The organism is Mesorhizobium helmanticense (assembly GCF_003034915.1).
In the GTDB taxonomy this organism is placed as follows: Bacteria; Pseudomonadota; Alphaproteobacteria; order Rhizobiales; family Rhizobiaceae; genus Mesorhizobium; species Mesorhizobium helmanticense.
This window is the reverse complement of sequence record NZ_PZJX01000010.1, coordinates 1-49,914: the sequence shown is the minus strand read 5'-3', so window position 1 is coordinate 49,914 and position 49,914 is coordinate 1. Positions and strand designations below refer to the sequence as shown.

Here is a 49,914-nt window from a genome sequence, read left to right as displayed (position 1 = left end):
GTCGTTCAGGTTTGGAAAGCCCTTCGACCCTTGGGCGCCCGAGCCGTGGCATTGCACGCAATTGACCTTGAAGGTAGCTCCGCCGGCCGCTACCGCGAATTCACGCAGCGCGTCGTCGGCTGCAATCTCGGATACGGTCTTCTGCTGGATGGCCGCGACATATTTGCCCTTGGCGGCTTCGGCAGCCGCCAGCTCAATCTTGACAGCGTTGCGGCTGGAATAGCCAAGCACACCCTTGGTCGCGGAAGACAGCATCGGCCAAGCCGGATACGCAATTGTATAAGCCACCGCCCAAGCGACGGTGATGTAGAAGGTTATCACCCACCATCGGGGCAATGGGTTGTTGAGCTCCCTTATCCCGTCCCATTCATGACCGGTCGTTGAGATGCCCGAGACTTCATCGATATGCTCGCTGCTCATGATCAGTCGTCCTTGAGTGGAATCTGGGCGGCTTGATCGGCCAGTGTTTTGCCGCCGGGACGCAAGGCAAAAGCAATGCAGCCGACGAAGAAGAGCGCCATGGCAAGCAGACCCCAGCTGTCCGCGAATTCCCGCATCAAATTATAGCTCATTGCGTCCCCCCTCAGCGGTAGCCGGCTGCATCGTCATAGGTCTTGAAATCGACCAGTGTTCCCAGCATTTGCAGATAGGCGACGAGGGCATCCATCTCGGTGACCTGTTGCGGATTGCCGTCCAGATCACCGACTTTGGCTTTCGGATAGCGTTTCTCGACGCCGGAGGCATCGGCATTCGGGTCGGCCTGGGCCATCAGATCGGCATTGGCGTGCGCGATCATGTCATCGGAGTACGGGACGCCAACACGCGCGTTCGCAACCAGATGCGTCGAGAAGTCCTTCACCTCGATCGGAGCGTCCTTCAGGAACGCATAGCTCGGCATGATCGATTCCGGCACCACGGAACGTGGATCGGAAAGATGTGCGACGTGCCATGCGTTCGAATAGCGGTCACCGACCCGGGCGAGATCGGGCCCGGTGCGCTTCGATCCCCATTGGAAGGGATGATCGTACATCGACTCGGCGGCAAGGCTGTAGTGGCCGTAGCGCTCGACCTCGTCACGGAAAGGCCTGATCATCTGGCTGTGGCAGAGGTAGCAGCCCTCGCGCACATAGATGTTGCGTCCGGCGAGTTCCAGTGGCGAGTAGGGCCGCATGCCTTCGACTTTCTCGATCGTGTTGTCGAGATAGAAGAGCGGCGCAATCTCGACGATGCCGCCGACGGTCACGACAAGAAGAGAGCCAACGAGAAGAAGCGTGGCGTTCTTCTCGATGATCGCGTGTTTGTCCATCAAGCCCATTGTCTGGCTCCCTATTCGGCAGGCCGGAGGGCGGGCTCGGAACCTGGCATTGGTTGCTCTTCGCGCTGGTGGCCAAGAATGGTCATGGTCACGTTCCAGGCCATGAGCAGGGCGCCGGTGAGGTACATCGCACCGCCGATGGCGCGCATGACGTAGAAGGGATGCATGGCGGCGACGGTTTCGGCGAAGGAGTAGACGAGGAAACCCTGCTCGTCGTATTCGCGCCACATCAAGCCCTGCATGATGCCGGAAACCCACATCACCGCGGCGTAGACGACGATTCCGAGCGTCGCCAGCCAGAAGTGCCAGGTGACGAGCCGCAGCGAATAGAGACGTTCACGGTTCCACAGTTTCGGCACCATGTAGTAGATCGCGCCGAACGAGATCATGCCGACCCAGCCAAGCGCGCCGGAATGGACATGGCCGATGGTCCAGTCCGTGTAGTGCGACAGCGAATTGACCGTCTTGATCGACATAATCGGACCTTCGAAGGTCGACATGCCGTAGAAGGCGACTGCCATCACCATCATGCGGATGATCGGATCGGTGCGCAGCTTGTCCCAGGCGCCAGACAGCGTCATCAGGCCATTGATCATACCGCCCCATGACGGCATCCACAGCATGATCGAGAACGCCATGCCGAGCGTCTGCGCCCAGTCGGGTAAGGCGGTGTAATGCAGGTGGTGCGGGCCGGCCCAGATGTAGAGAAAGATGATCGCCCAGAAGTGGACGATCGACAGGCGGTAGGAATAGACCGGCCGGTTCGCCTGCTTGGGCACGAAATAATACATCATGCCGAGGAACCCGGCGGTGAGGAAGAAACCGACGGCGTTGTGGCCATACCACCATTGCGTCAAGGCGTCCTGGACGCCGGAGAAGGCGGAGTAGCTCTTCGAGCCCAGGAACGACGCCGGCATCGACAGATTGTTGACCACATGCAGCATCGCGATTGTCACGATGAAGGACAGGTAGAACCAGTTGGCGACGTAGATATGCGGTTCCTTGCGCTTCAGGATCGTGCCGAGGAACAGGATGAGATAGGCGACCCAGACGATGGTCAGCCAGAGATCCACATACCATTCGGGTTCGGCGTATTCGCGGGCTTCGGTGATGCCGAGCAGGTAGCCGGTCGCGGCCATGACGATGAACAGCTGGTAACCCCAGAACACAAACCAGGCCAGTTTGCCGCCAAACAGCCGGGCGCGGCACGTGCGCTGCACGACATAGAGAGACGTGCAAAGCAAAGCGTTGCCGCCGAAGGCGAAGACGACGCCGGATGTGTGCAGCGGCCGCAGCCGGCCGAAATTGAACCAGGGTTGGATGTTGAGGTGAGGGTATGCCAGCTGCAGGGCAATGATCACACCGACGAGCATGCCGACGACGCCCCAGAATACCGTTGCAATGGCTCCGTAGCGGATCGGGCCATCCATGTAGGCGGAGGTGTCGATCGGAGCCGCCGGCTTGAAATCTGTGTTGCGCAGCAGGATCGCGGTAAAGCCAGCCACGGCGAAGAACAAAACCCCCATATGCTGGCGAAAAGGTCCTTCTACGCCGAAGCCGGCAGCCACCAGGGCCGCAAAAGCAAACAGGCTTAGAACGACGATCTCCGTGCCGAATTTCATGACATGTCCCCGACCAGGATTCCAATGCGCGGACGCCAAATCCGCGGTGCATTAATTCCGTAGTTGCCGCCTGCTCGCCCTGATCCATGTCAGAGCCGCACGATTTTGCTTCGGGCAGCATCGAGTTCGGTGCAATCAGAAGGTGGCGATTTGAACAAGGAAACGCAGCACTGGCCAACCCGCTCATGGACAAGTGCGGCTTTCTCGCGCCAGGCCGGCACAGAGGCGATTCCGGGCGAGGTCATGAAGCTTGCCCATCGGGAAAAGCTGGAGCTCTGCTTCTCGCTGGAAAGCATTGCCGATGCACTGCCGAACGTCGACCGCCTCAAATGTCTTGGAACGGCCAAGAAGATCGTTCCGCTGCTCCGTGACATTCATGGGTTTGAGGAGAGGGTGATTTTCCCTGCGTATGAGGCGCACTTGACTCCGGCCGAGGCCAAACTTGCCTCTACCAGCCGGTTGCGCATCGAGCACCTTGAGGATCAATGCTTCGCTGGCGAGGTGGCCGAAACGCTCCTAGCGATCGGTCATGGTGATCCGATAGAGAGCGCGGAAGCTGTCGGATTCATGCTACGCGGCTTCTTCGAAGGCTTGCGGCGACACATCGCTTTCGAACGCGAGCATGTCCTGCCGCGGATCGTAATAAGCGACGAAGGCCCCGACGCTTAGGTCTCATTCACAAAGGCCGGTTGCCGCGCGCCTCGGCCGCCGCAGCGCTGCTCCAGCCGGCTCATGCTGTCGACCGTTACATGGCGTTTGTTCTCGATCCGGATCACGCCGTCAGCCCGCAATCGCGTAAGCTGGCGGCTCACGGTCTCGTTCGTCAGTCCAAGGAAATCAGAGATGTCGGCACGTGTCAGCGGCAGATCGAAGCATGCCGACCCAGCCGCCGGGTCGATACTGGAATCCATATTCCGGGCGATCATGAGGAGAAAGCTCGCCACCTTCTCCGGTGCGGTCTTGCGCCCGAGAGTCACCATCCATTCAAGTGCCTCGTCGAGTTCGTCCAGCGTCTGCTTGAGCAGGCGATGCTCGAGTCCCGGTGATTCCTTCATTATCCGTTCAACGGCCGCCTTCGGAAACGAGCACAGCGAGACGGAGGTTGCCGCTTCCACATTGATCGTGCTTTTCACCTTGAAGGGCCGTCCCAGAAAATCCGGTGCGAACCGAAGACCGACAATCTGCTGGCGGCCGTCCGAAAGGCACTTCGTCAGCTTCACAACGCCTGAAAGCAAGTTTGAATAGCTGTCGACGGCCTCGGCGTCGGCGATCAGTTCGACCCCCGGCTCGAGCTTGTGCCGCGACGAAGTTTTGGCGAGCCCAACCAAATGGTCTGGATCGAGCGCACCGCAGACGCCGCGATGTCGTGCTGCGCAAGACAGGCAAAGAACGGGAATGCCGGAACTGTGAATGTCTTGCCGTACTGTCATTACGCTCGCGCTACCGATCCCAAGTTTCGGCAGGATAGCAAGCGATGGCAGAGAAATCCTTGCGGCAGTTTGTCCGTGCTGGAGGCTGACCGAAATCAGGGCTTTGGCTCTTAGACGCGTCCAGACTTCCGGCGAGGCAAAAACGGCGGACCACCAAATGAGACCGGAATTAGCTGCCAGGCTTGGCGAGAACGTCCCGCGTTATACCAGTTACCCGACCGCGCCGCATTTCCATCCTGGCGTCGACGCTGATGTCTATCGAAGCTGGTTGAAGGCGCTCGAAAGCGGTGACGAGGTCTCGCTCTACCTGCACATCCCTTATTGCGACCGGCTCTGCTGGTTCTGTGCGTGCCATACAAAGCAGACCCGCCGCTACGAGCCGGTGGCTTCGTATCTCCGCTCGCTTCACGCGGAGATCGCGACTGTCGCCGGTCTTGTCGGCGGCAAGGCCCATGTCCGCGCCGTGCATTTCGGCGGCGGCTCGCCGACCATGCTGAAGCCCGAGGATATGATAGCCTTGGGAACTGTCCTGCGGGATAGCTTCGATTTTCTTGCCGATGCGAAGATCAGCGTCGAAATCGAACCCAACGACATGGACGAAGCCCGCCTTGATACACTTGCCGAGATCGGCATGGCGCGGGCGAGCCTCGGCGTTCAGGATTTCGATCCGAAGGTGCAGAAGGCGATCAACCGCGAGCAGAGCTTTTTGCAGACCAAGGCGGTTGTCGACGGCATTCGCTCTCGCGGCGTAGGGTCCGTGAACCTCGATTTGCTTTACGGCCTGCCGCATCAGACCAGGGAGAGCGTCTGTTCCATCGTGGCGCAGGCGCTGACTCTGGAGCCGGACCGGATGGCGCTGTTCGGCTACGCGCATGTGCCCTGGTTCAAGAAGCATCAGACTATGATCGACGAGGCATGGTTGCCGGGTCCGGCCGAACGGTTCGCTCAGTGGCAAATTGCCGCCCGTCTGATCATGGGCGCCGGATACGAGGCGATTGGAATAGACCATTTCGCCAAGCCGGATGATGCGCTTGCAGTCTCGGCTCGCGCGGGAACAATCCGCCGCAATTTCCAGGGCTACACCGAGGATCGCTGCGAAACACTGATCGGGCTCGGGCCGTCATCGATCAGCCGGTTTCGACAGGGCTATTCGCAGAACATGCCGTCGACAGCCGAATATGGACGCATGGTCGAGGGGGGACATCTGGCCACGGTCCGCGGCATCGCGTTTTCCGATGATGACCGTGTTCGCGGCTGGATCATCGAGCGCTTGATGTGCGATTTCGGCTTTTCAGCAGCCGATCTGGTGGAACGCTTCGGGGAAGCCGGACAAAAGCTTCTTTTCCAAGCAAGCTCCATCGCCATTGGCGACCCTGCTCGACCGCTTGAACTCCAAGGTGACAGTTACGTCGTATCGGCGGAAAGTCGTCCCTTTGTAAGGAGCATTGCAGCGAGGTTCGACAAATATTTCGAAAGTGGAACGGCCAGACACTCGGTGGCAGTCTGAGTGCCACAGACGAACGTCGCCGTCTTCAGTCGATCGCGAACCGACTGCGCCAATCATCGGCGGCCGTCGCATCAACATCGGGGATTCAGAACGATTGTAGAGCGCTTCGACATTCGCAGGAGCCCAGACGAACGAGGTTGCCAGCAATGGAGGACTTCACATCGGCTTGGGCGTGGCGGCGAAAGCCAAATATGACGGCACGATTTAGCGCCTTATACGTGCATTGCGGCCGCTGTCGACCGAACCGGACGCGAATCTGCTACTCGTGCTAATGTGCGCGTTGTTTGCTTGGCTGATCGCGAATGATGATTGCATCTCAAGAACTTGGCGCTTCTCAAGATCGCCGAACCCAGCAGCTAACAATTCGACAGTGTGCATTTGGCGCCACTTTATTGAGGATGAAGCGACGTAGCCGGCGCTATCGCCTGATCACCACCGGCGGCCGCCGCTGCTCCCAGCCCTCGCGCTGCAGTGTCGGTAGGTCGTGCTCCTCGCTGGGATAGCCGACGCAGAAATAGCCGATCAGCGTCCATTCGGGCGGCGTGTCGAGGATACCGGTCATCTCGGCCGGATCGAGGATCGAGACCCAGCCAACACCGATGCCTTCCGCCCGTGCCGCCAGCCACAGTGTGTGCACCGCCATCACCGCCGAATAGTCGATCGTCGCCGGCATGGTCAGGCGTCCGAGCCCGTGGCCTTGCCCGGTCGCGCGGTCGGCGAAGACCGCGAACTGGCAGGGCGCCTCGGCAAGCCCGGCGAGCTTCAGGCGCGCGTAGAGCGCCGCGCGCTCGCCCGAAAAGCATGCCAGCGCCTCGGCGTTGCAGCGCTCGAAGCAGCGTTTCACGGCGTGACGTCGCTCCGGGCTTTCGACGACGACAAAGCGCCAGGGCTGGCTGAGCCCGACAGACGGCGCGACGCTGGCAAGCTCCAGAAGCCGCTCCAGAGTGCCTTCGGCCAGCGGCGCCGGATTGAAGCGCCTGACGTCACGGCGCCACTGCAATAGCGAAACCAGCCCGGCGCGAAACTCTTCGGAAAAATTCGGGCTTGACTTCATTGCGCCGCGTTGCCTTTCCTATAGCCGCCCGGCAGCGCCGGATTTGCTCTTCTGTGCCCCGATCAGGGCGGCGATGAGGCGCGCGAAGCGACGCTCGCGTGTCCGCTTTGTCGCATTCGGAAGCGGCTGGCGGCTACGCCGCCGCAAATGCTGTGACGACGTGGGTATTTCCCAAAGGGCGTCGCATGGCAGAGGGCTGGGACCCGCCGGAATCTGCAGGCAGCGCTCCGCTTTGTATCCGCCCAAGGAGGTTGGATTGTTCGGCCCAGTCTTTCACTGAATGTCAGCGACGTACCCCATTGCGGCTTCCGCTACTCAGCGCTGCGGCTCTTGACCCCCTCTTTGGGATGAGCTCATTCTGAGTAACAACTGCACGGCATTCCCACTTGTCACTAGCCATCAGTGCGGCTAGCACGCCCTGCGTCTGTTCGCGGTATCCGGGCGCCCAGGCAGTTATTTGAGTTCCAGCTGCTCGAAGTTGGCGCATAGGTTCTCACCATGACGGATCGGTAGGCCGCGACCGCCGGGAAATTGGGCAATCGGGCGGCTTGTGGCATTGACCAAACTTTGGCTTCATTACTCGGAACCTGAACCTGACACGCGTCGCGGTTTCTCCGACATGCCGGCAGCCGGAAGGCCTTCCTTTCTGGCCTTGGCAAACGCTCGATCGCCTTCCAGAAACCCTGCCAGCATGAAAGGTATGAGTACCGCTACCGTTTCAGACTCGCCATAGGTCTGGCGGTAAAGCGCCGCATAGTCCTTGAGTGCTTGGTTCAGGTCCGCGCTAACGGTGATGGTCATCTTCGAAGGTGTCCGGTCTGGAAGCTTTCCAAGTTTCAGATCTGCCATGATTACTCCTGTTCAAGCCGGGTATGGGCGCAGCACAAGATCCTTGTGTACAATCACGCGGAGGGGCCAACCGGGGCGGACGATAATGGTGGGTTGAATATTCAGGTTCTTTTCGGTGATGCGCTGGCCGGCTTGACTGATGTTTTGCTGAGTGGATTCCCGGATCGCCTTAACTAGGTCGCTTTCGTTTTCCCCAAAGCTCAACTCGGTACCAACGCCCAGTAGCGTCGCTAGAGCAACTCCCTTGATCAGCTGCCAGGTGTGAAAATCGACCTTGTCCTCAAGCCCGGCATAGCCGGCAGTATCCGTCGCTGGCAGATTGTCGATTTCGATCGAGGAACCGTCGGGCAGAATTATTCGCTGCCAGACCAGCAATGCGCGCCTCTGCCCAAAAGCCACGACGCTGTCATAAGTGCCGATGAGGCGTGAGCCTTGCGGAATGAGCACAATGCTGCCGGTGACTGTGTCGTGCACATTCTCGGTGACCTGCGCGACGACAAGGCCAGGCAAGTCGGAATTTATGCCGGTGACGAGACTGGCCGCGATCACGCTGCCGGCCATCAGTTGGTAGGGTGAGGCCGGCGTCTGCAGCGCGTGCTGATTGTAGATGCCGCTTGTGTTCCGCTGACTGATAAAATCGAGCTTGCGCTGTTGGTTGTTCTGGTCACCCTCGGCTGGAGCAACGGAAGCTGACGCGCGCGTCGCTCCGGATTGCGGAAGCGCCTCAGACGGCTGCTGCGCACTCGGCCCGCCGCCGGCGACATCTGTCTGTCTGGGTCGATTGTCGAGCCGGAACAAGACTTGCGACTCGCGCGCCTCAATTGCTTGCTGGGCAAGGCGCTGCTCCTCGGCGGAGATATCCTGCCCTGGCGCGATGCCGAGCTGACGTTGGCGTTCAAGGATGGGGCGACCAAGGTCGCCGGGCAGTGGCGGTCCGAGCACAGGGGCCTTCGGCATGATCCCGGTATAGTCCTTGGGAAGCGCTTCTAGTCCCTCGGCGGGTGGCTTGCGCTCGGTGTTATAGCGGTCCTCTGCCTGGTGCTTGATACGCCATGCCGGTCCTTGAAGCGCCATCATCGTGACGCCCAGAATGGCACCGGATCCGACTGCAGCGATGGCGACGATCACACCGCGCCTGAATCGGACAGCGCGGCGGGGCGAGGCTCGCAATTGCAGCTGCTCGGGATCGAGTTTCGGCGGCGCATCGGATCGGGAAGTATCGGTCATGAGCGCTCCCCTCACCTGCTGGGCCGCGCAAAGAGCGGAATCCGCCGCGGCGGTTGCCGGCCGTCAGTCCTGGTGATGCAAACCACCTGCTGCTGCTTGCTGCCTAGACGCAGTTCTGCAGCGCCAAAGAGGCGATCGACGATGTAGTAGTTGCCGCGCATGCGATAATTGACGAGCTGGCTGTCCCCATCGGCACCGACGATGAAGAGAGGAGGCGCTTCACCCTGATCAATGCGACGGGGGAATTCGATATAGACCTTGCTGCCATCGTCGAAAGCGCGCGTCGGCCTCCAGGGTGGTGTGTCGCCAGTGATTGAATACCGAAAGCGGATATTCTCGAGCGCCACATTCGAAGCTACCGGCGTGGCAGCCTCGGCTTGAGCGTTGCGCTGGCGTAGCGCGATGATCTGGTCCTCGCTATAGGTCCAAGAGATCGCCGCCATCGAGGTTTTCTCGGTGCTTTGAAGCTGCAAATGGTAGGTGCGTCGTTCTGTGGTGATCACCAGATTGGTGGTAAGCCCCGGCGCGAAGGGTTTTACCAGCACATGGGTGCGCTGATTGTCACCGGTGCCGCTGACGGTATCGCCGATCACCCAACGCACCGTGTCGCCGGCCGACACGGCTGTTAGTTTCTCGCCCGGCTGGAGTGCGATATCGGTGACGCGCTCCGGTGCGGCGTAGAGCTGATAGAGCGCGCCATCGGCGAATGGATAAACCTGAACCGCATTCATGTACCCATACCTGGTAGGTTGCTGCGTCGCTGCTCTATTGGCATCGGAGACCCGTTCTTCAGGAGAGCGCTTGTCTTCGGCCACCCTGCCCGGATTGGGCTGTAGCTGACCGGGTAGCGGCAGCGGCTTTGGCACCTCGACTATCTTGACCGGATTCTCCGGCGGCTTCTCGATTGCGGCTGGTTTGAAATCGGCAGCATCATAGGAAATCTCAGGCGGTGGTACCGGCTTCGACGCGCAGGCGGAGAGGACCGCTGTAGAGGCCGACAGGATCAGCACGGCACGGACCGACGACATTCTATTCTTCATTGGTGGACTCCTTTTGGGGAAACGGACGTCGGCGCAGCACTGTCGAGCTCGCGCGACCAATCGATGGCGTTGATGAAGACGCCGAGCGGGTTGTTGCGCAGTTGGTCAGTATTGCTTGGCGGGCGGATCACGATGGTGAGGATCGCGATCCAGCGCGTCGTGCTGGCAAGGCTGCCGCGCTCAAAAACCTGCTCGGCCCATTTGACCTGGAACGAGCTGTCGGAAGCCCTGACCACGCTGGTCACTTGCACCGACACGCTGCGTGTGCCGATCTGACCGAAAGGATCGTTCGCCTTGGCGTACTCGTTGAGAAAGAGCGCCGCGCGGTCGGTGGCGAAGTCATAGGCCGAAAGCCAGTTCTGCCGCACCAGCACCGGATCGGTGGAAACGGAACGGACATTCTGAATGAAGCGGCCGAGGTGCCACGCGATCTGGGCATCGGAGGGCTCGTAGTCCCGGATTGCCGGCGCAACGGCGCGTGCCTCGCCGAAGCCGTCGACCTCGACGACGTAAGGCACGACGCGGCTCTGGATCGACTGCCACACGAGTCCGCCGGAAAGTCCGGCCGCCAAGGTCAGACAGCCAAGAGCCATGAACCGCCAGTTGCGGGCCTGCACTCGAGATGAGCCTATGCGCTCGTCCCAGAGCTGCGCGGCCTTCTGATACGGCGTGACCGGCTCGGGCGTCTTGCCGTAACGTTGAATGGGTCGCTTGAATAGCATTTAGTCGTCCTTGTCGTTGAGAGAGGGATTGGCGCTGCCTCCCGGCCTGTCGCCTTCACGGACGGCCTGCATGGCGGCGTGACGGTGGGCACGGGCTGTCTGTTCGGAACGCAGGCGCCTGGCCCAGCCGGGCGCGGCATCAGCGACCGGACCAGTAGGGCTTCCGGTCAGGGATGCGGTCGGCGCACCACCGGTCGCGGTCCAGGCAGCTTCGCGCCCGGCATCAACGCTGCGCCCGAAGCCTCCTGCGGCAGATCGTGCCGCCCGCATTGCGGCGCCGCCGGCGGCGCTGGTCACACCATGCATTCCAGCAGCTACACCGGGCAGGCCGAACTCGGGCGATGTTGCGCGCTCCATCTGCCAGGCGGTAGAAGCCGCTAACCCCATGGTCGTGCCGGCACGGAGTGCGGTGAGACCGCTGCCGGTTGCCATGCGCGCGCCGGCAAATGCTGCGCCTGCGGCAACGAGCGATGCACCGGCTGCGGCTGCCGTGGTTCCAAGTGCGGCGCCCGCGCCAAGCTGCGGCGCGCCCGAGACAAGACCGGAGGCTATCCCAGGTCCGAAAATGCCGAGACCAAGGAGCGCCAAGGCGCCCAGGACCTGTGACATGGCGGCGGCCAGATCCGGCTCCTTGCCTTGCAGCGCGGAAGCGAACTCGCCAAAGAGCGTGGAGCCGATGCCGATGATGACGGCCAACACCATTACCTTGATGCCCGACGAGATGACATTGCCGAGCACGCGCTCGGCGAGAAACGCTGACCGGTTCCAAAGCGCGAAGGGCACAAGAATGAATCCGGCCAGAGTGGTGAGTTTGAATTCGAGGATGGTGATGAAGAGTTGGATGGAGAGGATGAAGAAGGCGATGATGACCAGGAACCAGGCCACGAGCAGCACGAAGATGGTGAGCGCGTTGCCGAAGATTTCTGGGAAGCCGAGAAGCTGGCTTGCCTGATCGAGAAGCGGCCAGGCGCCCTCGAAACCGGTTGCGGCAATGCGACCCGGATGCAGGAGATTGTCGGCGGAGAGATTGCCGGATGACGCATTGATGCCGAGACCGGCAAAAGACCGATAAATGATGTCGGCGAGGTTCTTGAAGTTATTCAAGATGAAGGCAAAGACGCCGACATAGAGCACTTTGCGGATGAGCCGGCCGAATATGTTGGGTTCGCCGCCGAATGCCCAGGCGAGGCCGGCAAGTGTGACGTCGATGCCGATCAGGGTCGTGGTAAGGAAGGCGACATCGCCCGAGAGCAGACCGAACCCGCTATCGATGTAGCGGATGAAGGTCTCCATGAAGCGATCAATGACCCCAAGGTCGTTCATGCCGCCTTCCTCGTCGTCAAGAGATTGGTGATCAGTTGCCGGGATAGGCCGTGCCTGTGCCGAGGAAGCGCTTTGTCGTCTCGCGCGCGGCCTCCTCGGACTGCGCCTTGCGCGCCGCATCCTCGGCCTCAGCGCGGAACTGCGTTGCGAGCAGCGTTTGGATCTGCATCTGCTGCTTGGTCGAAAGCGCAAGGAGCTGGTTAGTGGCCTGACTTGCCTGAAGCGCACCGGCCGCGCCTTGGCTGCGGTTGACGAGATCGGCAAGCAGGTCGCCATCACCGCGAACATTCTCGACGATCTGCGACTGAACACCCATGGTCTGACGGAATGCCTGCATTGCGCTTTGCCAGCGGTCACGTGCGGCGCTCGCTACATCGCTGACCTTGATCGTGGCGTCGTAGCTTTCCGGATATTGATTACGCCACTGGTCCTGAAGCTTGTTGAGATCAAAGCTCAGGCCACTTGCCTGGTCCATCAGACCGTCGATCCGTTGGAGCGAGCCGGTAAGCTGACCCACGGAAGAAAAATCCAGACTCTGAAGATTGCGTGCCATGTTCTGCAGCACGGTCGCCTGGTTCTGGAGCGACTGGATCTGGTTGTTGATCTGCTCCAGAGAGCGCGCCGCCGTGAGCACGTTCTGTGCGTAGTTCGACGGATCGAACACGATGAGCGCGTAGGCCGGCTGCACGTAGTCGGCCATCGGCTTGGCGATCAACGAAAGGGTGATCAGGCCCGAGAGAAAGCGGCGCCGCATCATGACGATTGCTCCTTGGTTGGTTGAGGGAATTGCTGGAGAAGCTCGGCCGCCCAATCGAGGCCGCGGGCGCCGAGGAAGCGAAAGACAAAGCTGTCCTGCCCGTGCTCGGACAGGACCCTGTCGATCAGGCTTTGCGCGGCTGGACCCGAGGCGCCGCAAAGTGCAAGCGCGATGGGGCCGAGCCCGAGCTCGAAGAGACGGTTGCCGCAGCGCGACTGCAAATAGTAGTGCCGCTTCGGCGTGGCCCGGGCGATCAGTTCAATCTGCCGGTCGTTGAGACCGAAGCGCTCATAGGCAGTCCGTGCCTGCGGTTCCACGGCACGATCATTGGGGAGAAAAATGCGCTGTGGGCAGCTCTCGATGATCGCCGGCGCTATTGCAGAGCCGGCGATGTCGGCAAGCGACTGCGTGGCGAAGATCACCGATACGTTCTTCTTTCGCAGCACCTTCAGCCATTCGCGGATGCGGGCAGCAAAAAGCGGATTGTCGAGATAGACCCAGGCCTCATCGAGCATGAGCAGCGTCGGTCGCCCGTCGAACCGCTCCTCAAGGCGATGGAAGAGGTAGGTGAGCACAGGCAGCACAGCGCTTTGGCTATGCATCAGCTCCTCGGTCTCGAAGCACTGCACATCCGACAAGGCCAGCCGATCGTCGTCGGCATCGAGCAATCGGCCGAAGGGACCGTCGAGCGTGTAGGGCATTAAGGCGGACTTCAGTGCATTGGACTGAAGCAGGACCGACAGACCGGTCAGCGTGCGCTCCCGCGCCGGCGCGGTGGCGAGGCTGTTGAGCGCCGACCAGATCGCCTCCTTCACCTCCGGCGTGAGGGTGACGTTCTCATGGGCAATCAGGCCGGCGATCCATTCAGCTGCCCAGCTGCGCCTGCCCTGATCACCGATATTGCGCAGTGGCTGGAAGGCAAGCGCACCGTCCGAACCCAAGACATGATGCTCTCCACCCATGGCAAGCGTTGCCGCGCGCGCCGAATTGCCTTTGTCGAAGACATAGACCTGCGCGCCGGCATAGCGACGAAACTGCAGGGCGATCAGGGCAAGCAGAACCGATTTTCCGGCGCCGGTCGGTCCAACGATCAGCATGTGGCCGACATCTTCGACATGGGAAGAAAGCCGGAACGGAGTCGACCCGCTGGTTTCGGCGATGAGGAGCGGCGGGGCCTCTCGTCCAGTGACTTCAGCCAGATGCTCGTTCGCCGCAGGACCGGCCCACACCGAGGAAAGCGGCATGAGATGGGCAAGGTTCAGCGTGTGAACGAGCGGCTGACGAACGTTGGCATAGACATGACCCGGCAGCGAGCCGAGCCAGGCTTCGACCGCATTGACGCTTTCGCGGATGGTGGTGAACCCGAGCCCATTGATGATGCGCTCGACCGCGCGAAGTTTCTCAGCGGCGGCTTGGCGATCCTCGTCCCATACCGTCACCGTTGCAGTGAGATACCCGAAGGCGACATGATCGCCGCCCAACGCCTGAAGTGCTTCATCGGCGTCGAGCGCCTTATTGTCGGCGTCGCTGTCGACGAGCGGAACGGGTTCGTTGCTTACAACCTCGCGCAGGATTGCGACGATCGATTTGCGCTTGGCAAACCACTGCCGGCGCAAGCGGGTCAGCGTCTTGGTGGCCTCGGTCTTGCCGAGCGGAATGAAGCGCGTCATCCAGCGATAGGCGAAATCCTGATGATTGAGGGCATCGAGGATTCCGGGCCGGGTGAGGTTCGGAAAGCCGAGGATGGTAAGTGTGCGAAGATGTTGCTCACCCAGCATCGGCTCCAAGCCGCCGGTAAGCGGCACATCGACCAGGATGCCGTCCAGATGCATTGGCGTTTCCGGCACGGCGACCGGATGGCGGCGGGTCGAGATCGTGTCGTGCAGGTATGTCAGCGTCTCGGCGTCATCGAGCGGACGCACTTCGGGCATGAAGCCCGACAGAAGATCCAGCACACGGTCGGTCTCGTCACGGAACCGCGCCATCTCCTGGCGCCAGTCTCTTTCGCCTTCTGAATGATGCGAGTCGACGAGCGCGCTTTCCGCCCGCGCCTGGGCGTCCGGTGGCGGCATGGACAGCAAGGTCAGGTGATAGCGGCTCTCGAAATGCGCGACCTTGCCTTCGAAGGCAGCACGCCGTTCTTCATCAACCAGCCATGACGCCGCGTCCGGGAAACGCGAGGACGGATAGCCCAGCGCTTCGATGCGCTCGGTCTCGAAAAACAATGTCCAGCCGGAGCCAAGGCGTCTAAGCGCATTGTTGGCCCGGGCGCAGATGCCGATGAGTTCGGCTTCGGTCGAGCTTTCCAGATCGGGCCCGCGAAACCGAATAGTCCGCTGAACGCTGCCGTCCTTGTTGAGCACGATGCCGGGCGCCACCAGTGCTGCCCAGGGCAGATGGTCGGCAAGCCGGTCGGCCTTGCCGCGATATTCCGAAAGGTTCAGCATGCGAGCCATCCCCTCAGGCGAAGGTGACGGACAAGCACGCTGGCAAAGTCGGGATCGCGCCTTGCGGCAAAGACCGCGAGCGTGTGGCCGCCAAGCCAGAGCACTAGCCCGGCAATCCATTGCTGCAAGCCTAGTCCGATGGCCGCAGCCACCGTGCCGTTGAGGATCGCCACCGCCCGCGGCGCGCCGCCCAGCAGGATCGGTTCAGTCAAGGCCCGGTGAACGGGAACCTCGAAGCCCTCGATATGTTGCACTCCGGCGGCCATCAGACGAGCGTCCCGCCGCCGAAGGAGAAGAACGAGAGGAAGAAGCTCGATGCGGCGAAGGCGATCGACAGGCCGAAGACGATCTGAATCAGCCGGCGGAAACCGCCTGCAGTATCGCCGAAGGCAAGGGTCAGGCCGGTGGTGATGATGATGATCACCGCGACGATTTTGGCGACCGGTCCCTGCACCGATTCCAGGATCTGCTGCAGCGGCTGTTCCCAAGGCATGCCGGAGCCGGCAGCGTGCGCCGGAACTGTGAGAAGAAACGCGAGCGCGGCAAACGAAAGAAAGCGGAGCTTCTTGCGCATAAGGGGGCCTTTCAGAGTTGCTGGAGTTGCTGAGGCGTGAGTGGGGTGACGGCGTAGTCGCCGCTGCCGTCGAGACCTGTGACCTCAGCGATTGCATCGATGTGGCGCGACGAGCCGCGCCCCGCGATGAAGACGATGAGATCGATGGCATCGGCGATGAGGCGGCGCGGCACGGTGACGACAGCTTCCTGTGCAAGCTGCTCGATGCGATAGAGGGCAGAGCGCGCCGAATTGGCATGAACCGTGGCGATGCCGCCGGGGTGCCCGGTGTTCCATGCCTTGAGCATGTCCAGCGCTTCCGCGCCCCTGACTTCACCGACGATGATGCGGTCGGGGCGGAGCCGGAGCGTCGAGCGCACGAGATCGGCGAGTGTGACCGAGCCCCGCCTGGTTCTCAGGGCAACGCAGTCCTTTGCTGCGCATTGCAGTTCGCGGGTGTCCTCGATGAGGATCACTCGCTCGTCGCATTCGGCGACTTCGGCCAGCAGCGCATTGGCAAGCGTCGTCTTACCCGACGACGTGCCTCCGGCGACAAGGATGTTGCGCCGTTCTCGGACTGCCTTTATCAACGCATCGGCCTGCAGCGGCAACATGATGCGATCGGCAACATAGTTGGCCAGCGTGTAGAGCTTTGCGGCTGGTTTGCGGATGGCAAAGCAAGGCGCCAGCACGACAGGCGGCAGCAGTCCCTCGAAGCGTTCGCCCGATGGCAATTCGGCGCTGACAATCGGATTGTCCGCATGCGCCTCGGCACGCACGTGGGAAGCGACCAGGCGGATGATGCGTTCCGCCTCGGAAGGATGCATATGCACGGCCGTATCGATTCGGCCTTCTCCCAGCCGGTCGAGCCGCAGCGCACCATCGGGATTGACCATCACCTCGATGACCAATGGATCGGCCAGCGCCTCAGTGATCGTCGGACCCATGGCGGTGCGCAGCATGGCGCGGCGTCGGTGGTCGGCCTCTGGATGAGTGCTCATCCTTCCCCTCCTCCGCCATTGTCTTTGCCAAACGAGCGTTTCCCCGATGCGATCTGGCGACCGACCTGCTCGACGAATTTGTCGAAACGCTCCTGAGCAATCGCCTGCGTCGCCTTGTCCGGAACAGGCGTGTGGGCATGAAGCGTGATCGAAAAGCGGATGAAGAGCGCCAAGCTTTCCAATGTCATGTCGACATCGCGCCTGACGTGACTGAGGTCGCGGGAAAGACGGTCCAGCCTCATGCCATAGCGCCGATCGAGTTCATTCTCGCCACGCCGCTCGATGAAAGCTTCTACGGCCTTCGCGACGACCGCGGATTTTGTGGTCGAGGGATCGCGGCTGAGGTTGTCCAGCTTCTCGCTCAATTCCGGTTCGAGCAGAAACTGGTGACGAATGCGGTGGGGCTTCATGCGCTTGTTCCAACTGGCCGGCGCTGGCGGGCCGGCGGCGGAACAAGCATTATCGAGATGCCCAAAATTGCTTACGGCCGTTATCTACGCTGAGATACGCCCGAGCTGCGGAAAGCGTTCAGAAGCCGGGGACGATATCCTTATCATCGTCCCTTCCCTCGTTGATGCCATAGGCACCTGCGACGGTGGAGATCCGGTCCATGACGCGCTTGTCCGCCATCGCCTCGCTATCATCGTCTGCGGGTCTGGACAGATCGTCCTGGTCCGGTTCCTGGGTGACGGCGGTATGTTCTTCGGGTAGGCCAGGATGGCGCTGCTGCTGAACACCTCCCTCGTCCGCAAGCGCGGCGCCAGCGCTTTCATCGTCGGACGCAAGACGACGGTCGACGCCGCGTACTTGCCCAGTCCAATCGTCCGGCCGCGACATCGGGCAGTCCGCGTAGGGTCCGTCGCGCAACACCGGCGAAGGCAGCACCCGCTCGGTGAAATTGTGATCCTCATAGTATCGCAGCTTTTTGGCCCGGATGGGGGGCAATCCCGAAACCAGCACCAGTTCGTCCGCGGGCGGCAATTGCATCACCTCGCCCGGTGTCAGCAGCGGGCGGGCGGTTTCCTGACGGCTCACCATGACATGCGAGAGCCAAGGTGCCAGCCGGTGGCCCGCATAGTTGCGCATGGATCTGAGTTCCGTGGCCGTGCCAAGCGCGTCCGAGATTCGCTTGGCCGTGCGCTCATCATTGGAGGAAAAGGCAATTCGCAAATGGCAGTTGTCCAGAATGGCGTTGTTGTCGCCATACGCCTTGGAGATCTGGTTCAACGATTGCGCGATCAAGTAGGCACGAATTCCGTAACCGGCCATAAACGCGAGCGCGGTCTCAAAGAAGTCGAGGCGACCGAGCGCCGGAAACTCATCCAGCATCATGAGCAGTTGATGCTTGCGGCTCTTCTTTGGGTCACCCTCGAGGCGCTCCGTCAGCCGCCTGCCGATCTGGTTCAGGATCAGTCGCACCAAGGGCTTGGTGCGCGAGATGTCCGATGGCGGCACGACCAGATAGAGCGACATCGGCCACTCCGCATCCATCAGATCGGCAATGCGCCAGTCGCAGTCCGATGTTACCGCCGCCACGGTCGGATCACGGTAGAGGCCGAGAAAAGACATGGCGGTCGAGAGGACGCCTGAACGTTCGTTCTCCGATTTGTTCAACACCTCTCGTGCCGCCGAGGCCACGACGGGATGGACCTGAGGCTTATTGGCCGAGCCGAGATGGTTGGTCGTCATCATTCGCCGCAAAGTCGCGGCAAACGAGCGTTGCGGGTCCGACAGAAAGGTGGCGACGCGGGCAAGAGTCTTTTCCTCTTCGGCGTAGAGCACGTGCAAGATAGCGCCGACGAGGAGTGAATGACTGGTCTTCTCCCAATGATTCCGCCGCTCCAGCGCGCCTTCCGGATCGACTAGAATGTCGGCGATGTTTTGGACATCGCGAATCTCGTCCGAACCTTTGCGTACCTCCAGCAGCGGGTTGTAGCGGGCCGATCGCGGATCAGTCGGATTGAACAAAAGGCAATGCGAGAACCTCGACCGCCAGCCGGAGCTCAGCTGCCAGTTCTCGCCTTTGATGTCGTGAATGACGGCCGAGCCGGACCAGGAGAGAAGGGTTGGGACAACCAGTCCGACGCCCTTGCCGGAACGTGTCGGCGCAAAGGCCATGACGTGCTCAGGCCCGTCATGACGCAGATACCGGTCCTTCAGTTTGCCGAGGAAGACGCCTGCCGGCTGAAACAGCCCTGCTTTCTCGATCTCCCGCGTCGCCGCCCATCGAGAGGAGCCATAGGTGGTGACCAAGCCGCGCTGGCGCGCGCGCCAGAGGGAACCAGCGATCGCAGCGGCACAGCCCATGAATCCACTGGTGCCCGCAAGCATGCCCGCCTTGTCGAATACCTCGGGCGCATAGGCATCGAATTGGAACCACCATTCCAACAGTTTCCACGGCTCGTAGATCGGCCAGCCAGCCGCGACAAACCATGGCGCGCCGAGTTGTTCCTGAAAGGCTAGCATATGAGCGCACCATTGCGTGGCAGCCCACACGCCGAGGAGAACGATGGCGAACACAATGGCGATCTGCCCAATCAGAAGCTTCGTGGGCGTCACTGGCTTGCTCCGCTGTTCTGGAGAGATGGATCGAGCATCGCCCGGGACGGCCGGAACAGGAATGCGCCCTATGTACGACTTGGTGCGATGAGAGGCTGTTTGGCGCGCCGTTGCTCTCCTTCGAGGTGTATCAATATTCGCGCATTCCCGAGGACTGCTAAGTCGGAGGGGACTCATATCGGTCGTGCCTATCGTGAGCACGTGGTCGGCGAGCTGGCGGTGGCGTGCGGGCAAGCCGCTGAGGAAATTCTGAACATCGAGTCCGGTCTGAGGTACAACAAGCCTATCGAGATCGGATCGCGAGGTAGCCCTGCCCGCCATGGGAATTCCTCAGGCGAGTACCGACATATTGGGCGCTGCCTTGTAAGTGGAAGGCGCCTTCCCGTTGCCTCTATCGCAGATAAGTTACCTTCCGGCCTTCGCGCTGGGTTTCCCAGCTGGACTGCGTTTCAGTCTCAATTCGCTGTGCTTCTTGTGAGCCAGACACCATTTCTCGGACGGTGAATTGACGACATTCATTGTCCGACAAGCCCTCGCCGGCGATCTGTTGGGCAGAGGCGGCTATCACCCCGGCCCTGGCACATCCGCGCGCTGCAGAACCTCGATGAGCCGCCGGCTCAAACGCCCAGGCGGATGCAAAGATCCACAGATGCGTTCCGCCCGCGCTAGTTGCCAAGCATATGACCGGCATTTCGCAACGCGCCTAGGAAGAGGCCGGCATAGTGAGTGACATCGATTTTGGCCTGCATTGACACCGGCATGCTGGTCCAATTCTCCAACGGTGCAATGAAGCGGGAGAAGGTACCGTCGACGACGCAGTAGCGGCTAATAAGGCCTTGTCTGTCCAACGCCAGCACACCAATCTGCCCGCCTCGATATCGGATGGCTGCGAGCCGTTGGACCTCGGCGTCATCATCGATCCGCACATCGAAAAGCAGGTTTCCGCGGCTCCTCGCGGCTATCTCCGCCGCTTTGTCATTGAAGCTCAAGCAGAGTGAGCGGACGCTTTCCACTGCCATCTGGAAAACCAACAGATCCAGTTCATTCACGGCCATGTGGGCAGTTGAGCCAATAAATGGATGATTGCAATGTCGCACACGGCTTGTTCACAGGTGTCGGCGACTGATCGTTCGTGGCTTTCTGTCCGCTGCCGGCGATGGAATATTTGAAGGACGGCGGGTCCCGTATTTCCTGTCGCGTTGGCAACCGCGGCGGCCACCTGCCGGGCGGCAGCGGCAGAGATAATGTCATAGACAGATGGAAGCGTGGGCTTTCTGCCCTTCAATAGTTCCCTGACCCTACAGATTTGCACGCGCGGCCGCAGCTTGCCGCCCGCCTCAACGGATTCGGCTTCTCTGGCAGCACGTTCCATTGCTGCGGTCGCCTTGTTGAGCGTCACCAGAACGCCAAGCTTCGTGGCTGGCAAGATCGCCAACTCGCTCAAGCTCACGACCTCTATTCGATGGACGGGCACGGCCGTGCATCGCCGCGGCAGGGGACAACATCGTCGTGACCGACCCTCAAGCCCTATATCGTGTCGGCGCGATCGTTCACCAGGAACGGCGAGATCGCCGTGGAGGGCAAGCCCTTCCACATCGTGGCCGTCGGCGGGAGCGGCAAGATCCACGATCAAGCAGCTGAGAAAGATCACGCATATAGCCACGATCCCGCGGTCCAGCCGATCTACATTTTACGACGACCAGATCAAGCAGCGCGCCTTGTCGAATTTGGGTCCGGGATTGGCAGTTGGTCTATCCCTTCCTGACGATGGAACGCTCGATCCAGTCATGGCTTATAAGGCGGAGAGCGGCGACCAGAGCGCAGATGAGTACGCGCCTACTACGAGATCGGCTATCGCACCAATTCGAGCGGATCGCGATCGATGGCGACACCGTGGCTTTCTTCGAGGGCGGGAAGCCGCTTGAGGCCTGCTACGCCGGCGAAGGCTGTGAACCTGACCTCGAAGAAAGGAAACCGCATGGGCGTCAAATTTCGCTTCGGCGTCGCCTTGGCCTCCTCACACTTGGTTGGCTGACTCAGCGGGCAACCCGGTCGAGAAAAGCGTCGAATGCGGCAGCGACAACGCGCATCGCAAAGCGATGCTGCCGCCGTACGCGGACAAAACCCTTTTCGATGTCCACAATCCCGTCCTTGGCAAGCATCGCCAAGCGTTCAGCAGAATCGAGAAAATGGATCGGATCAGATCCGTGGGCGGCACAGATTGCCGGCACATCGGCCTCGAGATCGCACATTAGTCGCTCGATGATTGCGGCTCGCGCGCGGTCTTCGTCGGTGAGACGGTAGCCCTTTGACGTCGCCAGACGGCCAGCTGCGATGTGCCGGCAGTAGGAATCCCGTGTAACCTCGTTCTGGACGTAGCCCTCGCCGACACGCCCGATAGCCGACGCGCCGAAACCGATCAGGGTTTTGCAGGTGTCGGCCGAGTAGCCCAGCGAGTTGCGCCGCAGGCGACCGGTTTTCTGTGCCAGCGCGAGATCGTCGTCCGGCAAGGCGAAATGGTCGAGCCCGATCTCTCGGTAGCCGGCGGCAATGAGCGTCACGGCAATGGCCGCATCCTGTTCGGCGCGGGCAGCGCTGCCCGGAAGCGATGCCTCCTCGATGAGGCGCTGATTCTTAATAAAGGACGGAATGTGCGAGTAGCCGAACACCGCAAGCCGGTTGGGGCGCATGGCGACCGCCGCCCTCGTGGTCTCGACGCAAGACTGCACCGTTTGATGCGGGAGACCAAAGATGAGGTCGAAGTTGATGCTTGTCACTCCATGCCGACGCAGCATTTCGACGGCAGCCGCCGTCTGCGCCTCACTCTGGACCCGGTTGATCGCTTTTTGAACAATGGGATCGAAGCTCTGCACGCCGAGGCTCGCGCGGTTCACGCCGGCTGCTTGCAAGGCTTCGGCCATATCGGCCGTGAACGTGCGTGGATCGATCTCGACGGCGATCGTAGCTGTTTCCGCAAGCGCAAAGTGGCGGCGCAGGAATTCCGTCAGGGCGAGGAACTCAACTGGCCCCATGAGAGTTGGCGTTCCGCCGCCGAAATGCACATCGCTCACGGGCAGCGCCTGCGGCGCGTGCTCCGAGACCAAACGTATCTCGTCACGCAGCGCCGCCAGATAATTAACGATCGGCGCATCATGGCGGGTGATGGTGGTGGGGAAGCCGCAATACCAGCACTTTGATCGGCAGAACGGAACGTGCAAGTAGAGTGACGCCGGATCGTTAGCCGGTAGGTTCCTGAGCCATTCCTCATAAGCGTCGGCGCCGACCGCCCCAGAGAACTCCGCGACAGTCGGATAGATGGTGTACCAAGGCAGGCGGGCTTCGCGATGTTTTGTGGTCTGCAACAGTTACCGTCCCATGTTGTTGCCTTCCATCCTTACCACTGCGCTCTCCTGTGTCTTTGCGCTATATCAGTCCGGTCCGCTTTGGGCCCGATTATTTGGCAGCGATAGCCCCATTCAGCCTTGGCTGGACAGCGATGGTATGAGCACGCGCTGGTCAGCGACAAGCGCCATGGGTTTCCCGTCGAGACTTTCCCGCACACCGTTTGGTGCTACTATCCTATCCTATCCCCTCCCTTCAGCGTCCGATGGAACGCAGCATGCCCCATCCGACCAGTCGATTCGGCGTTGGGACCAGACTTTTGCTCGCCGGCTGGTGCGTAAGACGGCGTCACGTAGCGATACCTGGCATCTCGATGAGTTCGTCGTATTAATTGCCGGCACGAGGCTTTGGCTGTGGCGCACCGTCTGTCAGAGCGGGAATTGTGCTCGAGGAGCCCGTCCAGGTCCGCCCCTGTCAAGGCTGCAAGCCTGATGAACCAATTTAGAAAGTAGCGCTACGCCAGGCGCATGATCACCGACAAATCGCGCTCCTGTGGCCCGGCAAAGCGCCGGAGTGAAGCGCAACTCAAGCGTCGCTCGCAACTGACAATCGAGCGAATTCGCATGTGCTTCCGTAAAAACAAAAATGGCCCATGCACGGCTTCCGATTCAGAGAGGGGCTTACAACGGCTCGTCTCGACCTTCCCGCCTTTCGGAACCACTTTGTCCGGACTAGCTGGAAAGCTGGTGCACCTCGCCACCGCCGAGGTGTGGCCCTTCGCCCTAACGAGGACGCTTACGCCTAGGCATGCCGGCATCAGTGGGGCATCTCGGCTGACGTACCGAGCGGTGCACTCGCATGATGTCAACAATGTCGAGGCTCAAAACAAACAAAAGCTATCGCCATTGAACGATACTGTCGCGAAGCGAACAGACGAACCATGTCCGAAACATTTGCTTTTCGTGCTCAGCTTGACCCTAAGAGCAAAAAAGGAAACGCAAACCAAGGTCCGACGGCAAACTTGAGTGTCAATCATAGCTTGGTCGTGCGGTTGGCACGTCACTTGCGGGGTGATTTTCGAAGCCGTTGTGACGGTACGCCCGCAGCTATCGGAGATAATCATGGCAATCGACTCGGAAGTATTTGATTCCTCCACAGGCATTTCAAGCAAGTGGTACTAGAACAACAACTTATGGTGTTGAAGTATGATTCAGCTTCATCGCCCCTGTTGTTGAATAATTATTATGATCCGTGTGTCACACTGCGATAGGCGCAGCGCGATGTGCATCGTTTTCGATTGTGGGGACAGGAAGGGCTGGCTCGTTCGTTGACGTCCCCTTCTTCAATATTTGAACGGAGATCAAGAATGAACATCAGGAGCCTCCTGCTCGGCTCAGCTGCGGCCCTGATCGCCGTTTCCTGTGCCCGAGCCGCCGACGCCATCGTCCTGGCCGAGCCTGAGCCCGTTGAATACGTCAAGATCTGCGACGTTTACGGCGCTGGTTACTACTACATCCCCGGCACCGAGACCTGCCTGCGCATCGGCGGCTATGTCCGTTACGACATCGGCCTCGGCGATGTCGTATCGTATGACCAAGCTAGAACCACGGATGTGAAGACTGGCGAGGCCCAGGGGATATGGCAAAACCACACGCGCTTCACATTCAAAACTTGGACCGGGCAAGAGACCGAACTCGGTACATTACAGACCTACATCGAGACCGGCATGAACTACGGCAGTAACACCGCCTATTCCGGTTCGGACAGTCCTCGATACTATGCCTTCAGCCAAGGCATCAAGTTGACTTTCGCCTGGGTTCAGCTTGGTGGCCTCCGAGTTGGTAAGGACTGGTCCGCCTTCGACATGTTTATTGGCTACGCGGGCGACGTGCTCAATCAGATGCTTATCCCGTACGGCGCCTTCGATACTAATGTGGTTCAGTACTACTTTGACGCCGGTAACGGCTTTTCGGCTGTGGTTTCACTCGAAGAAGGCTCGGGCCTGGTCGGCACCATCGACAGCTACGTTCCGCACCTAGTCGGCGGAGTGAAATACACACAACACTGGGGCGCGATCACCGGCGTTGTCGCTTATGATAGCAACTACGAATCGGTCGCCGGCAAGGTCCGCATCGACGTCGATGTTACCGACCAACTCTCGCTATTCGGAATGTTCGGCTACGGCTCCAGCGGCAAGCTCAACGATGACGTCACTAACGCAATCGACGCTCATGGTCGCGGGTTCTACAAAAGTTGGGGCGGTAACTGGGCTTTCTGGGCCGGCGCCACTTACAAGCTCAATGAGACAACTTCGTTGAATCTTCAGCTCTCGGGTGATCAGCTCAGGAACTATGGTGTCGCTGCAAACGTTGCCTATGCGTTTCTTGCAGATTTCACAATTACAGCCGAACTCGACTATGACCGCTACGGCGACTCCGCCGTCGGCAAGGTCGACCCTTCCATTAGCTGGGCTAATGCCAACAAAAAGAGCAGTGTCGGCGGCATCCTCCGTTTCGAACGTTCATTCTAACGGGAGGAAGAGCTTCATCTCGGTGGCCTCAGGCGGCGAATGACGATTATGCGGGGGACCTGCCACGCCTGCGGCAGATAAGCCCTGACACGTTTGCAATCGGATACAGCTGCGATTAGGGCGCGGCCGATGCCCCGCTTGCCGGGATGTGACCCCTGGTAAAGCGTTGCAGCAGGTTTGCTGGCGGTCCCGGCGCTTGCGCTGACGCGTGCGGCGCAGTCCGGCGACACGGTGGAGGCCGCCGGCAGATGGGTGGGCGCGTGATCGCCGAAGCAATCGCCGAACTCGCCCAGTATCCCAGCTTCGATAACGACTGAATCGGCGGCGACTCAATGCAACCTTGGCTTCCAGAGACCGCGCTGACCGCCGCCGGCCTGACCGCGCTCGCCGCGCAGGATGCTTCGGACAAGCAAATCACCTGCGTCAAGGCGCCCTTCAAGTCGCTGATCGACCATGTCTTTATCTCGCCCAATCTCGTGCCGTGCGGCCACGATTTCATGATCCTCGCGCTCGACCGAACCATCGAGCGGTTCCTGGAAGTGTCCGATCATCGCCCGGTCCTCTTGCGACTGGCCGGGCCTATCGGTGAGCGTTAGATCCAGAACGAGGTTACACGGGATTCCTACAGCCCGCACATCGCAGCTGGCCGCCTGGCAAGTCAAAGGGCAACCGTCTCACCGACGAAGACCGCGGCGAGCCGCAATCATCGAGCGAGGACGAAATAGTGGACAGCGAAGGGTTTTATCCGCATGCGGCAGGAGGATCGCTTTGTGGTTAGCGCTATTGCTGCGTATTCGATGCTTTTCTCGACCGGGTTTGCCCGTAGGCACAGCCAAGCAGCGTGAGGGGAGGCCAAAGGGATAACCAATCGTCGCTAAACGGGATGCTCCAGCAAATAACGGCAAGGCGGTAGCGGCGCGCTTGAGCGCCGGTTGAAGTGCTTGGAGTTTTTCCGAATGGGCGAGCGTTGCGACTAATGAAGGCGTCACATCATTCGACGGTGACTGATTTTGCCAGGTTGCGTGGCTGGTCGAGATCTGTGCCCATGAAGAGCGCCGTGTGGTACGCAAGAAGCTGTATCGGCAGCGAGAAGATCATCGGCGCGATAATCTCGTCGGTGGCCGGCAGCACGATCGTGTGCATCGTATCGAGTTTCGATGCGGCTGCCCCTTTTCCATCGGTGATGAGGATTATGCGCCCTCCGCGGGCGGCCACTTCCTGCATGTTGGAGAGGGTCTTGTCGAAAAAGCGGTCATGTGGCGCGATGACGATCACTGGCATGTTCTCGTCTATCAATGCGATAGGACCGTGCTTCAATTCACCCGCCGCATAGCCTTCGGCGTGGATGTAGGAAATCTCCTTGAGCTTCAGCGCACCCTCCATCGCCAGTGGGAAATTTGTGCCACGGCCGAGATAAAGGACATGATGACACTTTGACAGTTCGCGCGACAGAAGCTCAATCTCCGGCTGGATGCTGTCCAGTACCTGCCTCATGAGGCGCGGCATTTCGGCGAGGCTCTCGACGAGCGCCTGCACCTCATCTTCGGTCACGGTTCCGCGGGCCTTGGCTGCGTGGATGGCGAGTGCGGCAAGAGCGGCTAGCTGGCAGGTGAAGGCCTTGGTGGAGGCGACGCCGATCTCTGGGCCGGCAAGGATCGGGAAGACCACATCGGCCTCCCGAGCGATGGTCGATTCGCGCGCATTGACGACAGCGCCAATTTTCAGCCCAAGCTGCTTGCAGTACCTCAGCGATGCCAGCGTATCGGCGGTTTCGCCCGACTGTGAAATGAACAGAGCCGCAGACTGCGGCGACAACGGAATCTCGCGATAGCGGAATTCGGATGCAACATCTATTTCGACCGGCAGGCGCGCATAGCGCTCGAACCAGTATTTTCCGATCAGCCCGGCGAGATATGCGGTGCCGCAGGCAGAGATCGCCAAGCTCGGGATCTTGGCGAAGTCGATGCCAAAAACCGCCTCGGCACCATTTTCGATGAAATTGATATAATGACCGAGCGCATCGGCGATGACCTCGGGCTGCTCGAGGATTTCCTTCTCCATGAAGTGGCGATGGCTGCCCTTGTTGGCCAGAGTGGCCACGGCCACGGAGGTCTGGCGCGGACGCGCGACGGGGTGGCCGTCGTAATCAAAGATATCAGCGCCCGTCCTGCCGACAACGGCCCAGTCACCGTCAATGAGATAGGTGATTTCATTCGTGAATGGAGCAAGCGCGATCGCGTCGGAGCCCAGGAACATCTCGCCGTCGCCGTGACCGATCGCCAGCGGTGGTCCATTGCGCGCCGCAATGATGGTCGACGGATCATCCTCAAAGAGGATGGCAAGCGCGTAGGCACCCCTGACGCTTTTCAGCATGGCATGGACCGCCTCACCACGCCTCATGCCCTCCCGGCGGTGCCTTGCCAAGAGATGCGCAAGGACCTCAGTGTCGGTGTCGGTCTGGAACTCGGCTCCCGTCGCCGCCAATTCGTCCTTCAGTTCGGCGAAATTCTCGATGATGCCGTTATGGACGACGGCCACACCATCCGTGAAGTGCGGGTGTGCATTGCGTTCCGTCGGTGGCCCATGGGTTGCCCAGCGGGTGTGGGCGATGCCGATGGTACCACCCAGCGGCTCTTCCTTGAGTCTCCTCTCGAGATTGACGAGCTTGCCCTCCGCGCGCCGGCGGTGCAAGGTGCCCTCGGTGATCGTCGCAATGCCGGCCGAATCATAGCCGCGGTATTCCAGACGCTTCAATGCGTCGACCAGGCGTTCCGACACCGGCTGTTGCCCAACGATGCCAACAATTCCGCACATGTTCTTCTCCGAATTCTTCCCGGCAGCCTTAGCCGACGCAGACGAGGGACGCCGCCCGGCATGCGCTCAGTTAGAGTCTTCTAATGGAATCCAGTAAGTTCGGTAAAATTGATTGTTGGGATAGCCATCATCCACGCCATGGATGAACTAAACCTCAGTCCAATGCGGGTGATGTGAACCGGGGCGCACGCTTCCGCCTTCAACGGGCTGCGCATATCATGGCCGGCGCCCTCACCTGCGTTAATAGCATGCAAGCCGGCCGGAGGAGACGGGGAATACTTGGGCCGAGTGCGAATGGGTAGCCCCAGCGCACTCTTTGATCTCGCCGTTCAATTGTGCGGACGCTGCTTCATGCATCATTCCTCGGTTTGCTTCTCCAGGCCGGACGCAATGACTCCTTTCGGCGACGAGAAGCAAACCCTCTTCCGATCCCTGGGGCCACGCACCACGTCTTGGCTATCCGCATGGGCCGTGCGGCAGGCCGAGAATCGGTTGCCACAGTACCGGCCCATTCAGACGTCCCCTCCAGCGGATGCGCAACAGGCTGGCGTGAGAGATCTCGAGAAACCCGGCCACCGCCTCCGTTTTGCCGACGGGCTGCGGCTTTCCGATGCGCGACAATGGCCACGTTGCGAGGCGAAGGATCCGTTCCATACGCGTATCGGTCACCGTCACGATCCGGGTGAGATTGTTGGCCAAGCCGAATTCGATCATGCCGGCGAAGAGCTCGTAGGTTGCTTGGGCAAGGCCGCCTGCCGCCTTGGGCGTTGATGGGGGCAAATCGAGCGCGAAACGGCTGCTTTCCCATATGTCGGGACTCGCGGGCGCCACAGCCTCACCCAGCAGCGCCGGGAATGTGTCGCGCAACATGGTCGGCCCAGTGGTTGGCAAGAGGCGCACGCAGCCACGAATTCGCCAATCGGATCCCTTGAGCAGCAGATAGACAGGCTTCAAGTCGTCAAAGGTGTCTGTTTCCATTTCGCCTCCGGTCTGAACTTCCCAATCGAGCCTCTCCTTGAAAACCCGATATCTGAGCCCGTGCATCTCTTTGAGCTCGCCTGCGAATTCGCTGTAGAGGCCAGGTGTGATCAGCTGAATCATTCGTCGCCTCCGTGCGGGTTGTGTTCCCGCCATCGAAGGGCAAAGCGCACAGCGATGCAGCCTGTGGACGTTTACAGCTATCCTCGCGGAAGGATCCGGATCTCGCCTGACCGGAGGCAGCCAGCCTGGCAACCGCATGGATCGTCCGAACGCGAGCTTTGCTTGGCATTTTCCAGATGGAAGGTCCCCTTGGCCTTTGAGACCTGCTTTCCAAGGCGTATTCGCGAGTTTTATCCATGCCTTTATGGTCTTGGGGAGCGTGGCGGGCAGGCTACACAGTGGGTGGCCGAGAGGTCGGGAATCAGTTGGAATGGAGGAATTCGTCTCGCCAAAGAGGGGATCCTTTGCAATGCACTGCCTGCCCGACACTCCCGCTTCAACGTTACGCGCGACATACCGCCGAGTAACAGCCGGACCGGCGACGCCGGCTGTGCTGGTTGTTGGCCTGATCAGCGGCGGCACGGTGAATCTCAGCCACGTCGCCAGCCATTTCCACGGACCGGGGAGCGGAGCCTCCAACGATCGCCGGCGGCGACGCTTCTTCCAGTTTACCAGTTCGACGAGGACTGGCTGGCGTGTACGCTGGTGGCGCGGCTCAACCTACGCCCGCCCTTGCGGCTGTGCCTTGACTGCACCAATTGGAAGCAAGGACATAAGGTTCGCATCAAGGAGCGAGGCAATATGCATCGTCGTAACCTGATTAGAGCATTCATCGCGCTGGGCGTGTGCCCGATCTGCGCCCAGACCGCGCGTGCGGCCAGCGCCCATTGGGGATATGGCGGCTCGGTCGGGCCGGAGCATTGGGCCGATCTGGACACGAGAAATTTCGCCTGTTCGGCGGGCAGGCAGCAGTCACCCATCGACATCGCCGGCACGGTAAAGGCGGATATACCGCGCATCGACATCAGTTGGCTCAAGGGCGGCGGCAGGATGGTGAACAACGGCCACACCATTCAAATCAACATGCCGGAAGGCAGCACCTTGACCCGCGGGGATCGCGTCTACCAATTGGCACAGTTGCATTTCCACGCGCCGAGCGAGCATCACGTGGCGGGCACGAGCTTCCCGATGGAAGCGCATTTTGTCCATAAAGACACAAAGAGCGATACTCTGGGTGTGCTGAGCGCCCTTCTTACGCCTGGCGCGACAAATATCAGCTTTGCCGGTCTCGCCAAGGTCTTTCCGGCCCGGCCCGGCGAGGAGATGGCAGTTGACGAGTTCGATCCCAACGGGCTTTTGCCGGCCTCGCTCGGCTACTGGACCTATGAGGGATCATTAACGACTCCGCCCTGCACCGAAAACGTGGAGTGGATGGTTGCAATGGAACCGGTCGAGGTCGACACCGCAGACATCAAGCGGTTTACGACGCTTTACGCATCTAACGCGCGGTCGATCCGTCCCTCCAATCGGCGCTTCATCCTAGGCCTCAGCTAAGGTCATCGCGCGCGTCAAGCAAAACCGCGGTAACAATCGGGGGGTTTCGAACAGTACGACGCCACCATGGTGGCGCTGGCATCACGATAATGCCCTAGGGTTCACAACAGCATGACCGGATCATGGGCAACTTGTGGGCCGCTTGCTTGCGGAGAACTGGGTGGCGTCACCGACACCCGTACACTCCGGCCTGGATCTGCTTGATCAGGGATTGATAAATTCGACGCGTCGCTCCCGTGCTGCGAGAACCTTCCTTATACTGGACCAATTAAAATCTCCAAAAGTGGCAGTTTAGTTTGGACCAGTGAACTGCAATATTGGCTTGCAGTCAGGGAAGCGATCGTGACTGGTCGCGCCGGTCATGGATTGCTTGCGCTCGAACTGATGGAGTTGCCTGGATGTTTGAGGGTCCCATCATCGACGGTCGAATTAAGAATATTGCATCGGGATTTAGAGCCGTGAGCGTCTACGTCGATGCCACTTCAGCTGGAGAAGGACGTTTCGATCCCCGATTGCTTGGTGAAGCCTGCGATTGCGCGTTGGCGGATGGCCCGGCTTGGGCAGAAGCTCATCTGGCGAGTTGGTCCGACGCCTACGTCGTCTTTGGCGCGAAGCCTAACCGTACGCCGTGCTCAGCCCAGGCCCTCAGAAAGCGGGTTCTGAAAGACGGCACTCTTTCGACGATCAACCCGATCGTCGATCTCTACAACGCCATCAGCCTGAAATACGCAGTCCCGGTGGGTGGAGAGAATTTTGACGCCTATGTCGGAAGACCCCACCTGACGATCGCTGACGGGAGTGAGACGTTCGACACCATGATGAATGGAGAGGCGGTCAACGATCCTCCCTTGCCCGGTGAGGTCATCTGGCGCGACGACATTGGCGTCACCTGCCGACGCTGGAACTGGCGACAGGGCACTCGAACCCGCCTGAAGACCCTAACAGGCCGGATGTGGTTCGTACTGGAGGCGTTGGAGACCATGCCGGACGATGGATTGGCAGAGGCGACGGATGCCATGGTCGGAGGGCTGAATGCCTTGATGCCTGGCTGCAAAATCGCGAGCCAAGAATTGCCATCGCCGGATGAGGTTTCCGGTCGAGCGAGTGGATCCATGGCCGCCCGGGGCATCCGGCGCGATCGATCCGATCGAGATTATCAAGGGCTGAGAGAATGAATGTCGATCTCCATCAGTTGCTCATCGTCTTTGCTGCATATGTCATTGCCGCGGGGAGCCCCGGCCCGAGCAACATGCGCATTATGGGGGTTGCGATGGCGCGCGGCAGAGGTGCTGCGCTCATGCTTGCCTCCGGCGTCGTCAGCGGCTCGATCTTTTGGGGTTTTATGGCCTCCACCGGCATCTCCGCCCTGTTGGCCAGGTACGCCCAGGCACTGCTCGTTCTGCAGGTTTTCGGGGGGCTTTACCTGCTATTCCTCGCCTTCAGGGCGGGACGGTCGGCGCTTACGTCGAACGAGAAGCTGGCGGTGCGCGCATCGACCGACCAAGTCGCTCTTTCGCGGGGTGAGCTCTATAGGAAGGGCCTCTTGATGCATTTGGCGAACCCAAAATCCGTGCTGGCATGGATCGCGCTCGTCACGCTGGGGATCGGTCCGAATTCATCGTGGCAAAGCATCGCGGCGATATTGGGTGGCTGCGCCATCCTAAGTGTCACGATATTCTGCGGCTACGCCATTGTCTTCTCCACACCGCCTATGGTGGCTCTATATCGCCGCTGCCGCCGCTGGATCGAAAGTCTGTTGGCGATGTTCTTCGCGTTCGCCGGGCTGCGTATGCTGCTTTCCCGTATGTAGTTTCGAAAGGAATGGATGGTGACTTTGTTTCGCGGCCTGTCGGCGTTCCCCCTTACGCCAACCGATGCGGAAGGGCATGTCGACACCGAGGGTCTGGCTCGTTTTCTCGAGCGTATTCAACGCGCCGGAGCGGACTCCATCGGCCTTCTGGGGAGCACGGGCGGTTATGCTTACCTCACCAGGGAAGAACGCAAGCGTGCCGTTCAGGCTGCCGTGGAATGCATCGGCGGCAAAACGCCTCTTGTCGTGGGTGTGGGTGCATTGCGTACCGATGAAGCTCAGGCTCTGGCGCGCGATGCCAAATCCGCTGGCGCTGACGGCCTGCTCCTGGCACCGATGTCCTACGTTCCCCTGAACGAGGACGAAGTCTTCCAGCACTTCGTCGCCGTGGCCGAGGCGGGGGAATTGCCTTTGTGCATATATAACAATCCAAGCACCACGCGCTTCACATTCAGCGACGCATTGATCGCCCGGCTGTCAGAGGTGTCCAACATCGTCGCGGTGAAAATGCCTCTGGCGGCGAATGACGATTACGCGGGGGAACTGGCACGTTTGCGGTCGATGACGCCTGACACGTTCACAATCGGATACAGCGGTGATTGGGGCGCGGCGGATGCCCTGCTTGCCGGATGTGACACCTGGTACAGCGTTGCGGCAGGTCTGCTGGCGGTCCCGGCGCTTGCGCTGACGCGTGCAGCGCAGTCCGGCGACGCGGTGGAGTCCACTCGGTTGAACCGCGCTTTCGGGCCGCTCTGGACCCTGTTCAAACGCTACGGCAGCTTCCGCGTTATGTTCGTCATCGCCGACTACCTCGGTCTGGCGCACGTCCAGCCACCGCGCCCTATTTTGCCGTTGCCGGAGGACGCCGGAGATGACATTAGGCAGGCATTGGAGAAGCTCGAATAGCCGAGCACAGGGCATGCCAGTGCCACTGCTAGTTGGGCACCCGGCGCGCGGGCGTTCCGCGCACCGTTCGAGATGGAAGTTGGGCGGCGCAGAATTGGTATCGGGTTGGTCGCGCTTTGGCTTTGCGGTCTCTTCGGTGGTGAAATGGTCGCAACGTTATCGTGCTCCGGTAGCGCCGGGAAGATGGGCGGCCATCGCAAACGCGTTCTGCAGCCGCATCGAACTTTCATCCGCGACCAAACGACCGGAAGTAGAATTTCGAGCTGATCGTAGGCCGCTCACTGCCTGAAGAGGGTGCTCCGCGCTACATCGGTTTCGTCTATGGCTATGATCGCGAGCCGCAACGGCGCATTCTCGACCATCTCAAGAAGCAGGCCGTCCAAGGCAATCAGGATATCACCTTCATCACCGACGGTGGGGAAGAATCGCCGACTGGTTCCATTCCACCGTGCGCATCAGGGTCCTTCGGCAGTTCGTGCAAGGGCTCGAAAACCAGGACGAGCAGACCGGACAGGACCTGCTCGAAACTCTGCGCAGGATCAAATGGCATCTCTGGCATGTTGACGTCTATCGGGCCCGTCACGAAATCGCCGACCTGCAATTCGACGCGGAAGGTCTCGAAACAGGCTAGCCGAACATGCGCAAGTTCCTGACCGCCATCGGCGAGTTCACCAGGCCTACATCGCCTCCGACAGTGCCAGCCTGATTAATTACGGCGAGCGTTAGCGGTCCGGAGATCGCATCTCTTCGGCCCTCGTCAAGGCCACCGTCAACGCCGTTCCAAGCGGGTCGCCAACAAGCGGCAGATGCAGTGGAGCAGGATCGGCGCACATCTTCTGCTGCAAACCCGCAAGCAGATCCTCGATGACCGTCCCGACGCGCTTGGCGTGCAGCCCCTCACCTCGCCCGCGCCCCGCGGTGGTTCTTGCCAAGAGACGCTCGCTCGCATCTAACGAAAACCGCCGCTGCATTTACTGCATCCATTGTTCGGATGCGTGCGATCCAAACAATCAATTTGTTCAATCAGCTTCTTGAAAGCTAACCCTTGTTTGGTGGAACATGGGCTCTGGTCGTCGACGCTGGCTTAATGCAGGGGCTGCACGCAGGAGATACAATGCACAGAGATCGCAAGCGGGTTAGCGGCATAATGGCTGGCCGACCGGTGTCATCCCCAGGCTGCTGCAGCGTGCGGCTTGTCTGTCCCTCCATGATCTCTCGGAAGACAGTTCCGAATACTGCGACCGGTTGCCCGCCTTGTGTGTCGCCTCGATCTCATAACCGATGGTGGGCTGCTCAATGGGCTATCCTTCACCGGATAAGAGATGAAGTGCGAACGCTCCTCGGGGATCATGCCGATCGTACGTACGTCCTGCTTACTCTGGTCAGGCATAGAGCGCAATTTGTTGGCCCAGCTATGAAACTCTTGCCGGAAGTTAGCTCTGCCGCGTGCGTGATGGCTTGAGCGGACTGACGCAACGAAGGCTCACGAGTATTCGGTTCCTGCCGTCATTATGACGAGACTCAACGGTACCTTCAACATCGGCGTGGTTCGACTCGCCGCGCGAAAACAGGCAAATCTCGATTGAATCCGTCACGCGGTGTCAGCCTGGCATTGGTGCCTTCCCTTCTCAACAACTATCAAATCAGCATTCACGATAGCCCAGTTATCGTTCTCACGTGCCGTAACGCCGTGCCTTCAGTTTCCACGTTCGCGTCGAGCTCGCGAGTGGCCAGAGTTCGGAACAGAACGGTCGAAGTCTAATCGCCGCGAAATTCAACGGAGGGTCAGCGGGGCCAAGGGGGCAAAGTGCGACGGTGTCTAAGCCGTCTTTATGAGGGGGAGAGGTACACATGGCTTTCCTGTTCCAGCAGCATCCGGCCGCATACCGAACCGATGCGGAGCTAGAATTCAGGTCAGACTTTCGCAACCCATGCGCTGCGGGTCGAACGCCGTTCCCTTGGGAAACATGGCTCAGTGGCGACAAAGCATTTGTCCTCGCCTTAGCCGCCTCGATTGCGCTCTTGGTCGGGACGCAGAGGCAGGCCCCCAAGATCAACGACGCGGTCATAAGCGAGCTGCGAACGATTCAGATCAACGATGCATTGCTCCAGCGCGACGTCGCCCGTGCTCGGACCGACATGGAAGTGGACCACTCGGTTGCTTCTACCGGACAGGCATTGCAAAGGAATCTTGAAGACTTGCAGCGCGATTTCGAGATTTCGCCCGATGAGGCCTCCGGGCAATCCAGATTGCTCGCGCAGCTCGTAAACTCGATCGAAAACACGCAGGCTGCCATCTCAGCCTTGGTCAAGCATAATCAGCGTATGCAAAGCTCTCTCGCAGATCTTGCTCGTTCAATTGACCGCCTTGAGGGCGGCAAGCTTGAACTCTCCGAACTGATCGTGTTTTCAGTCGAACCGGGGCTTACCCTCGCCTCACAGATGGAGCTTCTCGAAAGATTTACTCCGGGCCAGGCCCGAGCTGTCGCGGATGTCGTGGCCAGGTTCCGCCCTGTCCTGTCTTCTTTATGGAGGTTGGAGCAAGCTGCCGATCAGATCGCATCCCTCGACACGTTCTCCAAGGCTGCCGAACTGGAGCGAGAGCATCTGAAAGGCTACAGTTTGGCCGGCGCGCAGGCGCAGCGTACGTGGCTTTTCTTTGGCTCTGTGTCCATATGCCTTTGCTTGGCAGCGATCATTAGGGCGTTCAGGCAGCATCTGCGGACCAACCGGTTAGAAAAAAGGTTGGAGCTTGAAGAGGAATTGAGCGCGATCGAAGCTCGCTTCAACGATAGTATAGCAAAGAATGCCTCGGCGCGCTGTTCCACCGAAGCAGCCCTTAGACTCATTCAACGCGTTTTCGATGCGGACCAATGCGCGCTTACTCTGGTGGATCCGAGTCTCATCAGGCATACCGAGTACTTTGTGGCGAACTCGTGCATGCGCGTCTGGAACGTCGCGCTTATTGATGAACTCGTTTCACTTGTCCGCGCCGGACGGCCAGTGTTTCGCGTCATCCCGGCGGCGGAAATGGTTCGGACCGCCAGAGGCTCTTCCGGTGTTTGTCAAATTGTTGGTTGCAGCGCCTCCGGTCAGCAGGTTGCCGTTTGCATCCTCGTCTTTGAAGGAGATCGCTCACTCCCTTCAGCCGACGACCTCCGGGTTCTTGCCAGTGCTATTGCGCGTCTAAGCAACCATCTTGAAATGCAGCGTATAAATGCGGAACGCGACCTTCTGGTGAATCGATGGGAGCATGTGGAAAGGCTGAGGACCGTCGGCACAATCGCAAGCGGCGCTACACATGAATTCAATAATATTTTAGGATCAATAATTGGATTTTCAGAGATCGCACTAGGTCTTGTGCGTCGGCCCTCGAGAATTCAAAACTCCATCAACCAAATCATCTTAGCTGGACACCGAGCCAAGCTGATCGTTGACCAGATTTTGGCACTCAGCCAAAAACGCAAGCGCGTGGCAGTGCCTTTCAATATCTCCGAAATTGTAATGGACCTTGCGCCACTGCTGCGCATTACAGTTCGTGCAGATGTTCAGTTGCATTTCAAGATCAACGAGTGGCAAACGGTTGTCGAGGGCAGCCCAACCGAGATACAGCAGATCCTTATGAATCTGTGCAAGAACGCATCGGAGGCTGTCTTGAACGACGGCCGTGTCGAGGTTGGCGTTTCTCGGACCCGCATCTGCGAAACAAAGCGGTTGGCTCAGGGCACCTTGAGACCTGGAGATTACGTTCTGCTCTCCATCAGCGACGATGGCCCAGGAATCGGAGGTTCGGTACTTCCGCATGTCTTTGAGCCTTTTTTTACCACACGCTCTCGCGTCGGCGGGACCGGGCTGGGTCTTGCTGCAGTGGACAGGCAGGTGTGCGCGCTCGCAGGATGCCTAGACGTCAGCTCGGTTGTTGGCCGAGGTACGCGCTTTGATATCTACTTGCCAGCCTCCGAGGAGGAGCCAGTCAGCGCTGACGTCACTTTCGGCCCATACAACGGATCACCGGCCAACGGCGGAATCATTGCAGTCGTGGAGCCCGATCCAGCAGAGTTGGAGATTCACAAGGACAATATCGCCGCGCTGGGTTATGAGCCGATCGGCTTCGCGACCTTCGAAAGTCTTTGCGGCTGGATCGAGAGCGGGAAGGCAGCTGACCTGCTGATTTTGGCGAAGACGCCTTTCCTCGAGCGAGGACGGGCCGAGTCCGTATGCCCCACCATCATGGCGGTGCCTTTCATAGTCATCGGTGACATCGACCCCATGCCGGTCACATCTGACAATCAGGCCTTCGTCCTTCGGCTAGCGAGACCGGTCTCGTCCAGGACAATAGAGCATGCGATTCGTATAATGATGATGGCGTGATGCCGCCGACGCGCTCATTCTATGCAAGTAATGTGAGAAGGCCTGGCAAAAGACATCGAAGCAGAACAAAACGACGCGTCGCATCACAATGGACTTATCGATGCAGAGACGTTGTTCTAGCCTTAGTGCTTGTTAAGGAGGTCGGTTACTGTCTCTCCCCGTCGCCGGGCATCGGCGGCAAGCCATACCTCTCCCACCTCGTACAGGTCACCTTGGGTGTGGAACGGCACAATGACGTCAACGGCAGCCGACAGCATGTCAAGAAGCGTTCGATCTTCCACAGCGGCTCCTTGCGGGCTGCTCTTGACGAGGGAAAAGAGCTTTTTGAAGCCCTGGACCGGATCAGCCCCATGGATCGTTGATATTGATCCCGCATGGCCGGAGACGACTTCGCTAAGGTAGGCCCATGCAGCATCATCGCGCATCTCGCCGAGCAATATTCGATCAGGGCGCATGCGCAAGCTCGCTTGCAGCAGTTGCTCGGCTGTCACCGCACCTACGCCGGCTCGGTCCTTTGGATAGAGTAACCGGACATGGTTCTCGTGCGGGATTACAAGCTCCAGCGTGTCCTCGATACTTATCAGTCTCTCTTGCGGGGGTATAGCGTTGATCAAAGTCTTGCTCATTGTCGTTTTGCCGCTTCCAGTCGGTCCGCAAAGCAGCATCGTGAGCCGTCCCGAAACACACGCTTGCAAAAACTTCTCCAAGTCACCATCGTCGTATTGCTGAAGAATAGTTTCGTCCTGCCGCTCTTGGCGCTGTTTTCGTGACCGCCATTGATTCCAACGTGAGTATTCGTAGCGAGAAGAAACTTCCTTCAGTTCGGTCACACGACTTGAAGGACGCCGTATCGTCAGGCTTACTGTTCCTGAGGGAACAGCGGGCGGCAAACAGATCTGCAGCCGCTCTCCGTTCGGCAGCTCAGTCGCACAGAGGGGGCTTTGCGGTCCGACATCTTGCTTGCGCAGCGCTCCAGCGAGAATCGCGATGTCCTCCAGATCGTTATAACCTAGCGGTAGCGGATGTTTCGTGAAGACGCCGGCTTGTCGCACAAACGCTTCCCCAGGCCGGTTGATAGCGACCTCTTCGGTCCTGGGCTCCTCAAGCCATTTCAGAACGGGGTCGAGAAGCAAACGCAATTGAGGGTCAGCCTCCGATCGCATTGTTGTCTCTCCGGCGTTGGCGATGTTGGGGGGCTGGCGCCACGACGGTTGCCGTGAGACCGTATACATCCGAGAAATCGAGGTCGCGAGCCACAAAGATGGATACAGCATCTCCCTGGTTTTTCTTCAGGGTTGGCGGGATGTTGACCGTCGCTCTCAGTGTCGTCTCGACGGCTTGTCCGCCATTGCTCTGGAAGCTGTTGATGCCGCTTCCTCCGCCAGAGCTCGCCGCGTATTGACCGGCCGCCTGGAACGCGCCTTGAAGGACGCTCATCAGCATTGCTCCGCCAAAGCGTTCCCGGAAGTGATTATCCACCGTGCCAGGCACTCCGGAGCGGCCGAGCTCGTCAGCGCCCGGCGATGCTATCGAAACGAGGGCATGGTCAGGTGTTTCGATGCGCGTCCACAGCACGAAGACACGCGCATCCCCCTGTTCGAGACCATGCTGGATCTCGCCAATCACGGTCGTCCCACGATCCAAGAGCACGACATTGTTGGTGGCGCCGCGGACGTCTTTAGGTAAGACGCACTTCACATAACCGGGTAAATTTGTGTCGACTGCCGTTTGCAAAAGGCAAGGAATGATCGTTCCCTGAGTAATCACGAGATCAGGGTGCGGCAAAAGTGTGGCCCGGCTCGGCTCCTGTATGTCTGGCTTCAATCGGCCCGACAGGTCGCCACCGATCGAAATCTCATCCGCGGTCGCGGGAGCATCCTTGTGGTCGTCTTCGCTCCGCTGAGCCACGTCGGGCTTTTGACTGCTGCTGCTGTAGGCGAAAATTGGTGACTCCTCGGGCGGCGGTTCAGCTGCCGCGGGTTGCGGCGTGGATGGCGCAGGATCTGCCGCCTGCGCCGCCTTTGCAGGTGCTGGAGGTTCGGGAGCAAGCTCAATAGGCACGGGGCGGAACGGCTCGGCGTTCGGGGAAATTGGCGGGTTTGGCTGAGATGGTTCGTCTTGTGTGCTGGGACGACTTCCGAGCCAGATGAGCGACAGAGATGAGATGAGAACAAGACCGGCGACGGCCAATTTCTGTGATCCCGAAACATGCCGGCGGGCCGGCTCCGAGACCAACGATGCGGATGCATTTACATCGTGTCCCGACTGTGGGCCGGTTTCATTCATCGGCCCGAGCCTTTCAAAACGCGCCACACGTCGGGTCTCACTGTACCGGTCCCCGGCGCTTGTCCAACAGGATCATATGCCCTGTTGAAAATCGACAATACCGTATTGCCATCTCTCAGACGCCATTCCCGGGCGACTGCGGATACTTCAACATAGTCGCCTTTGACTGTGAAGTTGGCAGCGGCTTCCTTGCCGTCGGGATTGATAATGTAGAGGGAGGGTATACGGGAATTGCTTGCGAAGCCAAATACGGTGGTAAAGCCATTGTCGAAAACCTGCACCGGCGCCAGCGATCGATCGCCCTTCGCGACGTAGTGAAAATTGCTTTCGTCGGAACTGGCAGTTGTACCGGGCCGATTCAACAAATCCTGAACCCTCTGTTCCTGCAGCACCTTTGCCCGGGCCTGACCAAGAATCGAGCGCTTTTCTGCTGCCTGTCTCAAAGCAGCGGCCTCATCACCGGGATAGGTGAACTGCACACTGTAGTATAAGTCAGGTTGCTGCTCATCTAATTTTGGCATCGCTCTCGTTGAAATGCTGAAGACATATCTGCGGGTACCGGACTCACTGTCGGCCAGAACGACGACCGGCTGCGGCGGCAGGATCCGGCTGGCCTTAAAGAACAGGTAGTTGGCGCGTGGGAGCGCAGCCAGGTCTTTGCTATTGGAAACGGCCACGGCTGCGACGGTCTCGTTGGCCGCGAATGTGACGACCAGCGTTGCCCCCACCGCGGTCGACAGGCGCACCACTTCGTCGGGACGGTAAGCCAAGTAGCGCATCCGCGCATCATGCTTGCCGGCAAGCGGGGTGTCTTCCGCGGAAGCCTCCAGCGTTAAGAGTAGTGAACAGGCCAGTGCGAGAAACGCTCTTTTTGTCATGGCTGCACGTCACCCAGGTTCGACACGCTATCTTCCGAGGTTTGATAGGAAGTGACGAGTAGACCTCCCGGATTGGTGAGCCTTGATTGGGCAGGCAGATCTGTCAGGCGCTCGTAGCGGATGGTTGCTGTCCAGGTGGTCACCAACGGCATCTGCCCATCGATGGAAAGAGTGCGTTTGTATCGGATCTGTTGAACGTCCGGACTGATGTCGTTTGAGGAAATATGCCCGACTTCGAGCTTGCCGAGCTTGCCGACTGTGACTTGCGGCGAGGTGGGATTCGGATAATTGAAGAAATCTTGATATTGCTGCCGCACAGCCGGTGCGCTGAAACTGGATACGAGGTCATAGCCGTATTGGGCGGAATCGGCTGTGTAGCTCTCGCGCAGGCGTACATATTCCCACAGCGAAGCATTTATGACGGCTCGCTCTTGGGTTGCCGGCAGTCGAGAGACTGACACTTCGCTGTCAACTGTTCCATCCGGGCGTACCCAGAGGAACACAGGTACGAGCTTGGCCAACGGGACCATGGCAGCGATGGTAAATGCCTGCGCAACATTTCCTAGGACCGCCGCTGCCGCAAAGGCTATGAGGGCCTTTGACAGGCGCCGCGCAGACTTCGCTCGTGAAGTTTGAAACGCTTCCACCTTCTTATAGTGGGCGGCTAGCGTTTCTCTCTCCACCAGAAGGGCATGTTCAGGAAATTTCACTTGGGCTCTTTCGCACATTCGACTTGAAGATCTTCAGGGGAGGTTTCCCATTGTCCCACGTTCAGTTGGAATGGCGAACCCGTGCAGGTCGCAAGCTTATCGGTTGTCTTGCAGGCCGCCAAAGCCAGTATTGACAAAAGTAGATAGTATTTCATGTTGAGGTACCGCGCTTGTCGATTGATTAACCACCTGCCGTTTTGGCAATGCGGCGATTGAGGCTGCTAAGAGATTGGTTCGCACCTGCCCAAGAACCGCCGGCTATGCTGCTGGCGATCGTCGGAAGCGCGACGATCAAAGCGTCACCAGCTAGGAAAAGCATATCGAGCTCGTAAAGCCCGATGATCTTGGCTGCTGTCGTACCCTTGTATTTGATCACCGCAAGCATGACTCCCAGCGCGACTGATTCGGCCGCGATAACTATCGTTGCAACGATGTTGAGGAGGACAAGCAGCAGCCCGTATGAGAGCAGTTGGCCGATCCATCTGGTAGCCATGTCTCGAGTGTGATCAAAAAGATAGCCTACAAGAACGAGGGGGCCGATTGCCAGGAGCACCTTCGTCAGAATTCCAACGGCATCATAGATCTCGAACGCTGTCCAGAGCGCGCCGTACAAAATCCATTGCGCTCCCTGGAAGGCAAGTATGTCCTGCTGATTCATTGGCCCAATTTCGGAAGCAATCCGCTGAAAGGCACTCTGACTTGAAGCGAACATTACGTCGAGCTTCTGGGGGATACCGATGAAGGGCAAGTTGCTTCCGCTGATCTGGTGAGCAAGCTTTGGTATCGTGTCGTCGAAGACCGATTCAATGTACAGCTGATAGTTGGCCTGCCCTAAGATGAGGGCGACGACAATCGATACCGTGACTACGCGCGAGATACCTCCGCGCGCGTCGACTTGACCGCGCATGACCAGAAAGCCTTGGATTATGATCCAGAGCGTGACGCACGCAACCAGAGGCGCACTGACCGCCTCTTGGACGTTTCCAATCACTTTGTGCAGCCCCGCCGTAAAGGCGCCATGAAAGATCGCGTGTATGGCAGTGAATGGCGCAGGAATTCTGAAAATCATTGCGTGAGCCTTATTTGCCCCTGATCAGCGCAGATGAGCCGGATGAACTAAGCGTCGCTACTCAAACATTCTGGCGGTGTCCTGGCGTTCGCGACGCTGCATCGCGGCCTCCTCTGCGGCGTGAAGGCTCGCTTGTGCAGTGGCCATCGTCAGCAGACTCGTGGCCTGGACATTTTGGATAATCGCATCATGAATCTGCTTGAGGACCAGACCGTTGGTGACGGTGGCCTGCACAATATTTCCCGAGCGGGAAAGCTGACCAAGCGTGTTGTCGTTGGCCTTAAGGCGCTTGTCCATTACGCCCAGAGTGTCGGCTGCAAGAGCTGCGGCATTGATGGCACCAGCGATTTGTCCCTGTAACAGTTTCGCTTCTGAATCCGTGCCGTCGACTTTCCGGTTTGGGTTGTCCGCAATTGCACGCGCTTTAATCGAAGTTGGCGCCTGACCCTCAAACATCTGCCTCTCAAGCTGATTGCCCGACGGGTAGTGATTTCCTTGGTTCAGTGAACTTAGCAGCCCCATGACACCGAATGACGAACTTAGTATCTCCACCATTTCCATCGTGGAAGCGAGCGTCTGGGCTGACTTTATCAGGATCTGCGCGGTGGAAACCGCTGTTAAGCCCGCTTGTGTTACTACCGCCGGGTCGATGACGACAAATTGCGACCGGGCCTGTCCGCTAAGCAGAAAGGAAGCGGCAAGCGTCGTTGCTGCAAGCGTGGGAAATCTCATGAATATTCCTCCGTCAGTCTTGAATTTCGTGGTAACGTGTCATGAACTTGTCGAGCCACGCACTTGGGGCATCTCCGTGCTGGTCACGAAGCTGGTCGACAAAGCGCACGGTGTTGGCCCGCCCCGAGAGTACGGCTACATACTCGCGCATCTGGCCAAGATCGAATTCGCAAACAACACTCCCGCTCTCGCGCTTGAGCAAAAACTTGCGGCTGCCAATTGCCATTCCCTGGCGGATTGCCTCGAACTCCTGCGTGGTGCACTTCAAGCCATCGACATACGCGGCCCGGTCGGCCGTCGGTGATGGGTAGAAGATCTTGGTCATGCATTGTGCAACGAGACTGGCCCCGAGGGGCGATTCAAGCACGTGTTCAGGCTGCTGCGTTGCGAGTATCAACATGCCGTTGTTCTTGCGGACGGTGAGCAGGAACTTGTCGATAACAGCCGAGAACTGCGGGTTGAGCAGATAGAAGCGAAATTCGTCGCAGCTCATGACGAACCGACGGCCATCGACAACAGCGCCCACGCGGTGCAGAAGATATGCGGCGGCCGGCGCACAGACCTCCTCAAATTCCAGGAGCTGCGTCATGTCGAAGCCGGTAATGGAGGCATCCAGACTGACTTCGTCCTCATCGCCGTCAAAGGCCCATCCAAGCGCATTCCCTCTACACCACCGCTGCAGCCGTGCTCCCGCGCCCTCCGAGGGGCTGTGCAGCAGGAATTCGCGCAGGCCCGCAAGTGAGCGCATGTCGGGTTCGAACGAAAGTTGACGAAGAATGCCACGTTCCAGTCGACGGCTTTCCTCCGGCGAGATCGGACCACGGCCGTCACTCTCGATGAGGGCCATCAGCCATTCGCGCAGAAAGTCCAACGAGGCGGAGGTGTTGTCCAGTCCGCGCAGAGGGGCCAAGCCGCTCGGAGCGCCTCTGCGCAACGCAAGGTATGTCCCTCCCGTGGCTCGCACCAGCAGTTCACCACCCCGGTCTTTATCGAAAAAGACGATGGCACCATTGCGATCGACCACGCTTTGCTCAAGCATCGCGAGGATAAAGGTCATCAGCGTCGTCTTGCCTTTGCCGACGGGTCCGAATATCGCCGTCATGCCGACGTCATTCTCATGGGGGATGTAGTCGAAAGACGTTCCACCGTTTGTGCGAAAGCGCGCAACAGCTTTGCCCCAGTGGCCGGAGCTGGAACCGCTGGGGAAGTTCTCAAATGAGACAAGCCCGGCAAAATTGTACGAGGTGATCGCCCCGGGGCGCGTGCGCCACCTGTTGTTCCCCGGGAGTTGGGACCAGTACGCGGCCTCCATGCCGATACCCTCTTGGACGATAACGGCGCCTGTGTCGGCCAGCCTTGCGCGCGCATTTGCTGCGCGATCTGCAAGGCTATTGAGGCTGTCGCCATAGACGCACAGGCTCAGATGATGCGAACCCATGACGAACTCGTTGCTTGCCAGTGCGTCCTCTGCCTCGGCAAGTTCATTGATCTGGGTGAGAGCCTTGTCGCCGGCGCTCGTCATCTGGCTGGATTTAAGGCTAAGCTTCGCATGAGCTTGTGGCCGAGTGAGGAAGGAAAAGCTCTGGCTCAGGACAAGCGGGAAGTTGGCGGACAGTAAGGGATTTAGCATGCCTGGCCGCGTCGTCGCCGGATATTCACGGAACGAAAACAATGATCCCACGGAGCTATCCCCGGGTCTTCGAATCTCAAGCGCCCGCTTCCCGCAGATGACCCGATCAGTGTAGATCGAGGCGCCAAGCGAGCCGGTAACCATCGGAACCGGAAGAAACCGGCAAGTCATTATCAACCGAAGCGCCTCACCAATTTCCGTGAAGAGCACGTTGCCTTTCTCGCGAATACCCAACCGGCGCAGACCGTAACCGCCGAGTGAGCCAGCAATGATCTGCCAGAGGTCCTCCAGGCTTCGCATTTGTGTGGCCAGATCGTTGTCATTCCGTCTGGGGGATTTGGCAATGCGCCAGCCTATCTTGCCGATTGCGGTGCGGGGGGACACGACGATAGTGAGGAAGTGATCGTTGCGAAAGAGCTTGCCCGACAGCACATGGCGCTCATAGGCCTCGCTCAGACTGCCAGCAAATGCACTTTGAAACTGGCGCGATGCCGGCTCCGGCACATCGTTATTGCGCACAAGATGAGCGTATAGCGTGACATTGTCATCCGCGATGTTGCGCAAGAGAGTGTTGAACGCGCGGCAGCGCGAATTGCGCATCTCTGCGTCTTCCAAATCAAAGGGCAGGCCGTTCACGTGTGCCATGGCCATGATCGATCCGTCTTCCAGCAGGACAACCTGATCGCTGAGATGACCGACATACGGAAGATAGATCTCGCCAGATCTCTCGGTCCGGCCACTGGCGCCAAACATTACACCATTCCTCTTCCGCGTTTCGGCACTCTGATCGGATTGGCGCTGACGCTCGCGCCACCCCAGACCGGCCCGTCCACGCTTCTGCCGGCAGTCTGCAAATAGAGGAGCGCGACGCTTGCGGCGTTATAGTCACGCTCAACCACCAGCCGTGCCCCGAACCAGAGTGGCACGAGCACGATTTCATAAAGTGGGTTTTGAAGGACAATGATGACGAGACCAGCCAACATCATCAGCAATCCGGCCAGCGTCAGCGGCACCCCCAGAAACAGTGCGGGGCGTGTCGCCGCCACATAGAGGGTGCTCACTTCCAACCGGTCGCTCATCAGCCACCGCCTATGAGCGCCTTGCCCAGGAAGCTGGCGCCGAACATGATGACGATCCCTCCAACGACACCCGCAACCAAGCCAAGTGAAGCACGACCGAACATCCAAGAGATGCCGATGGCCACGAGTCCGAGCACGGCCAGTGATTGTCCGAAGGGGCCAAGTATGAAGGTGCAGATATTCTGGACCATCTTGGCGGGATCCGTCCCTCCGGTCACCTGAGCCGAGGCTGGCCCGATGGAGAAGACCGTCCACGCGGCGCCTGCAGCAGCGGCCGGTACATATTCAGCCGCCGTGCGCAGCATTGAAAAAGGCGAAGGAACACGCGTTTTAAGCGCACGAAGTATTTTGAGTGGCGTCATCATTGTATCTCCATGGTTCAATCGAATACGAGTTTGTTCGGGTTCGAGGATTCCCGCTCTTCCGCAGCCTGGCTGCCTGTCGGACCGGAGGGATCGGCCCCGGAGCGGTTTGACTCATACGAGCCCCAGATGTCCCAAGAATTTCGTTTGGGCTGCTTCCCATTGGCCTGTTGGCTCTGTTGGAGCAGAGGCGGCACGGCTTTCCGACCGGGTGCCTCAAGGTGTGGCGCATCTTGAGCGGTCGGCTCCAGGGTTGGCTCGGGGTGACTCGAGATGTCCTTTGCGGCTGACTCGACCTTGCGTACATAACCGTTGGTGAAGCCACGCGTGACGTCGCCCGTGTTGTAGGCCGAGATGGCACGGCGAAGCGCCAGTTGCTGCGCCGGAGCAGTCGTGCCGCCGGCATACCGGCTTTCAAGCAAGTGGGCGGCGGCCGATAGCGAGGCGCAGGGCTCGAAAGCCTTTTCCGGCGTGAGATTGAGGAAGGAAAAGTTCTTGCTGTTTATCTGCATCAATCCGACATCGACAGAATGTTGTGCTTCGAGGCGGTTCTTGATGCCCCGCGTCGCTTCCAGGCGGTCTATCCAGCGAAGCTGCTCACCTGTGGTGTTGTCATGAGCCACCAGCGTTTCAAAGCCACTTTCAATTTTGGCAATCGCGGCGAGCGTGGACGGCGCAACCCAGGGAGCGCATTTGCGCGACAGGCGGTGGAATTCACGGGGCGAAAGTGGCGCGGGCTCGGCTGGGAATGACATGGATGTCAACAGGGCGATGGCCAGCGGCCAAGCTGCAATAAACATTCCTATCCCCTACCTTTCCAAGCGTCCGGACCGGTTCTGGCCCTGTCCGGCACGCGCTTATCGGGCAGGTTTGTTACTGCGTGATGTTCAAGTTCAGCTTTTCGGTTTCAACTGAAGCAAAGAGCTTGTTGATGTCCGGGTGCATGGGCACCTTGCGCATGCGCGGGTTGCGCGGGCGCGATCAGCCGGCACATCTCGACCATCGTGGTGGACCATTCCTGCGCGGGATTGCCCGCCCCGGCCGTCCGTTGCTCCTGCAGCGTCAACCGCGACTTGGCATGGGCGGTGATGGAATCTTGTGTCAGCGCCTGGCCGAAGGACAAAATGGGGAGCTTGGCGGGTTCATCTCAGGCTGCGGAAGCTTGGGTCGATCGAACGCGAGAACCGACTAGGGCGCCGAGCTGCCCAATGTTGCGGCATGCTGCCGTTGTTGCAAGAGACAGCCATGCGCCCTGCATACTCAGGCATTGGTTGAAACCGCGAGTTCGTCCGCGAAGCTCGTCGGAGGCGCAAAATACGCGGGACGAGGGTCAACTGGGAAGACGTGGCGGCGCAGCCGGCCTGGTGCGAGACCTGGTTCAGCTGTTTGGCCGCGCCGCGAACTGGTGGGTCACGCACAGTCCCATCGGCAGAAACCGCAGGCGGATTGACGCAGTCCGACAGCGCTCTCGACAAGTACAGTGACAGGCTCAAAAGGAAGGTATTGCATCAACTGAGAAATGTTAGCGCGCAAGGTAACCGTACCCGTAACCGGACCTGCCGATCGCCGGGAACAGGATTGGCGCCGCCGGCCACCTCCCAATGACCTGCCTTGGGCAGGAGACATACCGGTGGCACAAGGCCACTATAGCGAATCACGGCCGTTCTTCGGCCAACCGCCTCTGCGATCAGTCAACCGCCGCGGTGCTCCACCGCGTCGGAGCCGCACGCACGAGCGGGAGGATTTCGAGGTGATCCAGGTCCGCAAGCGCCAGAAACGCGAAGAAGATGCAAGGACATGGCAAGCGACCGGGCGTCCGTGCCGTCGTAATCAAGTGGTGTTGGCAGGCCTACACCAACGGCGGAGCTCGCGAATAAGCGAAGGACCACTCGGCAGGGTCATACCGGCGCTTGCAGCTGTGTGGTGGCCACCGGCTGCCTGGATGCGGTCAATTCGCTGTGGATGAAAAGACCAGGCCGAGCAACGGCCTCACATTGGCCGCACGCACCGGCGAGTGGTAGCAAGGGGCAGCTGTCCTGCGTCGGTGCCCCAAGGGTTGCTCGGCAACAGCTTTAGACAAGGGGATTCAAGATTGAAGGTGAGCCGTTGAAACATGTTCTTGTCATTGACGATGATGCCGCAATGCGACGCCTCATCTCCCAGTATCTCATGATGCATGCCTTGAAGGTGACCGCAGTCAACGATAGCAAGCAGTTTAACTACGTTCTATCGCATGAGCCAGTCGATCTCGTGGTTGTTGACCTCAACCTAGGCCGGGAGGATGGGCTTGCCATCGTCCGCAACCTCGCGACGAAATCGGATTTACCCATCATAGTGATCAGCGGCGACCGGCTTGATGAGGCGGAAAAAGTCGTTGCGCTGGAGCTCGGCGCAACCGATTTCATTCCCAAGCCTTTCGGGCTGCGCGAGTTCTTGGCCCGCATTCGAGTAGGGCTACGCCAGCGCATTTCCAGTCCGCGAACGAAAGATCATCGCTCATTTCGGTTCGGAGCCTGGAAGCTCAGCGTCAAGCAGCGGCGACTGATCTGTGCGGAGCGTGGCGAAGTCAAGCTTACCGCATGTGAGTTCAACCTGCTGATCGCGTTCCTGGAGAACCCCCGCAATGTCCTATCCAGAGAACGGCTTTTGCTCGCGAGCCGTGTGCGTGGAGAAGAGGTCTACGATCGAAGTATCGATGTCCTAATCTTGCGCTTGCGCCGAAAGCTGGAGGCTGATGCGGCCAATCCAAGGCTAGTCAAGACATGCCGTGGTGCAGGGTATTTCTTCAACGCTGACGTAGACGTTAGCTACGGAGGCACCTTGGCCGCGTGACAGGAGCTATTCTGGAGATTGGCTGATGAAGCGTGGCGGTGTTTTCTGGCGGCCCTTAGCTCGGCGCCTGGATGTCTGACCCAAGGCAGCATCTCGTCGATCTGGCTGGGATGGCTGTTGACGATCCTGGTGGTGAGGACGTCGGCGAGATAACCGAGTGACTCGACACCATCGAGCCTGCAGCTTTCGATCAGCGACGCAATGGCCGCCCAGTGTTCGGCACCGCCGTTCGAGCCGGCGAAGAGCGCGTTCTTGCGGACGGATTGCGCTCGACGGTGTTGTTGTCGATCTCGGTGCGACCGTCGTCAACGAAGCGCGAGAGGCCTTCGCAGCGTGAGAGCGTGTAGCGGATTGCCTTGGCGACCTTGGTCTTCTGACCGATCAGGCCGAGCTTTCACGCAGCCAAGGTTCAAGATGGCGACAATAGCGCGGCTATTTTCCCGACGCGTCGCACGGCGTTCATGGCCGATCGGCCGCGGATATCGTCCTCGATCTTATTGAGGTGGGCGATCGTCTCAGCGCCTCGCTGGCGATCGGCGAGTTCCAGGCCTACATCGCCTTCCAACAGTGCCAGTCTGATCAATTGCGGCGAGAGCTACCGGTCCGGAGATCGCATCAGCCT

Annotated in this window: 45 protein-coding genes and 3 pseudogenes; 12 read left to right on the top strand and 36 right to left on the bottom strand. The window is 59.6% G+C overall.

From position 1 onward, the window contains the following. The 4 genes from C9427_RS06045 to ccoN form a co-directional block, all read right to left on the bottom strand. On the bottom strand, positions 1–420 hold a 420-nt coding region (locus tag C9427_RS06045), incomplete at its 3' end, for a cbb3-type cytochrome c oxidase N-terminal domain-containing protein (RefSeq protein WP_280954148.1). A gap of 2 nt (positions 421–422) precedes the next feature. Next, positions 423–572: a CcoQ/FixQ family Cbb3-type cytochrome c oxidase assembly chaperone gene (locus C9427_RS06040; protein WP_006329243.1), complete on the bottom strand. Its 150-nt coding sequence runs from the start codon at positions 570–572 to the stop codon at positions 423–425. Between the two features lie 11 nt (positions 573–583). Then, positions 584–1,315 (bottom strand): cytochrome-c oxidase, cbb3-type subunit II, encoded by a 732-nt coding sequence (ccoO, locus tag C9427_RS06035; protein ID WP_027056289.1) that lies wholly within the window; start codon positions 1,313–1,315, stop codon positions 584–586. Between the two features lie 11 nt (positions 1,316–1,326). After that, positions 1,327–2,937, bottom strand: coding sequence for a cytochrome-c oxidase, cbb3-type subunit I (gene ccoN, locus C9427_RS06030; RefSeq protein WP_097572454.1), 1,611 nt, complete (start codon positions 2,935–2,937; stop codon positions 1,327–1,329). A 129-nt stretch (positions 2,938–3,066) separates the two neighbouring features. Between ccoN and C9427_RS06025 the strand changes: the two genes are divergently transcribed. Further along, the gene (locus C9427_RS06025; protein ID WP_107648235.1) at positions 3,067–3,606 is read left to right on the top strand and encodes a hemerythrin domain-containing protein; all 540 of its coding nucleotides are present in this window, start codon (positions 3,067–3,069) and stop codon (positions 3,604–3,606) included. Here the strand turns inward: C9427_RS06025 and C9427_RS06020 are convergent. Then, positions 3,603–4,367 (bottom strand): Crp/Fnr family transcriptional regulator, encoded by a 765-nt coding sequence (locus C9427_RS06020; protein ID WP_107648234.1) that lies wholly within the window; start codon positions 4,365–4,367, stop codon positions 3,603–3,605. The genes C9427_RS06025 and C9427_RS06020 overlap by 4 nt on opposite strands. 157 nt (positions 4,368–4,524) lie before the next feature. On the opposite strand from C9427_RS06020, the gene hemN (C9427_RS06015) reads away from it, so the two are divergent. Further along, positions 4,525–5,874: an oxygen-independent coproporphyrinogen III oxidase gene (gene hemN / locus C9427_RS06015; protein ID WP_107648233.1), complete on the top strand. Its 1,350-nt coding sequence runs from the start codon at positions 4,525–4,527 to the stop codon at positions 5,872–5,874. A 418-nt stretch (positions 5,875–6,292) separates the two neighbouring features. Here the strand turns inward: hemN (C9427_RS06015) and bluB are convergent, their stop codons facing one another. The 16 genes from bluB to hemN (C9427_RS05930) form a co-directional block, all read right to left on the bottom strand. After that, the gene (gene bluB / locus C9427_RS06010) at positions 6,293–6,928 is read right to left on the bottom strand and encodes a 5,6-dimethylbenzimidazole synthase (protein WP_107648232.1); all 636 of its coding nucleotides are present in this window, start codon (positions 6,926–6,928) and stop codon (positions 6,293–6,295) included. A gap of 576 nt (positions 6,929–7,504) precedes the next feature. Further along, positions 7,505–7,777 (bottom strand): DUF2274 domain-containing protein, encoded by a 273-nt coding sequence (locus C9427_RS06005; RefSeq protein WP_107648231.1) that lies wholly within the window; start codon positions 7,775–7,777, stop codon positions 7,505–7,507. A 12-nt stretch (positions 7,778–7,789) separates the two neighbouring features. Next, positions 7,790–9,004 (bottom strand): TraB/TrbI/VirB10 family type IV secretion system protein, encoded by a 1,215-nt coding sequence (locus C9427_RS06000; protein WP_107648230.1) that lies wholly within the window; start codon positions 9,002–9,004, stop codon positions 7,790–7,792. Between the two features lie 11 nt (positions 9,005–9,015). Beyond that, positions 9,016–10,044 (bottom strand): P-type conjugative transfer protein TrbG, encoded by a 1,029-nt coding sequence (gene trbG, locus C9427_RS05995; protein ID WP_107648229.1) that lies wholly within the window; start codon positions 10,042–10,044, stop codon positions 9,016–9,018. Further along, complete coding sequence (gene trbF, locus C9427_RS05990) at positions 10,041–10,766, bottom strand: conjugal transfer protein TrbF (protein ID WP_107648228.1); 726 nt, start codon at positions 10,764–10,766, stop codon at positions 10,041–10,043. The genes trbG and trbF overlap by 4 nt, the downstream gene beginning before the upstream one ends. Beyond that, the gene (gene trbL / locus C9427_RS05985; protein WP_107648227.1) at positions 10,767–12,089 is read right to left on the bottom strand and encodes a P-type conjugative transfer protein TrbL; all 1,323 of its coding nucleotides are present in this window, start codon (positions 12,087–12,089) and stop codon (positions 10,767–10,769) included. A gap of 31 nt (positions 12,090–12,120) precedes the next feature. Continuing rightward, the gene (gene trbJ / locus C9427_RS05980) at positions 12,121–12,846 is read right to left on the bottom strand and encodes a P-type conjugative transfer protein TrbJ (RefSeq protein WP_065004902.1); all 726 of its coding nucleotides are present in this window, start codon (positions 12,844–12,846) and stop codon (positions 12,121–12,123) included. Next, entirely contained in the window at positions 12,843–15,293 is a 2,451-nt protein-coding gene (gene trbE / locus C9427_RS05975; protein ID WP_107648237.1) for a conjugal transfer protein TrbE, read from the bottom strand. Before trbE ends, trbJ begins: the two co-directional genes overlap by 4 nt. Then, a complete protein-coding gene (locus tag C9427_RS05970; protein WP_006329217.1) occupies positions 15,287–15,559 on the bottom strand; it encodes a VirB3 family type IV secretion system protein in 273 nt (90 codons plus the stop codon). Before C9427_RS05970 ends, trbE begins: the two co-directional genes overlap by 7 nt. Continuing rightward, positions 15,559–15,867, bottom strand: coding sequence for a TrbC/VirB2 family type IV secretion system protein (locus C9427_RS05965; RefSeq protein ID WP_107648226.1), 309 nt, complete (start codon positions 15,865–15,867; stop codon positions 15,559–15,561). Before C9427_RS05965 ends, C9427_RS05970 begins: the two co-directional genes overlap by 1 nt. 11 nt (positions 15,868–15,878) lie before the next feature. Next, on the bottom strand, positions 15,879–16,847 hold the full coding sequence (gene trbB, locus C9427_RS05960) for a P-type conjugative transfer ATPase TrbB (RefSeq protein WP_107648225.1): 969 nt from the start codon (positions 16,845–16,847) through the stop codon (positions 15,879–15,881). Continuing rightward, entirely contained in the window at positions 16,844–17,257 is a 414-nt protein-coding gene (locus tag C9427_RS05955; protein ID WP_006329210.1) for a hypothetical protein, read from the bottom strand. The genes trbB and C9427_RS05955 overlap by 4 nt, the downstream gene beginning before the upstream one ends. A 118-nt stretch (positions 17,258–17,375) precedes the next feature. Beyond that, entirely contained in the window at positions 17,376–19,406 is a 2,031-nt protein-coding gene (locus C9427_RS05950) for a conjugal transfer protein TraG (protein WP_107648224.1), read from the bottom strand. Between the two features lie 665 nt (positions 19,407–20,071). Continuing rightward, positions 20,072–20,461, bottom strand: a complete 390-nt coding sequence (locus C9427_RS05940; RefSeq protein ID WP_167434265.1) for a hypothetical protein — start codon at positions 20,459–20,461, stop codon at positions 20,072–20,074. Next, the gene (locus C9427_RS34035; protein WP_167434262.1) at positions 20,452–20,850 is read right to left on the bottom strand and encodes a hypothetical protein; all 399 of its coding nucleotides are present in this window, start codon (positions 20,848–20,850) and stop codon (positions 20,452–20,454) included. The genes C9427_RS05940 and C9427_RS34035 overlap by 10 nt, the downstream gene beginning before the upstream one ends. 592 nt (positions 20,851–21,442) lie before the next feature. Next, positions 21,443–22,768 (bottom strand): oxygen-independent coproporphyrinogen III oxidase, encoded by a 1,326-nt coding sequence (gene hemN, locus C9427_RS05930; protein ID WP_010914012.1) that lies wholly within the window; start codon positions 22,766–22,768, stop codon positions 21,443–21,445. A gap of 1,346 nt (positions 22,769–24,114) precedes the next feature. Between hemN (C9427_RS05930) and C9427_RS05925 the strand changes: the two genes are divergently transcribed. Both C9427_RS05925 and C9427_RS34030 read left to right on the top strand, forming a co-directional pair. Further along, the gene (locus C9427_RS05925) at positions 24,115–25,278 is read left to right on the top strand and encodes a porin (protein WP_167434263.1); all 1,164 of its coding nucleotides are present in this window, start codon (positions 24,115–24,117) and stop codon (positions 25,276–25,278) included. Positions 25,279–25,610: 332 nt separating this feature from the next. After that, positions 25,611–25,874 carry a hypothetical protein gene (locus C9427_RS34030; protein WP_006329192.1) on the top strand — a complete coding sequence of 88 codons (264 nt, stop codon included), beginning with the start codon at positions 25,611–25,613 and terminating at the stop codon, positions 25,872–25,874. 394 nt (positions 25,875–26,268) lie between these two features. On the opposite strand, the gene glmS is transcribed toward C9427_RS34030, so the two are convergent. Both glmS and C9427_RS05905 read right to left on the bottom strand, forming a co-directional pair. Then, positions 26,269–28,092, bottom strand: coding sequence for a glutamine--fructose-6-phosphate transaminase (isomerizing) (gene glmS, locus C9427_RS05910; RefSeq protein WP_107648220.1), 1,824 nt, complete (start codon positions 28,090–28,092; stop codon positions 26,269–26,271). A 456-nt stretch (positions 28,093–28,548) separates the two neighbouring features. Further along, a complete protein-coding gene (locus C9427_RS05905; protein ID WP_027033443.1) occupies positions 28,549–29,193 on the bottom strand; it encodes an acyl-homoserine-lactone synthase in 645 nt (214 codons plus the stop codon). A gap of 681 nt (positions 29,194–29,874) precedes the next feature. On the opposite strand from C9427_RS05905, the gene C9427_RS05900 reads away from it, so the two are divergent. The 7 genes and pseudogenes from C9427_RS05900 (at position 29,875) to C9427_RS05870 (ending at position 37,714) form a co-directional block, all read left to right on the top strand. Next, positions 29,875–30,627, top strand: coding sequence for a carbonic anhydrase (locus C9427_RS05900; RefSeq protein WP_107648219.1), 753 nt, complete (start codon positions 29,875–29,877; stop codon positions 30,625–30,627). A 398-nt stretch (positions 30,628–31,025) separates the two neighbouring features. Next, positions 31,026–31,802, top strand: a complete 777-nt coding sequence (locus tag C9427_RS05895; protein WP_245436991.1) for a B3/B4 domain-containing protein — start codon at positions 31,026–31,028, stop codon at positions 31,800–31,802. Beyond that, positions 31,799–32,437, top strand: coding sequence for a LysE family translocator (locus tag C9427_RS05890; RefSeq protein ID WP_010914002.1), 639 nt, complete (start codon positions 31,799–31,801; stop codon positions 32,435–32,437). Before C9427_RS05895 ends, C9427_RS05890 begins: the two co-directional genes overlap by 4 nt. Positions 32,438–32,455: 18 nt before the next feature. Beyond that, the gene (locus C9427_RS05885) at positions 32,456–33,343 is read left to right on the top strand and encodes a dihydrodipicolinate synthase family protein (RefSeq protein WP_167434266.1); all 888 of its coding nucleotides are present in this window, start codon (positions 32,456–32,458) and stop codon (positions 33,341–33,343) included. A 79-nt stretch (positions 33,344–33,422) separates the two neighbouring features. Further along, positions 33,423–33,583, top strand: a pseudogene (locus C9427_RS05880) (IS630 family transposase); the annotation flags it as partial. Between the two features lie 14 nt (positions 33,584–33,597). Then, a pseudogene (locus C9427_RS05875) lies at positions 33,598–34,209 on the top strand (ISKra4 family transposase); the annotation flags it as partial. A 985-nt stretch (positions 34,210–35,194) separates the two neighbouring features. Then, positions 35,195–37,714: an ATP-binding protein gene (locus C9427_RS05870; protein WP_107648217.1), complete on the top strand. Its 2,520-nt coding sequence runs from the start codon at positions 35,195–35,197 to the stop codon at positions 37,712–37,714. A 122-nt stretch (positions 37,715–37,836) separates the two neighbouring features. Here the strand turns inward: C9427_RS05870 and virB11 are convergent, their stop codons facing one another. The 12 genes from virB11 to C9427_RS33760 form a co-directional block, all read right to left on the bottom strand. Further along, positions 37,837–38,877, bottom strand: a complete 1,041-nt coding sequence (gene virB11, locus C9427_RS05865) for a P-type DNA transfer ATPase VirB11 (protein WP_069091240.1) — start codon at positions 38,875–38,877, stop codon at positions 37,837–37,839. After that, on the bottom strand, positions 38,861–40,000 hold the full coding sequence (gene virB10 / locus C9427_RS05860; protein WP_107648216.1) for a type IV secretion system protein VirB10: 1,140 nt from the start codon (positions 39,998–40,000) through the stop codon (positions 38,861–38,863). The genes virB11 and virB10 overlap by 17 nt, the downstream gene beginning before the upstream one ends. Continuing rightward, positions 39,997–40,878, bottom strand: a complete 882-nt coding sequence (locus C9427_RS05855) for a TrbG/VirB9 family P-type conjugative transfer protein (protein WP_107648215.1) — start codon at positions 40,876–40,878, stop codon at positions 39,997–39,999. Before C9427_RS05855 ends, virB10 begins: the two co-directional genes overlap by 4 nt. Next, on the bottom strand, positions 40,875–41,588 hold the full coding sequence (locus C9427_RS05850) for a type IV secretion system protein VirB8 (protein WP_027033433.1): 714 nt from the start codon (positions 41,586–41,588) through the stop codon (positions 40,875–40,877). Before C9427_RS05850 ends, C9427_RS05855 begins: the two co-directional genes overlap by 4 nt. Beyond that, positions 41,585–41,743 carry a type IV secretion system lipoprotein VirB7 gene (locus tag C9427_RS05845; protein WP_080680416.1) on the bottom strand — a complete coding sequence of 53 codons (159 nt, stop codon included), beginning with the start codon at positions 41,741–41,743 and terminating at the stop codon, positions 41,585–41,587. Before C9427_RS05845 ends, C9427_RS05850 begins: the two co-directional genes overlap by 4 nt. Before the next feature lie 26 nt (positions 41,744–41,769). After that, the gene (locus C9427_RS05840) at positions 41,770–42,657 is read right to left on the bottom strand and encodes a type IV secretion system protein (protein WP_107648214.1); all 888 of its coding nucleotides are present in this window, start codon (positions 42,655–42,657) and stop codon (positions 41,770–41,772) included. 57 nt (positions 42,658–42,714) lie between these two features. After that, positions 42,715–43,389, bottom strand: a complete 675-nt coding sequence (locus C9427_RS05835; RefSeq protein ID WP_107648213.1) for a TrbJ/VirB5 family protein — start codon at positions 43,387–43,389, stop codon at positions 42,715–42,717. Between the two features lie 13 nt (positions 43,390–43,402). Beyond that, positions 43,403–45,772, bottom strand: coding sequence for a type IV secretion/conjugal transfer ATPase VirB4 (virB4, locus tag C9427_RS05830; RefSeq protein WP_107648212.1), 2,370 nt, complete (start codon positions 45,770–45,772; stop codon positions 43,403–43,405). Further along, positions 45,772–46,098 (bottom strand): type IV secretion system protein VirB3, encoded by a 327-nt coding sequence (locus C9427_RS05825; RefSeq protein ID WP_019856520.1) that lies wholly within the window; start codon positions 46,096–46,098, stop codon positions 45,772–45,774. Before C9427_RS05825 ends, virB4 begins: the two co-directional genes overlap by 1 nt. Further along, entirely contained in the window at positions 46,098–46,403 is a 306-nt protein-coding gene (gene virB2 / locus C9427_RS05820; protein WP_245436993.1) for a pilin major subunit VirB2, read from the bottom strand. The genes C9427_RS05825 and virB2 overlap by 1 nt, the downstream gene beginning before the upstream one ends. Before the next feature lie 74 nt (positions 46,404–46,477). Then, positions 46,478–47,260 (bottom strand): type IV secretion system lytic transglycosylase VirB1, encoded by a 783-nt coding sequence (locus tag C9427_RS05815; RefSeq protein WP_027056324.1) that lies wholly within the window; start codon positions 47,258–47,260, stop codon positions 46,478–46,480. 107 nt (positions 47,261–47,367) lie between these two features. Continuing rightward, positions 47,368–47,583, bottom strand: coding sequence for a hypothetical protein (locus tag C9427_RS33760; protein ID WP_146172507.1), 216 nt, complete (start codon positions 47,581–47,583; stop codon positions 47,368–47,370). A gap of 983 nt (positions 47,584–48,566) precedes the next feature. On the opposite strand from C9427_RS33760, the gene virG reads away from it, so the two are divergent. Then, a complete protein-coding gene (virG, locus tag C9427_RS05805; protein WP_027033428.1) occupies positions 48,567–49,292 on the top strand; it encodes a two-component system response regulator VirG in 726 nt (241 codons plus the stop codon). 80 nt (positions 49,293–49,372) lie between these two features. Here the strand turns inward: virG and C9427_RS34685 are convergent. After that, positions 49,373–49,832 (bottom strand): annotated as a pseudogene (locus C9427_RS34685) (IS66 family transposase); the annotation flags it as partial. Positions 49,833–49,914 lie beyond the last annotated feature (82 nt).

Bases quoted from the DNA above. Each gene is read 5' to 3' on its own strand.
- C9427_RS06040 (WP_006329243.1), bottom strand. From the start codon at position 572: ATGAGCTATAATTTGATGCGGGAATTCGCGGACAGCTGGGGTCTGCTT.
- trbJ (WP_065004902.1), bottom strand. From the start codon at position 12,846: ATGATGCGGCGCCGCTTTCTCTCGGGCCTGATCACCCTTTCGTTGATC.
- C9427_RS06000 (WP_107648230.1), bottom strand. From the start codon at position 9,004: ATGACCGATACTTCCCGATCCGATGCGCCGCCGAAACTCGATCCCGAG.
- bluB (WP_107648232.1), bottom strand. From the start codon at position 6,928: ATGAAGTCAAGCCCGAATTTTTCCGAAGAGTTTCGCGCCGGGCTGGTT.
- C9427_RS05840 (WP_107648214.1), bottom strand. From the start codon at position 42,657: ATGATTTTCAGAATTCCTGCGCCATTCACTGCCATACACGCGATCTTT.
- C9427_RS05835 (WP_107648213.1), bottom strand. From the start codon at position 43,389: ATGAGATTTCCCACGCTTGCAGCAACGACGCTTGCCGCTTCCTTTCTG.
- C9427_RS05815 (WP_027056324.1), bottom strand. From the start codon at position 47,260: ATGTTTATTGCAGCTTGGCCGCTGGCCATCGCCCTGTTGACATCCATG.
- C9427_RS05845 (WP_080680416.1), bottom strand. From the start codon at position 41,743: ATGAAATACTATCTACTTTTGTCAATACTGGCTTTGGCGGCCTGCAAG.
- trbB (WP_107648225.1), bottom strand. From the start codon at position 16,847: ATGAGCACTCATCCAGAGGCCGACCACCGACGCCGCGCCATGCTGCGC.
- trbE (WP_107648237.1), bottom strand. From the start codon at position 15,293: ATGCTGAACCTTTCGGAATATCGCGGCAAGGCCGACCGGCTTGCCGAC.
- virB11 (WP_069091240.1), bottom strand. From the start codon at position 38,877: ATGCGATCGGAGGCTGACCCTCAATTGCGTTTGCTTCTCGACCCCGTT.
- C9427_RS05965 (WP_107648226.1), bottom strand. From the start codon at position 15,867: ATGCGCAAGAAGCTCCGCTTTCTTTCGTTTGCCGCGCTCGCGTTTCTT.
- C9427_RS05870 (WP_107648217.1), top strand. From the start codon at position 35,195: ATGGCTTTCCTGTTCCAGCAGCATCCGGCCGCATACCGAACCGATGCG.
- C9427_RS06020 (WP_107648234.1), bottom strand. From the start codon at position 4,367: ATGACAGTACGGCAAGACATTCACAGTTCCGGCATTCCCGTTCTTTGC.
- C9427_RS05900 (WP_107648219.1), top strand. From the start codon at position 29,875: ATGCATCGTCGTAACCTGATTAGAGCATTCATCGCGCTGGGCGTGTGC.
- C9427_RS06005 (WP_107648231.1), bottom strand. From the start codon at position 7,777: ATGGCAGATCTGAAACTTGGAAAGCTTCCAGACCGGACACCTTCGAAG.
- trbG (WP_107648229.1), bottom strand. From the start codon at position 10,044: ATGAAGAATAGAATGTCGTCGGTCCGTGCCGTGCTGATCCTGTCGGCC.
- virB10 (WP_107648216.1), bottom strand. From the start codon at position 40,000: ATGAATGAAACCGGCCCACAGTCGGGACACGATGTAAATGCATCCGCA.
- C9427_RS05890 (WP_010914002.1), top strand. From the start codon at position 31,799: ATGAATGTCGATCTCCATCAGTTGCTCATCGTCTTTGCTGCATATGTC.
- C9427_RS05970 (WP_006329217.1), bottom strand. From the start codon at position 15,559: ATGGCCGCCGGAGTGCAACATATCGAGGGCTTCGAGGTTCCCGTTCAC.
- virB4 (WP_107648212.1), bottom strand. From the start codon at position 45,772: ATGTTTGGCGCCAGTGGCCGGACCGAGAGATCTGGCGAGATCTATCTT.
- C9427_RS05940 (WP_167434265.1), bottom strand. From the start codon at position 20,461: ATGGCCGTGAATGAACTGGATCTGTTGGTTTTCCAGATGGCAGTGGAA.
- ccoN (WP_097572454.1), bottom strand. From the start codon at position 2,937: ATGAAATTCGGCACGGAGATCGTCGTTCTAAGCCTGTTTGCTTTTGCG.
- C9427_RS05895 (WP_245436991.1), top strand. From the start codon at position 31,026: ATGTTTGAGGGTCCCATCATCGACGGTCGAATTAAGAATATTGCATCG.
- C9427_RS05825 (WP_019856520.1), bottom strand. From the start codon at position 46,098: ATGAGCGACCGGTTGGAAGTGAGCACCCTCTATGTGGCGGCGACACGC.
- C9427_RS05905 (WP_027033443.1), bottom strand. From the start codon at position 29,193: ATGATTCAGCTGATCACACCTGGCCTCTACAGCGAATTCGCAGGCGAG.
- virB2 (WP_245436993.1), bottom strand. From the start codon at position 46,403: ATGCTGCGCACGGCGGCTGAATATGTACCGGCCGCTGCTGCAGGCGCC.
- C9427_RS34030 (WP_006329192.1), top strand. From the start codon at position 25,611: ATGCAACCTTGGCTTCCAGAGACCGCGCTGACCGCCGCCGGCCTGACC.
- C9427_RS05855 (WP_107648215.1), bottom strand. From the start codon at position 40,878: ATGACAAAAAGAGCGTTTCTCGCACTGGCCTGTTCACTACTCTTAACG.
- trbF (WP_107648228.1), bottom strand. From the start codon at position 10,766: ATGCTATTCAAGCGACCCATTCAACGTTACGGCAAGACGCCCGAGCCG.
- C9427_RS05925 (WP_167434263.1), top strand. From the start codon at position 24,115: ATGAACATCAGGAGCCTCCTGCTCGGCTCAGCTGCGGCCCTGATCGCC.
- glmS (WP_107648220.1), bottom strand. From the start codon at position 28,092: ATGTGCGGAATTGTTGGCATCGTTGGGCAACAGCCGGTGTCGGAACGC.
- C9427_RS05955 (WP_006329210.1), bottom strand. From the start codon at position 17,257: ATGAAGCCCCACCGCATTCGTCACCAGTTTCTGCTCGAACCGGAATTG.
- trbL (WP_107648227.1), bottom strand. From the start codon at position 12,089: ATGAACGACCTTGGGGTCATTGATCGCTTCATGGAGACCTTCATCCGC.
- ccoO (WP_027056289.1), bottom strand. From the start codon at position 1,315: ATGGGCTTGATGGACAAACACGCGATCATCGAGAAGAACGCCACGCTT.
- hemN (WP_107648233.1), top strand. From the start codon at position 4,525: ATGAGACCGGAATTAGCTGCCAGGCTTGGCGAGAACGTCCCGCGTTAT.